Genomic DNA, 56387 nt, shown 5'->3' with positions numbered 1-56387 from the left:
CGCAGATACGTGGGCCGACCGTTTCTCCGAGGTCGCCGGCATCGGCGTCGGCGCCACGGGCATCGCGTCGCTCGCCGAGGACCCTTCGGATGCGCTCGCAGACATCTCTGCCGAGTTCGGTATGCCGGCGGTCGCCGCCATCGATGCCGTGACCGCGTACCTCGGCGCCCTCGGCGGGACCGGTGGAGCGATCAGCGTGCTCGGCACCGGAGCCATCGCCATCGCCCACCCTGGTCCGGACAAGACGGGAATGTGGTCGTCCGAGTGGTCGCGTGCCGACGGGTGGGGGCATCTCTTCGGCGACCGCGGGGGAGGGGCGTGGCTGGGGCGCCACGGCCTCGAACTCTCCCTGCGCACCCACGACGGACTCGATGAGCACGGGCGTGCACTGCTCGAGGCGGCCACCCGCCGTTTCGGGCCTCCCGCCTCCTGGCCGGGACAGTTCTACACCCGGGGTGACCGGGCCGGACTGCTCGCCGAGTTCGCCGCCGACATCGCCGACTGTGCCCGAGCCGGCGACGCAGCCTCGGCCGAGCTGCTCAGACAGGCCGGTCACGAGGCGGCCCGCAGCGCCGTCGCCGCGGCGCGGACCGCCGGTGCCGATGATGCGTCGACAGTTCGCTCCACAGGTAATGGCACTCGCCCGGGACCGGCCGCCGGCATCGCCGGCATCGCCGACATCGCCGACGTCGCCGACGTCGCCGATACGACGGTGCGTATCGCACTCACCGGGGGAGTGACGGCCGCCGGGAGCCACCTCGTCGAAGGATTCCGCACCGAAACCGCCCGCCTGCACCCACACGCCACCATCGTCGAGCCCGCCGGCGGACCACTCGATGGAGCACTCACGCTCGGCCACCTCGGCGCGGGTGGGAGGATCCGTCCACAGGATCGGGTCGTCTGGATCTGACAGGGCGTCAGGTCACGCGAAACTCGATAAAGTCGTCGCCGGCGACGTCCTTTTCGAGCTTCGCGTGACCTGAGGCGAATTCAAGCCCTGACCATCCGCACTTCGCGGACCCCGTCGTAATCGTCGGTCTTGATGGTGCCGTCGGCGACGAAGCCGTTCTTGATGTAGAACGCCTGGGCGCGGGGATTCGGGTCGGCCACCCACAGTGCCGTCGTCAGGGAGGGATCGAGGACCGCGTCGAGGAGCTCCTGACCGGCACCCGATCCGTGGATCGATCGGTAGGTGTAGAGCACGTAGAGGTGCCGGTCCTCAGCCCCGCCGTCCGCCTCCGGGGGACCGGCCATGGCGATGCCGACGATGCGGCCGTCGGACTCGGCGACGGCACAGGCGTATTTGTGCGGGTCCGCCTCGGTGATCACATTCGTCCACATCTGACTGCGCCGTTCGATGAGTTCGGGGTCGTCGAGGAGGTCATCGGGCATGAGCCCGCGGTACGTTTCGCGCCACGTGTCGACGTGGACACGCGCCATGGCGCGGGCGTCGTCGGGGACGGGAGGGCGGATGATATGGGCCATAACAGGAGGCTACCGGACAACACATGCTGTCGGGCGACTCCTCTGACTGGTAGTCGGCACGAAATATTCATCTGACCTGCACCTGCGCACAAACCAGCGGCCAGCCTCGGCGCGCAGGATCGACAGAGTGAGAACCAATCGCCAGTCTGCGTCTGAACCAGTTCCCTCTGAGGGACCACGTCCTCGACAGACTTCCGACGATCTCGAACTGCCGCTGGGACCGCGCACTCCCGCGTACCGGTTCTTCGAGGCGCTGCCGGCGATCATCAGCTTCACCGCCGTCGGCCTCGTCTTCGTTCTTCCGTTCATCGATGCGATGGTCGGTGCAGTCTATGTTCTCTCGATCGTCGGGCTGATGTTCGCCCGAGCCATGCTCGGGGCGATCGACGTGACCCGCGGGTTCCTCCGCTATCGGCGTGCCGCCCGGGTGGACTGGGCCGCCCGCCTGACCGATCTCGAGCGGGCCATGGATGGGCGCCCTTCCTTGGCGCATCCGCGAGGAGGTTTCCGTGCTGCCGAGCATAAGGTGCTTGTCGAGCAGATCACCGGCGATCCGGGATCGATCATGCGGCCCTCGTCCCTGCTCCACGCCGTCGTCGTGGCTGCCTACAACGAGCCTTATCCGGTCATCGCCGACACGATCCGTACGCTGCTGCACACCTCGACGTCACCGGATCGGCTGCTCGTCTTCTTCGCGTATGAAGAACGCGGCGGACCGGCTATGGCCGAGACCGCTCGCCGTCTGGACGCCGAATACGGGTATCGTTTCGGGGCATTCGTCCTCGTCAAGCATCCGGCGTCGCTGCCCGATGAGGTCGCCGGCAAGGGCGCGAACATCACCTACGCCGGGCACCGTCTGGCCGAATGGGTCCGCGAACGAGCCATCGACCCTCATCGGGTGATCGTCACCAGCCTCGACTGCGACAACATCCCGCACGAGTCCTACTTCGACTGTGTCGCCTACGAATATGCGATCGCACTGGACCGAGAGCGTCTGTCCTTCCAGCCGATCAGCCTCTACATCACGAACATCTGGGACGTGCCGGCACCGTCACGGGTGGTGGCCAGCGCGAACTGCTTCTGGAACCTCACCACCACGGTTCGCCGCCTCGCTCTGCGCAACTTCGCATCACATGCCCAGCCGCTCACCGCGCTGGTGGAGATGGGGTTCTGGTCGAAGCGGACCATCGTCGAGGACGGTCACCAGTACTGGCGCAGCTGGTTCCATTTCAACGGCGACTACCGGGTTGTGCCCATTCACGTTCCGATCTTCCAGGACGCGGTGCAGGCGGGAACGTTCACGGCCACGATGGTTGCCCAGTTCAGACAGCTCAGCCGCTGGTCCTATGGAGCCTCGGACGTACCCTACGTCGGGGTGCGCGTGTTCGCCGCTGACGCCCGCTCCCCGTTCTGCCCGGGAGTCCTCAGGTTCCTCTCACTGCTCGAAGGCCATGTCAGCCTCGCCTCGATCTCGATCATCATCGCCATCGGCGGCTGGATCCCCTTCGTCGTGGCCGCCCAGACGGGACAGGCCACCTCGGTGGTGGAGCGGATGCCGATGACCGTGGGCATCGTGCAGCAGTTCGGCATGATCGGACTCGTCGTTTCCGTCCTCGTGTTCAATGCGCTCCTGCCGCCGCGGCCGGTCCACGTTCCGCGTGAACGCCGCGCGACGATGTGGCTGCAGTGGCTGCTCTATCCGCTCACTCTGCTTGTGTTCAACTCCTCGACGGCGCTGTATTCGCAGTGGTGTCTGCTCACCGGCCGTTACCGCGAACGCTTCGACGTCACGGAGAAGACGGCCGGAGGGATGCCACGGACCGGAGTATGAATGCCGGCGCTTCCGGCCGCATCTGACTCCCCATGTCCGACGTCCCACTCCCCTCGCCCCATACCGACTGTCCACCGCGAGGGTTAGGCTGGTGGGTGAGTCCTTCGAGTCGCGAACCGAGGAGGGTGCCATGGCCGACACCGAGCACGTTGACTGCATCATCGCCGGAGGCGGTCCGGCCGGAGTCGTCGCCGGGCTGCTGCTTGCACGCGGGGGCGTGAAAGTGGTCGTGTTGGAGAAGCATGCGGATTTCTTCCGCGACTTCCGCGGCGACACAGTTCACCCGTCGACGCTGCGGCTGCTCGACGAACTCGGCCTCTACCACCGGTTTGCCCGCATCGCGCATCGCCAGGTGTCCAACATCAGCCTCATGGACCGGTCCGGGAAGGACTTCGTCCTCGGCGACCTCTCGAGGTTGAAGGCTCCCCATCCCTTCATGACCATCGCGCCGCAGTGGGACTTCCTCAATCTGCTCGCGGAAGCGGGGAGGAACGAACCGGGCTTCGACCTGCGGATGGGTGCCGAGATTACCTCCCTGATCTGGGAGGACGAGAGAGTCGGCGAACGGGGCAGCCCACCCGGCAGCCCAACCGGCAGCCCACCCGCCGACAGGCACGGCAGCCTGCCCAACGACGGGCCCGGCGCTCGGGTCGTCGGCGTGAGAATGCAGGGGCCGGACGAGACCGACGGTCCGGAGTCCGTGCACGAGCTGCGCGCCCCGCTCGTCATCGCCGCCGACGGGCGGTGGTCGATCGCCAGGGAGGAGGCGGGCCTGCCCGTTCGCGAACTTCACTCGGGGATCGACGTGTGGTGGTTCCGCATCGACACCGAGGCGGTGCTTCCCGATTCCGTCGCCCCGCGATCCGAGCGTGGGAACGTCTTCGTCGCGATTCCGCGGGACGGGCATGTGCAGATGGCCCGGCTCATTCCCAAGGGCGCTGACGAACGCCTCCGCGCCGAGGGCATCGAAGCGCTGCGCGATGCTGTGGCTGCCACTTTCCCGGCCCTCGCTGACGATGTCGGGGCGATCGACTTCGACGACGTCAAACTCCTCGACGTGCGCCGCAACGAAGCGCCGAGGTGGTTCATCCCCGGTCTGCTCTGCATCGGCGATGCGGTGCACGCGATGAGCCCGCTCGGCGGAGTCGGGGTCAATCTCGCCGTCCAGGACGGCGTTGCGACGGCCCGACTGCTCGCTGAATCACTGCGCGCCGGCACGGTGAGTACGAGGCAGCTGCGCCGAGTACAGCGTCGCCGACTGCTGACGACGAAGGCCGTCGAGCTCCTGCAGGCCGGCATCCACCGCATGGTCGAACCCGTCGTCCATCACGGCGGCGACATCCACCCGCCCGCCGCGTTGGAATGGCTGCTCAAGAAGTTTCCCGCGCTCACCGTCATCCCCGCCCGGATTCTCGGAATGGGCATCACCCCTGAACATGCCCCCGACTTCGCCCGCCGCCCGGAACGCTCCCAGCCCGACCTGATCGATCAGCGACAATGAATGTGCCCCACCCGCGACGACAACGAGCCGATGGCACCAATGAGAAGGAACCCATGACTGCCGAGCTGCTGCTGCGCGCACCGAACCGCGACGACGAGGCGACCCTGCGGCAGTTCCATGAGCAGCTGCGGGCCGAAGACTTCAGTTTCCTCCTGGCCGAGGGATCGTGGGACGACATCCTCTCAACGATCGCCCGCGAGGCCCGCGGAATCGACCTCCCACCTGACCGAGTACGGGCCGAATTCCTCATCGCCGAGGTGGCCGGACAACCCGTCGGACGCACGTCCATCCGCTACGAACTCAACGATTTCCTGTTCGAGTTCGGCGGGCACGTCGGCTATGCGGTCGCTCCGGAATTCCGACGCCGAGGTTACGCCCGGCAGATCCTCGCCCGCTCGGTCGAGCGCCTCCGAACTGCGGGCGTGACGGACGTGCTCGTCACCTGCGACGAGACGAATACCGCGTCGGCGCGCGTGATCGAGCAGGGCGGCGGCGTGCTCGACGACGTCCGCGAGGTCGGCGACGGACCGGCCAAACGCCGGTACTGGATCGGCGAGGATTACGGAAATCCTCAGGGCGGTTGATGGCCTTCACCCCTGTCACGGCACTCCGGGGTCGCGTACCGTCGAAGACATGAACTCACTATTCGACTCCATCCGCAAACTCGGTTTCCGTCGCGGCCCCGAGAGGATCCTCGGAGGCATCGCCGGCGGTCTCGCCGAGGTCACCGGCATCAACGTGTGGCTGATGCGCCTGCTCGTCCTCATCTCATTCGCTCTGCCCGTTCTCGGTGTCGGGGCCTACGCCGTCGCCTGGGCCCTCACACCATGGCAGGACGGGTCGATCCCGCTCCAGCGTCTCTTCGGCGGTCAGATCGAACGCTGATCGGGTTCCACGCCGAAAGCAGGAGCAATGACCGACAACAGGTGATTCGTCGACGAATCGCCGGAGCCGGCCGAACTGGAACTGCAGAGCGACAATCCTGTGCGTACTCAGATCGAACAGGCAGCCGACATGAGGAACTGCAGCTTCTCCGCATCGGTGGAACCCGGTTCGGGGTGGTAGATCGCGAGGACGAGCCCGCGATCGGTGTCGCCGACGATGAGCTTCTCACGGAGCAGCGTCATCTCACCCACCTTCGGGTGGTTGACGGTGAAGCGCCAATTCTGCCGTGGCTGTACGTCGTGGCGTGCCCAGAGTGTGCGGAATCGTTCGCTGGCAAGTGACAGTTCTCCGACGAGGTCGATGAAACGGGTGTTCAACGTATCGGTTCCGACCGAGCGGCGGAATCCCGCGACGAGTCTGGCGGTGGTGTCCTCCCAATCGGTATACAGTTCCTGCTCTCCGGGGTCGAGGAATACCGAGAGCAGCCGATTCTTCCCAACGGTCAGTTCCGGTGAGATCGCGGTCGCGAGTGGATTGGCGGCGAGCACGTCGAAGTAGCGGCCCTCGACGAATGCAGGAAGATTGATGGTGCTGAGCAACATTGCGATATTCTCCGGCACGACCTCTCGGGTGGGACGCCGTCGTGTTCTGTTCCCTTTCGGCTCGGCGAGGGACAGCAGATAGGCAGTGCCGATGGCGTCGAGACCGAAGACTTCAGACAGCGCCTGCAGAACCTGAGCTGAGGGCCGTCGGTCACGCCCCTGCTCCAAGCGAAGGTAGTAGTCGGCGCTGATGTCCGCCAGAAGAGCGACTTCTGCGCGGCGCAGGCCGGTCACGCGACGATTCCGCTGAGTGGGCAACCCGACGTGCTCCGGTTTCGTTCTTTCCCGCTGAGCACGCAGATAGTCACCCAGCATGTTCTCGCAATCGGCCATGATCACAGCCTAATGGTGCCACCTCGTCTGACAGTGGTCCTGTTGGGACCACTGTCACAAGGGTCTACCTTGGCGCATTGAGCAAGGGCGACGATGGAAAGCGCGACATGAGCTGTCGCTGCTGAGCCGATCTCACCCGAGGTCGACGTCGTCCGCACCGACCGGTGCGCAGATAAGGAGATGCACTATGCGTGAATTGGCCGTTGTCACCGGAGCCTCATCGGGCATCGGGAGAGAGTATGCCCGACGTCTCGCGCGGCGGGGAACATCTCTGATCGTCGTGGGGCGTCGGGAGGAACGCCTCACCGAGCTTGCCGGCGAGTTCCCCGACGTCCGGGTGACGCCGGTCGTCGCTGACCTCTCGGGGAGCACCGGCATCCGGACCGTCATTGATGTGATCGGAGATCAAGCCGTAACGATGCTTGTCAACAATGCCGGGGTCGCGCACTACGGTCCGTTCGCCGATCTGACTCCGGCACACGCCACTGAGCTGATCGGAGTGAAGGTTCACGCACCGACACTGCTGACACGCGCAGTGGTCCCGGGCATGATCGCCCGTGGTCAGGGACAAGTCGTCAACATCGCCGGGATGATCGCGTTCAGCGGACCTGCGACGCTCGAGCAGGTCGGACTGCGTCGGTCGGTCTATGCATCATCGTTGGCCTATGCTCTCGCTTTCTCGCAGACGCTCCGAGCGGAGATCTCTCCCTACGGTATCGGCGTCCAGGCTCTGCTCCCGGGCGTCGTTGCGACCGAATTCCACGAACGACAGGGAATGGACCTCTCAACGGCCCAGCGGATGACTGCCGCCGACGTCGTCACCGCCAGCCTGCGTGCCATCGAACTCGATGAAGGTGTCACTGCCCCCGGCGTCGAGCAGGACCACCTTCTGCAGGAAGTGTTCAACGCCGATCTCGCCGCGTTCGGGGCACAGTCAGCAGAGCTGGCAACCCGTTACCGCGAATGACGATTCGCGATCATACCCGCACCGAGGAGGTATTGTTGACTATCCCGACCACCGTCACTCCCGTCGGCTTCATAGGCTTGGGTGACCAGGGCCTTCCCATGGCGAATGCGATCGCCGAGGCTGGATTCGACTTGCACGTCTGGGCGCGACGGCCCGCCTCCCTGAAGGCTCTCACCCGAACTGCCCACGTCGCACACGACTCGATCGCATCGCTCGCCTCGGCCGTGGACATCGTCGCTCTGTGCGTGAGCACCGACGACGGAGTCGTGCAGCTCGTTGAGGAGATTCTGCCCTTCTTGGGGGCTGGGAAGACTGTGATCAATCATGGCACGGGGACCCCCGGCAACGCGCGGCGAATGAGTGAACTCGCCGAGGATGCAGGCATCGCCGTGCTCGACGCGCCTGTCAGCGGCGGCCGTCCCGCGGCAGCAGCACATGCTCTCACCGTATTCCTCGGTGGGCCCGCCGACGCTGTGGACGCAACGACACCGGTCATGCAGGCCTACGCGGAGAACATTATTCACATGGGAGCGTCCGGAGCAGGCCAGATGACCAAGCTGCTGAACAATGCCCTCCTCATCCTCAATCAGGCTGCGATCGCTGACGTGTTCGAACTAGGGGTGCAGACCGGTCTGTCCGCCAACGCGCTCGCTCCTGCGCTGCGGGCCGGATCGGCGGACAGTCGTGCTCTGCGTCTGATGAACACGATGGTGACGCCGAACACCGTCGATCATCTTGCTGAGGTGGAAGCACTCGATATGCAGATCCTCGAGGAGGCTCTGCGGAGCGAAGGAATCGATGCATCAGCGATCATTCAACGGGGATTGTCCGGAACCGATCGCCTCGGCGCTGTGATCGAACAACTCCAATGATGGGTACAGGCCCGGCAGTTCCACTCGGGCGTGCCTGTGAGGGACCGCGCGCCACGATGAGTGAGGGTCGGCTGCGGTTTCGCGAACTCTGAGGCCGCAGGTGTCGCCCGACTCCCACCGGGTCCCGAGTTCAGATCCCGATCGTGTTCTCTCGGTATCGGGCCAGAAGGACTCTGAGCTGCCGGGACTCGCGCTCCGACAATGCGCTGAATCCGAAGCGTGCCTCAGCCAGGCTCCGGCTCGCTCGATCTGTGGCGGTGCGACCCTTCGAGGTGATCTCGACGAGAACCGTTTCGTCGTCTTCGGGGCAGACGACTCGCTTGACCATGCTCGCGTCCTCGAGCCATGTCACCGAAGACGAGGTCGACGGTGCTGTGCCCTGCAGCCGATCGAACAGGTCGACGAGAGGGATCGCGCCTTGAGCGTCGAGGAACAGCATGAGCAAGACCTCGAATCGAGAATAGTTCAGCCCGAGGGGGCGAAGCAGCTCATCCAACTCAGCGGTGAGACGACGCTGAGTGTCCATCAGTGTCGTGACGGCCTCCATGCGGGCCCGTTCAGGCCAGCGCAGGTCCCAGGCATACGCGGTTTCCGAAATCGGATCGGCGGGAGAGGTCTCATGGATCACGATCTCCTCCGATGTCTCAGACTGCCTTGGCATCTCCAGCTCCATGGTCTTCCATTGGTAAGACTCTCCTGCTGAGATGTCGGAGTCCACGTCGGTGATGACCTCTGACTGTGAATCTGTCTCGTCTGTGGCGATGGCGTTGTCTTCTGTTGCGGACTGGGCATCGTTATCTTCGTCTGAATCGAAGGGTGAGAATGCCGAACGTAGGCCCGAACGCTGGATGACGCGTTGGATGGTGAGATCGCGTTCGTCGGGTCGACCCACAAATCGAATATCGCGCAGACCCTGGTCTTGCGCTGCGGATTCGAAGACGAAGTGCCCGTACCTGAATACCCGACCCAACAGAGGTTTGTGCACCGAGATGTCGAGGATGCGCGACATCGGCATCGTGGCCTTGTGCTGGGTGAAGATGCCGTGGATCCGGAAGACGCGCATGTTCGTGATGACGAACCTGTCCATGTGCACGATCAGGAACCGATAGGCGCCGAACAGAACGATTGCCGTTCCGATACCCACGGGAATCCAGGCGAACTGCAGTGCGACCACCGTGCTGGCGGACATCACCGCAACTCCGAGTACGATGATCGCAGTTGGAATGAAGAAGGCCAGTGGATGACGACGCACCTCATCGATGACTCGTTCGCCTTCGGTGGAGATGAGATGCTCATCGACCCTCGGATCAAACAGCGTGGCCACGACGAAGTTCCGTGTGCACCGAGGTCAGGCTGAGAGCTCGGTGAAGAAGGTGACGATGGAACCCACTCCGGTTCCGACTGCCGCAAAGGCATTTCGAACGGCTTCGGCGGAGTCCTCGGGCCGGGTGAACAGATAGAAGGCTCCGAAGACGATGACGAGCGTGACGATGGTCCGCTTCAACCACTTCACGAGAACTCCTTTTGCCGCACCGTAGCGGCTGCGGACGTTTGGCTGCAAACTCCTTTATAGTAACGCTGCCTGTCACTTAGTCTGAAGAGGACGCGCCGACGAAGTGTGATGACGCTCTCGTTATCGCATGATTATTCTCCGATGACTTCTTTCCGTCACTTGACGTTCACTTCAGCGCCGGGTCGCCGGGGCCCTGCTCTCAGCGCTCGCTGTCCAGCTGGGCCATGAGGGCCTCCGGGTAGCGGTCGCCCTGGACCTCGGAACCGTCGAGCACCTCGGCGACAGCGGTGAGATCAGTGGGGCTGAGCTCGACTTCGGCACTTGAGAGGGTCGCGCTGACCTGCTCCGATGTTCGCGAACCGACGACAGGGACGATGTCCTCACCTTGCGCTTCCACCCAGGCGATCGCGAGCTGGGGCAGCGTGATCCCCTTCGCCGAGGCGACGGCACCCAACGCTGAGACGATTCGTTCGTTGTGGGTGAGGTTGTCCCCCTGGAAACGGGGGAACATCGCCCTGGTCCCGTCGGTCTTACCTGCGAGCAGTCCCTTCGCCAGCGCTCCGTACGCTGTGACGCCGATCCCGAGATCGCGGCAGGCGGCGAGGATTCCGTTGGACTCGATGGAACGGGTGAGCAGAGAGTACTCGATCTGCAGGTCGCTGATCGGAGCGACCTGCGCTGCTCGGCGGAGCGTCTCCGCGCCGACCTCGCTCAGTCCGATCGACCGCACGTACCCGGCCTCGGCGAGCTCGGCGATCGTGCCCACTGTCTCTTCGATCGGTACGTTCGGGTCGAGTCGCGCCGGGCGGTAGATGTCGACGTGGTCCGTGCCGAGGCGCCGGAGTGTGTAGGCAAGGGAACTGCGGACTGTATCGGGTCGAGAGTCGAAACCGATGAAGGATCCGTCGGGGGAGAGCACGGCGCCGAACTTCACTGAGAGGACGACCTCATCGCGACTGCGTCCCTTCAGCGCTCTGCCGATGAGCATCTCGTTGTGCCCGGCTCCGTAGAAGTCGCCGGTGTCGATGAGGGTGCCGCCGGCGTCGAGGTACGTGTGGATCGCGGAGACGCCTTCGTCGTCCGTCGTCGGGCCGTAGGCACCCGTGAGCAGCTGCGACCGGAAGATGTCGGTCTCGGCAGCACTGTTCGGCGTCGCACTCCCGGCCTCAGGCGAGAGGAGGTGGCGATGCTCGCCGGTGTCTCCGTCGACTACTATTCCCGGCTCGAACAGAGTCGTGGGGCGACACCATCGGCCGGAGTCGTCAACGCGGTTGCTCGAGCTCTGCAGTGCGACCGGGATCAGCGTGATCATCTGTTGTATCTCGCGGGCCATCCCGTCCCTCCGCGCAGTGCCGACGGACACATCCGTCCAGGGCTCATCGCCGTGGCCGACCGGCTCGTCGACGTTCCGGCTGTCATCGTCACCGACCTCGGCGAAGTGATCTGGGCGAACCCGTTGGGGCGTGCATTGTTCACGGACCTGCCGGAGGCGCCGGGACGGGAACGGAACCTCATCTGGAAGTGGTTCGAGGACCCGGAGTCGCGACCGATGCCCGAGGAGGACTGGGAGAAGATTTCGGCAGCGCATGTGAGCGATCTGCGGGCAACGTATGCGCGCAGATCTGGGGACCGACTAGTGAAAGAGTTCGTAACGGATCTCATCGAGGTCAGCGACGAGTTCGCTGAACTGTGGGAGCGCCACGATGTAGCAGTCAGGCGTTCCGACATCAAGGTATTCACTCATCATGATGTCGGCCGACTCGAGTTCCGGTGCGAAGTGCTGCTCACTCCGGACGACGATATCTCGCTGCTGGTCTTCTTCCCCTTCGAAGGGACGGAGACGGCGAGTCGTTTGGAGCTGCTCGGGGTCGTCGGGACACAGTCGTTGACAACGGGATGAGCGATCGGCGGTGGCAGGACGGGTCGATCCCGCTCCAGCACCTCTTCGGCGGTCAGCTCGAACGCTGAACGTCCTCCACAGTCGCCGGGGCTCCACTGGTGCATGACGCCGACCAACTCGTCCACTAGCGTGTTTGTACAAGCTCCAGTCTGGTTCAGAGAGGAGCTGCGAAGAAGGCCGTTCTCAGCTCGGTGACGAACGTGTCGGGCACTTCTAACATGGGGAAGTGACCACCGCGGTCGAGGACATTCCAGTGGCGCAAGTCGGTGAACCGTCGTTCGACCCAAGAACGGGGGAGCTTGCGCAGTTCCTTGGGAAAGACGGAGACCGCAGAAGGTATGTCTATCGATGTCGTCATGTCCAGACCGGGACTGAACTCAGCATCGCCGTTGATGTTCTCCCAATACAGTCGAGCAGAGGAAGCACCGGATGCACTGAACCAATACAGCGCGACGTTGTCGAGCAGTCGCTGGCGTGACACAGCATTCTCCGGGTGTCCGTCACAGTCGGCGGCGTCGTGGAACTTCTCAATGATCCAGCTGAGCAGGGCAACGGGTGAGTCGACGAGTCCGTAGCCGACGGTCTGTGGTCTGGTGGATTGGATTGCCGCGTATCCCATTCCACTCCGCCGGAACTGCTCTTCGTGATCCAGCCAGGCACGTTCCGTGTTGGTGAGTTGGTCGTCGTCGAATCCACCCGGTCGGGAGGCATGCGGAACTGTGGTGTGCATCATCGCGACCTTCTCAGGATGGCGGATGGCCAACGTAATGGTGACCATGGCGCCCCAGTCTCCGCCCTGTGCGAGGAAACGTTCATAACCGAGCCTGTCCATGAGCTCTGCCCAAGCGTCGGCGATTCGTCGCAGGCCCCAACCAGTGTTGCTGGGCTTTTCCGAGAAGCCGAAACCAGGGAGCGACGGCAGTACAACGTGGAAGGCGGGCTCGTCGTCGGGTGGATTCACCAGTCCGTCGATCACGTCGAGGGCCTCGACGACCGACCCGGGCCAGCCATGGGTGATCAGCAGCGGGCGCGCGTCTGTTCGAGATGACCTGATGTGCAGAAAATGGATGTCTAATCCGTCGAGCTCGGTGTGCCACTGGCCGTACGCGTTGAGTTCGCCCTCCAGGCGGCGCCAGTCATGGTCGCACAGCCAGGAATGGCTCAGTTGGCGAACATAGTTGAGCGGAATGCCCTGCTCCCATTCCTCGCCGTCTCGCGTTACGGTTTCGTTTTCGGCCAACCGGGTGCGACGTAAACGTTCGTGCAGGTCATCGATGGTCGCGGCTGACAAGTGGAGAGTGAACGGCATGATCTCAGTGCTCGGGGTGCGTTGATCTTTGGTCATTGTGAAACTCCTTTCGGGAGGTCAGTCGGTGTCGTAGCGTGTCTTTAGAACCACAGCTGTGCCTTCATGATTCGGGCTTGATCGCCCAGTGAGCGATCCGCGCGGCTCCCCATGGCCGTTCCGCCAGTCGACGATCATGAAGTCGTCTCCCAGAGAAGCGACCCCGAATTGCTCAATCCCACGTTTCCGAGCGGATCCAGCCGAGCGTGACAACCTCCACCCGACAAGTGCGGTCTCCGGGTGTGGTTTCCGTGATCCACGGTTTGCAGCGCTCAACTCCCAACTCCAACGGTGTAGTTGCAAATATACGGAGCGTGAGCGGCAATTGCAACCGGATCGTTGGATTTGGGTAGACTTGCGAAATGGCTTGGGACACGGAGGGTACACGGCGGCGAATCAGGGAATCGGCGACTGCCGAATTCGCTGCATTCGGCCCGGACGGCACAACGATGGCGCGCATCGCCGAACGTGCAGGAGTGAACAAGGAGCGCCTGTACAACTACTTCGGCGACAAGCGGGCACTGTTCCGTGTGGTTCTCTCCGATGAGTTGACCCATCTGTCTGAATCGGTAGTCCTCCCTGCTGGGGATGACTTCGAACTGATCGGCGAATTCGCGGGCAGGACGTACGACTATTATTCTGAACACCCTGAGCTCGCGCGATTGCTGCTTTGGGAGGGACTCGCCGACGGGACGATCGTTGATGAAGCGGATCGCACCGATCATTACCGGCAGAAGGTCGCCGCCTACAGTGACGCTCAGCGGGCCGGAATTGTCGGTAGCGCCATCGACGCCGATCACCTGGTGCTGTTGGTCATCGGCCTGGCGGCGTGGTGGTTCTGCGTGCCGCAGCTAGCGCGGATGGTCACCGGCATTGCTCCGGACAATGAAGTCGAACAGCAACGGCGCCGGTCCTCGGTGGTCACCGCCGCACAGCAGTTGGCCGAGGCGCGTGGCGACGCCGACCCTCTGCGGGGCCCCGCTCGTTCGTCTGCAGCACGCGGCAACCGGGCATCCGACGACGAGTGAGTCCTGGCTGTGACTTGCCGCTCAAGTGTCACTAGATCACGATCGTGTTCTCTCGGTATCGGGCCAGAAGGACTCTGAGCTGCCGGGACTCGCGCTCCGACAATGCGCTGAATCCGAGGCGTGCGTCAGCAAGACTCCGGCTTGCTCGACCCGTGGCGGTTCGCCCCTTTGAAGTGATCGCAACAAGAACCGTTTCGTCGTCGAGGCAGATGACTCGCTTGACCAAGCTGGCGCCCTCGAACCATGTCACCGAAGACGAGGCCGACGGTGCTGTGCCCTGCAGTCGATTGAAAAGGTCGACGAGAGGGATCGCTTCCTGAGCGTCGAGGAACAGCATGAGCAGAATCTCGAATCGAGAATAGTGCAGCCCGAGAGAGCGAAGCAGCTCATCCAGGTCAGCGGTGAGACGACGCTGAGTGTCCATCGGTGTCGTGACGGCCTCCATGCGGGCCCGTTCAGGCCAGCGCATGTCCTACGCCTGCGCGGTTTCCAAAACCGGATCAGCGGGAGAGGACTCATGGATCGCGATCTCCTCCGAGGTCTTCTACTCGTCATTCGACGTTCACCTCGGCGCCGGGTTGACTGAAGAACCCTGCTCTCAGCGTTCGCTGTCGAGTTCAGCCATGAGCGCCTCGGGATAGCGGTGGCCGCGGACCTCTGAATCGCTCAGCACCTCGGCGATGGCACTGAGATCCTCGGGGTTTAGCTCCACCTCAGTGCTCGACAGTGTGGCTGTGACCTGGTCCGAGGTGCGCGATCCGACGACCGGGACGATGTCCTCACCCTGTGCTGCCACCCAGGCGATCGCGAGCTGGGGGAGTGTGGTCCCCTTCGCCGAGGCGATCTCACCCAGACGTGCGACGATACCTTCATTGTGGGCGAGGTTCTCCCCTTGGAAGCGTGGGAACATCGCTCGGCGCCCATCGGTCTTCCCCGCTAACAGTCCCTTCGCCAGTGCCCCGTAGGCAGTGATGCCGATCCCGAGCTCACGACACGCGGCGAGGATTCCGTTCGACTCGATCGACCGCGTGAGCAGGGAATATTCGATCTGCAGGTCACTGATCGGAGCGACTTTCGCCGCTCGGCGGATCGTCTCCGCGCCGACTTCGCTCAAACCGATCGACCGCACGTACCCAGACTCGACGAGTTCGGCGATCGCGCCCACAGTCTCCTCGATCGGCACGTTCGGGTCCAGCCGAGCAGGACGATAGATGTCGACGTGGTCCGTGCGGAGGCGACGCAGTGAGTAGGCCAGAGAGTTCCGGACGGCCTCGGGCCGTCCGTCGAATCCGATGAAAGCACCATCGGGTGAGAGCATGGCGCCGAACTTCACCGACAGGACGACATCGTCGCGGCTGCGGTCTGCAAGGGCACGACCGATGAGCATCTCATTGTGCCCGGCTCCGTAGAAGTCGCCGGTGTCGATAAGGGTGCCGTGGGCGTCGAGGTAGGTGTGGATCGCGGTGATCCCCTCACTGTCCGTCGTGGGACCGTAGGCCCCCGACATGCTCATGGCTCCGAGACCAGGTGTGGTGACGAGGGGGCCGTCGGTGCCGAGGCGGCGATGGGAGATGGTCTGTGATTCGTTGTGTGTAGTCATGCCGCCCAGTCTGTCCGGGTTGATCGACGGGGAGAATGCTCTGTCGATCCACGGACAACCTGTCCCTGGATACTCGACCGAGTTGGGCGGAGAATGATGAGATGACTGATCGTTCGGGCCTCGCTGATTTCCTTCGCCGACGCCGTGAGCAGCTTCGACCGGAAGATGTCGGACTCGGCAGTACGGTTCGGCGGCGCACTCCGGGCCTCAGACGTGAGGAGGTGGCGATGCTCGCCGGCGTCTCAGTCGACTACTATTCCCGGCTCGAACAGAGACGCGGGGCGACGCCGTCCGTCGGGGTCGTCAACGCGGTCGCTCGAGCCCTCCAATGTGACAGGGATCAACGAGATCATCTGTTGCACCTCGCGGGCCATGCTGTCCCTCCGCGCAGTGCGGACGGTCATATCCGACCTGGGCTCATCGCGCTGGCCAACAGGCTCGTCGACGTTCCGGCTGTCATCGTCACCGACCTCGGCGAAGTGGTCTGGGCGAACCCGTTGGGCCGTGCACTGTTCACCGACCTTCCGGAAGGACAGGGCCGGGAACGGAACCTCATCTGGAAGTGGTTCGAGGACCCGCAGTCGCGCCCGATGCCTGAGGAGTACTGGGAGAAGATCTCGGCAGCGCATGTGAGCGATCTGCGGGCAACGTATGCGCGCAGGTCGGGGGACCGCCGGGTGAAAGAGTTCGTAACGGATCTCATCGATGTCAGCGACGAGTTCGCTGAACTGTGGGAGCGCCACGATGTAGCAGTCAGGCGTTCCGACATCAAGGTCTTCACTCATCATGAGGTCGGTCGGCTCGAGTTCCGGTGCGAAGTGCTGCTCACTCCGGATGACGATATCTCGCTGCTGGTCTTCTTCCCGCTCGAACGGACGGGGACGGCGAGTCGTTTGGAGCTGCTCGGGGTCGTCGGAACGCAGTCGCTGACATCGGGATGAGCGACGGGCGGTGGCAGGACGGAGCGATCCCGCTCCAGTGCTTTTTCGGCGGTCTGGTCGAACGCTGAGGCCGCGCGTACCTGACTTCGCGTCTATCTGACCTGCGACGTTCGGCGGAAGACCTTGACCGGTACAGAGTCGATCGTCGGTGCGTCGAGGAACGCCCAGATGACGACGGTGATGGCGATCGGGAAGAACCCGACGGCGAGGTATCGTCCCATTCCACGCCAGAGCCCGACGCGCCTGCCGTGATCCACCTGCAGCGACACAACGCCGCACAGTGCCTGGCCGGGCGAAGCAGTGCACCCGTAGAGGGCACCGAAGACGAGGACCATGAGCGGGTAGCTGATGAGACACGCTCTCGTCGCGGCATCGAGTGAGATCACGCTCGCTGCGGACAGAGCCAGGGCCATGCCGATGATCAGTCCGGTGGAGACGAGGACGAAGAGCGCGTCGAGGATCCTCGCCCACCAGCGCCTGGTCGGTGAGGCTTGTGGCAGGAGAGCGCCGTTGCGGTAGGTCCCATCCGCCGGGTCATGCATCTTGGTACGGACGTAGGCTCCGTAGTTCGCGCTCATCTGCTCAATTCTCTCGTCATCGGCTGGGCACCCGGCCCTGCCATCATATTCGCTCTGCAGCTCAGGGCGCGGGGATGTCGAACTCGGAGCGGAACTCCGGGACCTTCTTGTTCTCGCCGATGACCTTCGCTTCCGGTCGGACGTACGCACCCTTGAGGGAATCGGCGGTCTCGCTGATGTAGATCGGCACATAGCCGGTGTGCTCGCCCTCGCGGCGGGGAGCACTGTCGAAGTACTCATAGCCGGCGTCTTCGAGTTCGTCCTTCGCCGTCGATGCGTAGTTCGCCTCGTCTCCTCCGTCATCGAGGTAGAAGTCGGACACGCTGATCGTTCCGCCGTATTCCTTGCCGGGGACGACCCTCACCTCGAGGTAGACCATCTCACCGTCGGGGTTGTCGCTGGCTTCGTAGTATTCGGTGGGGTTGTTGCGCACCGCCGAGACGATGGTGACGACGTCCCCGGTCTCCTCGTCGGTGAATTCGGCGCCGACCTTCACCTCGGTGCCCTCACCTGCGGCAGCCGCGCCGTCGGTCTCCGCTGCCTCCTCAGCTTCCTCGGTCTCCTGCGAGAGCGGAGCCGAATCGGACTCTTCGGTCCGTTCCTGCTCGCTGGAGTCGGCCTCGTCGGCGGTGTCCCGATCGTTCGCCCCGCAGGCTGTGAGCGCAAGCACCGAGGCGACGGCGACAGCGGCTGAACGTGTGAGCAGCGTGGTCGGGCGGAGTCGGATGCGGTTCATGGTTCTTCCCTGCTTTCGATTGGAGGAGCCGACCGCGAACGGTGCCGTCGGCGGCAGTAAGTAGCTGACGGGTCCGACACTATGCGGTCTCTCGCCTGCAGAGGGTGCTCGATAGGGCACATGCTGTGCCGGTTCTGATACAACCGATGGGCTGCGCTGCACTCGACGGGCACCGGAGCCCGTCCGCCTCTGCGACCCAATATGACGAATGCCCCTCACCTGCGTTTATGCAGGTGAGGGGCATTGTCGAGTGTGGGCCCCGTGGGGATCGAACCCACGACCCGCGGATTAAAAGTCCGCTGCTCTACCAACTGAGCTAGAGGCCCCTTCCCAACATGACCGCATGGCAGAGCCCGCGAGAAGCAGTTGGAGACTCACTCATATTAGAGGTTCGCGACCGCATTACTCAAACCCGACTCAGGGGCATAAGAACGGGGCCGACGGCGACTCTCATCACCGTCGACCCCATTCAGAGAGTCCCTCAGATCTTCGTCCTGCAGTTCACCACAGAACGCTGACGATCACTTCTCCAGTTCGGGGCGATCATCACCGTCATAGGTCCGAGGCAGACCGTCCGGCGCCTCGAGCTTTGCGGAGTCGCTGGGTTCGATGACCTCGGACTCGATGCCCTTGTCCTTCTTCAGCTTCCCGACCAGCGCGGAGACGTACTTGAGCCCCGACAGCAGTCTGCGATCCTTCTTCGGGGCCACATACTCGGGATCGGTCTCGATGGGGAAGACCGTCGGTGCGGCACCGAACGCTTCGGTCGACTCCTTTGCGACCTGGCGGGCCATCTGCGCGTTGACCACGCCGCCGATGACAGCACCGATGCCGAAAGGCAGGAGCCGACCGACGAGGGAACCGCCGGCGCGCGCGGCGAACTTGCGGATGAAGGTCTTCCGCAGTTTGCGCACCAGCAGATCCACCAGCGGAGCGGGCAGCTGTTTGGTCACGGTCGAACCCCAGCTGCCGAGCATGGAGTCCACTCCGCCGTTCTTCTTGCTGAAACGCTGAACGAGGTTCTTCCCGTCCTTGCCCAGCATGAGGCCGAGCACCAGTGCGTTCGCACGCTTGGCATCGGCGACAGGCAGTCCGTGGATCTCCGAGACCGCCTGCGCGAACAGAGCGGTGCCCTCGAGGAATCCTCCGGTCTCCACGGTTGCCACGCCGAGAGCTGCGGTCGTGCCGAGCCCGGGGACGGCCGCGGTGGCACCGACTGCGGCTCCGCTTGAGGTCGTGAGCGTGAGGTAGTGACGGCGAATGATCTTGATGAGCTCTTCGGGAGTCGCATCGGGGTGCCTGCGGCGCAGACTGCGCACATAGGCCAGGGCGACGGGGCGCTGCACGGACAGCAGACGCGACAACATCGACTGGGCGCGGGGATTGAGGGTGCCATCGTCGTTGACCGCGAGCTGCGCCGCCTTGTCGATGCCCTTCTTCGCCACTGATGATTTTGCCACGAGAGTTCCTCCTCGTTTCGGTCACTCGCACCTGCGGGTCGCAGACGCGAATCACTGCCAAGCTTAGTAGCGACCACTGTGAGTCGAACGAGCGGATCCTGACCGTCGAACGAAAGCCGGACTGTGACCTGCGCCCTGGTCGGCGCACACTTGCAGGGACTAGACTGCCCTGACGATGACACAGCGCCCCTTCCACCGCCCCGTTCCCCTCGCCGACCTCGACTCCGTCGGCGCCTCCGACGACCCCGTCTCCCGCTCCGAAACGTCCCACGCCACCGCTGCCCTGCTCCTCGGTGATGCCGACGGCAACCGCGACGAGGCGGCCACCAGGCGATTCATCGACCTCGCCGATGACATCGGCTTCGAGCTCATCGCCGAGATGTGGTCGGCCGCCCCCGCCGTCTCCGCACCCGGTGCCCTCTGGCGCCTCTACGCCCTGCGCCAGTGGATCAGGACCGCGCCTCGCGAACTCTCCGAGATGTTCTCTGACGGACAGCGTCGCATCGACCGCGGCATCGGCTACGAGGAGATCCTCGCCGGCGTCGAGCTCCCCGCCGGCCCCGACGAAGTCGCCCGCGCGATCGACGAGATCCTCGCCGGGGCCTTCCGCGGCGACGTCGTCATCGCCCTGCTGCGCGCCGCCGCGTTCGTCGGCATCTGCGCCGAAGGCACCGACGACGCGGACACGGGCACCCGACTGCGCCGACTCTCCCAGGACCTCACCGACGCCGCCGTCGCCCATCGCCGAGGCGGCCTCGACTGACCGGTGACCCCCGGAAGCAGTCTCGCCGAGGTGGCCCCGACCAACTCACGCACGCTCGTTTCCGTCTCGCCGACCTCGGGATCGTATTCCTGCCCGGCCATCATCGGGACTGTGAGATTATCAACGCACGAAGGGCCGCCTCGGCGGTGGACTCATCAGTGTGAACGAGTATCGTAGGGGGTGGCCTTCGGGCCACCGGACGCTGGATCGCTGAAGCCCCGGGCTCCAAATTCAGCCGCTTCGAGCGGCCTTCCGCCGAGAGGCGCTCTCGGTCCAGCGTTCGGCACATATCATTGAGGCATCATGCACATTCGTCCGGCGCGACCGGGCCCCGGGCAGGAGGAGCGCATGCGGCTCAAGCGAGTACCGCAGGACACTGTCTTCTATGAGCGGCTGTCCGATCTCGTCTCTCAGATGCGGCAATGCAATCTGGTGCTCGCTGAACTCTCCGGCATCGACGTCGGCTCCCGTCGTGACGTCGCCGACCGCCTCCGCGAGATCGGGGACAAGGCCGACGAAGACATGGGCGCGATGCTGCGGGCACTGCGGGAGAACTACATCACCCCCTTCGACCGCAACGACCTGTACCTGCTCAGCCATCACATGCGAGACATCTGCCACCGCCTGCACGGGGTCGGCTTCGTCCTCGCCTCCGAGGCGTTCGATCCTCTGCCCTCCGGTGTCCCGGAGACCCTCGCGGTGCTGTCGAACCAGACCGACCACACCTCCCGCCTGATCAGTCGGCTGCCGGGCAAGCTCGACCAGTGGGACTATGTCGATGCGATCAATCGGTTGACGTACCAGGTCGAGACCCTGCAGTGGCGGATGTCGGACGCGGTGCCGAACTCCAAACGAGGGCTGACCTACATGGCCGCGGTCTCCCAGCTCGGGCAGGCGTTCGTCCGGGCCGCCCACGGATTCACCGAGCTCGGCAAGGTCGTCGCCGCCATCGCGATCAAGGAGTCGTAGTCCGTGGAGCTGCTGTTGGCCGGTGTCATCATCGCCGCGGTGATCTTCGCCGGCTCGAACGGCTTCCACGACGCCGCTCTGACCATCGGCAACGCCGTTGTCGGGCGTGCACTCAAACCGGGCTGGGCGCTCAGCCTGGCCGTGGTCTTCAACTTCATCGGGGCGCTGCTCGGCGAAGGCATCGCCCTCGTCGTGGCCAACCAGATCGTCTTGTTCACCGGCTCGGACTCCCTCATCCTCACCTGTCTGCTCATCGCCTTCGTCGCAGCGACGATCTGGAGTCTGTTCACCTATTTCCTCGCGCTTCCGGTGTCTTCGACGCACTGTCTGATCGGCGGTCTGCTCGGCGCCGGTGTGGTCTTCGGGTTCTCGGTCAACGGTGCCGAGGCGATGAACTCCGTGGTGTGGCCGCTGCTGCTCTCACCTATTCTCGGGTTCGCTCTGGCCTGGGCGCTGACGCTGCTGGTGTCGAAGCTGCTTGCCTCGACACCGCCGAAACCGATGTTCAGAGGTGCGCGCATGGTCGACTCCGTGCTCACGGCCTCGCTGTCACTCGTCCACGGCGTCCAGGATGCACAGAAGGTCGCGGCCCTGGTCATGGTGGCCATCCTCGCGGCCGATTCCACCGCGCAGGATGGTCTCTCGGTCTTCGACATCTCATGGCCGGTGCGCATTCTCATCGCCGCCGCGCTGGCAGTGGGCACCGGGCTGAGCGGTTGGCGAGTGGTGCGGACCCTGTCGGTGCGGATGGTCCGACTCGACCCGCTCAAATCGGCCGTGGCCGACGGGGCCGCCTCGGTGCTCATGTACATTGCGGCCCTGGTCATGCGCGTGCCGGTGTCGCTGACCTTCGTGCTCGGGTCGTCGATCCTCGGCACCCAGTACGCGGGTCGGAAGGGCCACGCTCGGGCCCGCTACTTCGTGCCGATGTTCGGTGTGTGGCTGCTGACGATCCCGGCCGCGGCGCTGTTGGCCGTGGTGATCGGCGGGATCGTCAGGGTCACGGTCATGTGACTGCTGTTTGTGTCTGCCGCCCGAGACAACGGCGCCGCGCCGAGACCACTGTGTGTGCAGGAACCGTGGTCTCGGCGCGACGCCGTTGTCTCGACGGGCTCGTACCGATGGCCGGGCCGCCACTGCGCGGGGCAGGCCCCAGTGCGGTGCCGGCCCTGGCGGACCCAGCCCCAGCGCGGTGCCAGCCTCGGGCACGGCGCGGGTTCGGCCTCGGGGTATCAGCCTCGTGACTTGCGGCCGAACACGGACCCCGTCGTGATCATCGCGGCTGCGAGGACGAAGTGCAGCCAGTTGTCGGCGCTGTTGAGCGGGACGAAGTTGCCCATCGACTCCATCGGCACGACGAGTCCATAGATCCACAGCACCGCGTAGACGATGCCGCCGACGATGAGGTAGCTCTTCGCCAGCCCGCGTGAGCGCAGGCCCAGCAGGCCGACGATACCGAAGAGCAGGTGGACGACGTTGTGGAGCACGGAGACCTGGAAGATGCCCAGCAGAGCCGCCTCCGAATGGTGCCCGGCGAACATGATGGTCCCGAGATTTGTGGTGATCCCCGGGATGAAGCCGAGGATGCCGACAAGCAGGAACACGGCGCCGAAGATGCCGGCGACGACCTGCACTGGGCTGCGCCCTCCTTGCCTGAGGGTGGCGGTGCGCGATGACTGGGAGTCGGACGGTGAAGCGGAACGCGGCGTGGTCATGACGGTCCTTTCGACGGAATGATCAATGTCACCGGTGATTCGGAGCCCTCCCGGTCGCGGATGGATGTCGTAACGAGGAATTCTCCGCAGCGGGCACCACCCCTGACCTGCCGCGAGCGCCTGTCGGCATGGCTGGGTCCCTTGGGCGGCAGGCGCGTGCCGATCACGCTGGCGACGATCCCCGCGACGATCGTGCCCCTGGCACTCTTCACCGGCGGCATCGGCCTGATGCGCACCGTCTTCGCCGGGCCGCCCGAGGTCTTCGCCGACAGCTGGTGGGCGACGATCGGTCGGAGGCTGAGCGCCGAGACAGCGGCTGAGCGCCGAGACCACTGTGAACACAGCGTTGCCTCGGCGCTCATCCGTTGTCTCGGCGCGATCGCGTCATGTGCGCCGGGGGCCGTACGTGGTGAGCAGGTTGCCTTTGCTCGTCTGCTGCACATCGCGCAGCTCCAGGCGAGTCGTCGCTCCGCCTTCGAAGAGTGAACGTCCGCTGCCCGCAACGACGGGATGGATCGCCAGAGTCAGCTCATCGACGAGCCCCGCCTCGACGAGCTGACGGACCACCGACATGGAACCTTCCACGGCGATCTTCCCACCGTCGGCCGCCTTGAGACCGCGCACGAACTCGACGAGGTCACCGTCGATGAGGCTCGAATTCTCCCACCTGAGATCTTCGGACCGCAGAGTCGTCGAAGCGATGTGCTTGGGCGTCGCGTTGATGAAGTCGGCGAACGGCGAGTCTTCGCCCTCGGTGTGACTCGGCCAGTAGTTCTCCCACTCCTGATAGGTGACCCGGCCGAGGAGGCAGTCATCGACTCCTCCGATGGCTGTGGTCATCCATTCGCCCATCTCTTGGTCGAAGGAATCGAATTGGAAGTTGAACGGGTCCGATGCGACGCCGTCGAGTGACTGGAACAGGGCGGCGATGACTGTGCGGCTCATGATGTACTCCTCGTTGAGTGTGTGTGGCTCAGTGCAGTGATGCTCGAACAGCAATTCTCGAATGGTTCATAAACTGAACTACTATTTCAATAATGAACCGAAGTGGTTACACTGTCAATCATGAAATCGTATGGCCAGTACTGCGGCCTCGCTCGGGCAGCCGAGGTGCTGGGGGAGAGGTGGTCGCTCATCATCCTCCGTGACCTCCTCGTCGGGCCGAAACGCTTCAACGAGCTGCGTCAGGGCATCCCCGGAATCCCGTCGAACCTCTTGACCACCCGGCTGCGAGAACTCGAATCCAGCGAGATCGTCGAACGCAGCCTCGAAGGGCGCCACGTCGTCTACCGGCTCAGCGACTACGGCAATGACCTCGGGCCGGTGCTCATCGGACTCGGACGATGGGGCTCTCGCCGCCTCGGTGCCCCGCGAGAGGGAGAGGCGCCGACAAACAGCTCACTGGCCGCCGCACTGATGACGTCCCGCACAGGGGACGCAGTCGAGCCATTCACCGTCGAGGTGACCGCGGGCCCGGCCATCGCGCACGCCGCCGTGTCCGCGACCGGTGTCGACGTGGCCGAAGGCGCCGATCCGCACGCGCAGTTCTTCGTCGGCGGATCCGGACTGCGGGATCTCCTCGCCGATGGCGATGCACAGGCGGCGCTTGCGGCCGGAACCGTGACAGTGGGCGGCGACCAGCGCCTGCTGGCCGAGTTCGTTCGGGCCTTCCGCGCCCCGCTCGACGAGGCAGTCGGCAGCTAGCCGGCAGGGTGCGCCCGCCGGCAGAGTGAGCCCGCCCGCAGAGTGAGCCGGACGCGGCGAAAAACAGAATTGTTTGGTCGATCCACCGTGATTCTGACGAGCAGAACGCGCCGGATCGACCAAACACTGACGTGTTGCCAGTGCATTCGGCCCGAAACGACGAACCGTGCACCCAAAAGACTGACCGTGTGCCCAAAAGACTGACCGGACGCCCGCAACGACGAGCCGTCGCGGCCGCGGCCTCACATCACCCGAAGCGGCCGGAGATGTAGTTCTCGGTCTCTTCCTTGTCCGGGTTGGAGAAGATCGACGAAGTCTCGTTGAACTCGATGAGCTTGCCCGGCTTGCCGGTGCCGGCGATGTTGAAGAACGCGGTCTTGTCGGACACGCGTGCGGCCTGCTGCATGTTGTGCGTGACGATGACGACCGTGTACTTGTCCTTGAGGTCGTTGATGAGGTCCTCGATCGCCAGCGTCGAGATCGGATCGAGGGCCGAGCACGGTTCGTCCATGAGCAGGACCTCGGGTTCGACGGCGATTGCGCGGGCGATGCACAGTCGCTGCTGCTGACCGCCGGAGAGTCCGGAGCCGGGCAGGTTGAGGCGGTCCTTGACCTCGTTCCAGAGGTTCGCTCCGCGCAGGGCACGCTCGGTGAGGTCGTCGGCTTCGGACTTCGACAGGCGCTTGTTATTCAGGCGCACCCCGGCGAGCACGTTCTCCTTGATGCTCATGGTCGGAAACGGGTTCGCACGCTGGAAGACCATGCCGACCTCGCGGCGGACGTTGACGGGGTCGACGCCGGCGCCGTAGATGTTGTTGCCGTCCATGAGGACCTCGCCGGAGACGCTGGCTCCCGGGATGACTTCGTGCATGCGGTTGAGCGTGCGCAGCACGGTGGACTTGCCGCAGCCGGAGGGGCCGATGAAGGCGGTCACGGAGCGGGGTTTGATCTGCATCTGCACACCGTCGACGGCGCGGAAGTCGCCGTAGAAGATGTCGAGATCCTTGATGTCGATCTGCTTGGACATTGTGTTTCCTATCCGTGGATATTGATGAGTCTAGAGAATCGAAAGCTGGCCATCAGCGTCCGGCCTTCGGGGCGAGGACCTTCGCGATGATGCGGGCGAGCAGGTTGAGGACCATGACCAGCACGACGAGCACCAGGGCGGCGGCCCAGGCGCGCTCGGAGCTGGCCAGAGCGGCTGCGCCGGGGGAGACCGGGCGCAGCTGCGAGTCGTAGATGAAGGTCGGCAGCGTCGACATCCAGCCGGAGAACAGGTTCCAGTTCAGCGTCTTCGCGAAGCCGGCGGTGACCATGATCGGAGCGGTCTCGCCGATGACGCGTGCGATGGCGATGGTGACGCCCGAGAGGATCCCCGACACCGAGGTGGGCAGCACGATCTTCACGATCGTCTTCCACTTCGGCACGCCCAGGGCGTAGGAGGCCTCCCGCAGATCCATCGGCACCAGACGGAGGATCTCCTCCGTGTTGCGCACGACGATCGGGATCATCAGCACCGACAGGGCCACGGCCGCGGTGAAGCCGGTCTTCGCGATTCCCGCCGAGGCCGGCATGATGAGGTTCGCGACCGTCGAGAACAGCGCGAAGGCGAAGAGACCGGCGACGATCGAGGGGATGCCGGTCATCACGTCGACGAGGAAGGTGATGGCCTTGCCCAGGCGGTTCTTGTTCGCGTACTCGACGAGGTAGATGGCGGTGAGGACGCCGACCGGGATCGAGATGATGCATGCTGCTACGGTGATGAGCACGGTGCCGACGATCGCATGGTAGAAGCCGCCGGCCAGGGTGGCCTCGCCGGCGACATACTGCTGATCGAGCACGCCCTTCATGCCGAGCATGGTCCGGGTCAGCAGGTCGCCGCTGATCGCGGCCCCGCCCTTGGATACGGTCAGCCACAGGAGCGAGACGAGGGGAACGCACGCGAGGATGAACGTCGACGTGACGATCGTGGTCGCGACCCGGTCGACGGCCTTGCGGCGGCCTTCGTAGGAGGCGGAGAGCACGAACACGGCGATGAGGTTGATGAGGCCGGCGAGGACGGCGACGACGGGGATGTTGAAGCCGCCGAAGGCGATGAAGCTGATGACGATCGCCGCGATGATCGAGGCTGCTGCGACGACCCACGGGGTCGCTTTGGGCAGCTGTTTTGAGGTCAGCTTCGCGGGCTTGGAGACGACGGTATCTGCAGTGGTCATTCTTCTCAGCTTCCCTTCACCGAAGTACGGGCGACGATGGCGCGGGCTCCCATGTTCACCAGCAGGGTGATGACGAAGAGGACGAGTCCGACCGTGATGAGCTCGGACAGGCGCAGGCCGGCGGCCTCCGGGAAGTTCTGCGCGATCTCAGAGGCGATCGTCTGGTTGCCGCTGACGACCAGTGAGGCAGTGAGGACGCCGGGTGAGAGGATCATGGCCACGGCCATGGTCTCACCGAGTGCGCGACCGAGGCCGAGCATGGTCGCCGAGACGATGCCGGACTTGCCGAACGGCAGCACGGCCATCCGGATCATCTCCCAGCGGGTGGCGCCGAGGGCCAAGGCCGCCTCCTCCTGCAGACGCGGGGTCTGGAGGAAGATCTCACGCGTGAGCGAGGTGATGATCGGCAGGATCATGATCGACAGGACGAGGGACGCGGTGAGGAGGGTGCGGCCCGTCTGCGACACCGAGCCGTCGGCGGCCGGCGCGAAGATCGGAATCCAGCCGAACCACTGTGACAGCCACAGGTAGAAGCCAGTGAGGTTGCCGGCCAGCGCGATGCCCCACAGGCCGTAGACGACCGAGGGGATGGCGGCGAGGAGGTCGATGACGTATCCGAGCACCGGGGCGAGCTTGCGCGGCGCCATGTGCGTGGTGAACAGCGCGATGCCCAAAGCGAAGGGCGTCGCCACGACGAGCGCGATCGCCGCGGAGATGAGCGTGCCGATGACCAGCGGCCAGACGTAGGAGAAGAACCCCTTGCCGCCGGTGATCTGCGAGGGATCGGTCAGCTGCGCTTCGATCGTGTCCTTCGACTGGGCGAGCAGGAACAGGGCCACACCGGCGAGGATGACTAGGATCAGGATGCCGGCGATGAGTGTGGCGGCCGAGAAGATCCGGTCGCCGGGACGGACGACGGCCTTGGGTGCGCGCCCGTCGGGCTTCGAGGACGGCATCTGCTGCCCGGCCTCGGGTTCGGAGCTCGGCCCGGTGGGGCCTGACTCGGTGGTCTGTGTGCTGGTCGGCACAAGTACTCCTCACGTGACTTGTGGTGGAACCGGGGTGGTCCCACAGGCACCGAAGAGCGGCGCAGGGCCTCTGCGCCGCTCCCGGTTGGTTATTCTTCGAGGTCAGAGACCACGATCATGGAATTCGGAAAGGCTCACTCTGCGACCTTGATCGAGTCGATGACGGTCTCGATCTGCGAGCGCAGGTCGTCCGACAGCGGGGCGGAGCCGGCCGAATCGGCGGCCGACTTCTGTCCCTCTTCCGAGATGACGAACTTCTCCCAGGCCTTGACCATGTCCACGGTCTCCTGATCCTTGTAGGAGGAGCAGACGAGGTGGTAGGAAACGAGCACGATCGGGTAGGCGCCCGACTCGGTGGTGTCGCGGGCCAGGTCGAAGGCGAGATCGCCTTCGCCGCGTCCCTCGACCTTCTCGGAGGCGTCGACGACCTTGGTTGCGGCCTCGGGGGAGAGCTCGACGAACTCGTCGCCGACCTTGACCTTGGCGGTCTTCAGCTCACCGACGGCCGAGGCATCCGCGTAGCCGATGGCTCCGTCGGTGTCCGAGACGGTCTGGATGATGCCGTCGGTGCCCTGAGCGGCCTCGCCGCCGTACTCCTTCGGGAAGTTTCCGTCGACCTCGGCGTCCCAATCCTTCTCGGCGGTGGCCTTGAGGTACTCGGCGAAGTTCTCGGTGGTGCCCGAGTCGTCGGCGCGGTGGACGGCGGTGATCTTCGTGTCGGGCAGATCGGCGTCCGGGTTGTCCTTCTTGATCGCCTCGTCGTTCCACTTCGTGATGTCGCCCTTGAAGATCTTCGCGATGGTCTCGGGCGACAGGTTGAGCTCGTCGACGCCTTCGACGTTGAACGTCACGGCGATCGGGGAGATGTAGACCGGGAATTCGTAGGCTCCGTCGGCGCCGCAGGCTTCCTTGCCGGCCTCGACCTCATCGTCATCGAGGTGAGCGTCGGATCCGGCGAACTGAGCGTTGCCTGCCAGGAACTGCTCACGACCGGCACCCGAGCCGTCGGGGGAGTAGTTGACGGTCACGCCGGAGTTCTCCGAGGTGAAGTCGGCGGTCCAAGCATCCATGGCGGCCTTCTGCGAGGAGGCGCCGATGCCGGTGAGGGTGCCCTGCAGGTCACTGTCGCCGCCGCTGGCTTCCTCTCCGGTGGCCGAGGCTCCGCCGCAGGCTGAGAGGGTGAGAGCGCCGACCGCGAGAATCGCTGCGGAGGGGGCGAGATGCTTCATCTTCACGAAGATGCCTTTCATGTTGTGGAGACAGCTCGAGAGTTCTCGATTGTTCGCTGTCCACGCTAAGGATCACGCGTGAAGTGCAAGGAGGTGGAACGTGAATGGGAGGTGAACGACGGTTGAAGGATCCGCGCGGTTCTGAGTGCTCGGTCACAGCCCCGGCCGTATTCGTGAAAGGATCGTTGTCAGCCGTCGATGGGGCGGACGCGTTCGATCTCGACGATGCGCGGCACCGGGCCCGGACGCACGTAGACGATGAGGACCTCACCGGGTTTGAGGTACGGGTCCTCCTTCGGCAGCTTCTCGACGACCCGTTTGGGTGCGTGCGAACGGTAGACCTCGAAGATCGTCGGCAGCACTGGACGGTGGGTGCAGAAGATGACGGGCTTGCCCTTCTCGAGGATCTTCTCGATCCACCGTGCGGTCTTCGCCGGGTTCGCCGCCGTGGCCTTCTCGGACAGTGTCGTCACCTTCTTGATCGACTTGCCCGTCGCCGCCGACAGCGGAGCCAGGGTCGCCATGCACCTCTTCCACGGGCTGGAGATGAGCTTCTTCGTCTCCCACGCCCCGAGCAGCCCGGTCAGCGCCATCGCCTGCCTGGTGCCGAGCTTGAGCAGGGGGCGGACATGCTCGGTCTCATACCACTTCGACCGCGGGAACGCCTTGCCGTGGCGGACGAGGATGAGCGGCCAGGCCGACAGCGCCTCCGTCGAATCGTACTTCTCCAGGGCATCGAGCTGATCGCGGTCGGCATAGGAGGTCAGCTTCGTCCGCGCCTGCTCGACCGGCAGCCACTGTGCCCGGTCGACCTCGCGTTCGTTCATCGGCGCGAACGGGGGATCGCCCTTGACCTCGGCGGACCAGTAGAAGACCTTCTTGCGGTTCTTCCCTCCCACCATGTAATCGGCCGTGGGCAGCGGGATGCCCAGATGGATGTCGAATCCCGTCTCTTCCCTGACCTCACGCACGGCCGCTTCGGGCAGCGTCTCACCGGGCTCGACCTTGCCCTTGGGCCAGGACCAGTCGTTGTACTTCGGACGGTGGATGAGGGCGACCTCGAGGCCATCGGCCCCATGACGCCAGCACACGGCACCGGCTGCCAGCACATCGGCGTCGACACGCGACGACGCCTGCGCGGTTTCGACCGGTGAAGGGCCGCTCACGCCTCGTCCCCGATCCGCCGACGATTGCGGTGACGGCGGATGAGCTCCGTCTGATAGTCGATGAGGATGGTGCCGTCGGCGTCGTGGGTGCGCCGGGTCCACTTGCCGTCTGCGGCGAGTTCGAACGCCGAGGTGGTCTCCGCGAAGGCGAGATCGAACAGATCGATGATCTCCTCCCGGTGGTTGTCCTGGACGATCTGCACGAGGGTCTCGACCCGCCGGTCGAGGTTGCGGTGCATCATGTCCGCCGAACCGATGTAGACGATCGGGTCCCCGCCGTTGCCGAAGACGAAGGCGCGGGAGTGTTCGAGGAACCGACCGAGCACGGAGCGGACCGTGATGTTCTCGCTCAGCCCTTCGATGCCCGGACGCAGGGCGCAGATGCCGCGGACGAACACCTCGACGCTCACCCCGGCTCGGGAAGCCCGGTAGAGGGCGTCGATGATGGCTTCGTCGACGATGGAGTTGACCTTGATCCTCACCTGCCCGGCACCGCCGGCCTCGGCGATGGCGATCTCTGATTCGATGAGGTCGACGAGTCCGGTGCGCACCTGGGTCGGAGCGACGAGGAGGCGTGAGTACTCCGAGCGCGGGGCGTAGCCGGAGAGCTGGTTGAACAGCTTCGTCAGATCGTCGGCGACGGCGGTGTCTCTGGTCAGCAGACCGAAGTCTTCGTACCCGCGTGCGGTCTTCGGATGGTAGTTGCCGGTGCCGACGTGGCAGTAGCGGGCCAGTCCCTCGGCCTCCTGACGGACGACGAGGGAGAGCTTCGCATGCGTCTTGAGACCGACGATGCCGTAGACGACGTGGACGCCGGCGCGCTCGAGCTTGCGTGCCCACGTGATGTTGGCCTCCTCGTCGAAGCGGGCCTTGATCTCGACGACGGCGAGGACCTGGATACCGGCCTGCGCGGCATCGACGAGGGCATCGATGATCGGCGAATCGCCGGAGGTGCGGTAGAGCGTCTGCTTGATCGCGAGCACATTCTTGTCCGCGGCGGCCTGCTCGAGGAAGGCCTGCACACTCGTGGAGAACGAGTCGTACGGGTGGTGGAGCAGGATGTCACGGCTGGACACGGCAGAGAACACGTCGACCTGATCACTGGATTCGCGCAGGGAGAGGTCCTTGTTCATCTGCGGAACCATCTTCGGATAGTGCAGATCATCGCGGGGCACATCGGCGATGTCGGACATGCCGGAGAGGTCGAGCGGCGTCGGCAGATGGTAGATCTCGGATTCGTGGATGCCCAGTTCGTCCTTGAGCATCTCGAGCACCCGGGGGTGGATGTTCTCCGTGATCTCCATCCGCACGGCCGGTCCGAAGCGGCGGCGCAGCAGCTCTTTCTCCAGGGCCTTGAGCAGGTTCTCCGCATCGTCCTCTTCGACCTCGAGGTCCTCGTTGCGGGTGACGCGGAACGTCGAGTGGTGGATGACCTCCATGCCTTCGAACAGCGTGCCGAGGTGTTCGGCGATGATGTCCTCGAGGGCGACGAAGCGGGCCGGGACGTCGCGTCCGGCGGGGCGGTCGGTCGCCTCGGCGACGTTGAAGAACCGGGGCAGGCGAGGTGGCACCTTGACCCGGGCGAAGAGCTCCTTGCCGGATTCCGGATAGCGCAGGAGCACGCCGAGGTTGAGCGAGAGGCCCGAGATGTAGGGGAACGGGTGCGCGGGATCGACCGCCAGGGGTGTGAGGACGGGGAAGACGTGACCGAAGAAGAATTCGTCGACGCGGGCGCGCTCGTCCTCGGTGAGGTCCTCGACCTGGACCTTCGTGATCGACTCCGCGTCGAGGCGGGGGCCGATGTCGTCCTTGAGCAGGGCGGCGTGCCGGCTCATCAGTTCGTAGGCGCGCACGCCGATGTCGTGCATGACCTGCGCGGGCATCCGGCCGGTGACACTCGGCACGGCCAGGCCGGTGTTGATGCGGCGTTTGAGGCCGGCGACGCGGACCATGAAGAACTCGTCGAGGTTGGTCGCGAAGATCGAGAGGAACCGGACCCGCTCGAGCAGCGGGATCTCCGGGTCGGAGGCGAGGTCGAGGACGCGTTCGTTGAACGCGAGCCAGCTGAGTTCGCGGTCGAGGAAACGGTCGGCCGGGTCGGGCAGATTCAGCTCCTGCCCGGCTGCTGCGATGTCGTACAACGCTCTACTCCTTCTCGCCTGCGGGTGCATAGGCCACGTGCGCGATCGCGACGTGGAAGCCCAACCGCTCGTACAAGCCTAGCGCCGGAGCATTGTCCGATTCGACGTAGAGTTCGATGACCCCGGCCCCGTCGGCGACCATCCGTCGCAGGCCCTCGACCGTGAGCGCCTTGCCCACCCCCTTGGCGTGGATGTGCGGGTCGACCCCGACGACATAGACCTCGCCGAGGCGGCCTTCAGTCTCCGTGTCCGTGATCTTCGTCTGGTGGAAGCCGATGACCTCACCGTCGCGGACGGCGAGGATGACCGTATCCGGGTCGAAATCGTCGGCGGTGACGATGGAGTCGATGTCGGCGCGGGTCTGCGAACCCTGTTCGGGGTGCCAGTCGAAGGCGGCATTATTCACGGCCAGCCAGCCGTCTTCGTCACCGGGTGCGAACGAACGGATCTCCACACCGTCGGGGGCATCGGTCTCGGGCAGGTCGGTCAGGCTCAGACCTCCTTCGGTGCGCATCTGGTAGAGGACGCGGTCGCGGCCGAGTCCGTACTTCTTCGCCAGATGGGCAGCGGCGGGGTGGTCGCCGTGGGACCAGCACCAGGCCTCGGGCTGCTCGTCGATGATCGTCCGCAGCAGCTTCTCGCCGAGGCCGGTGCCGCGGTGTTCGGGGGCGATGACGAATTCGGCGGCGTGCCGCTCTCCCTGCAGGGCGCGGATGCCGAAGCCGATGAGCTCGGCTGCGCCATCAGGGTCTGTGATCTGCGCACCGTCCCCAGCGCCGGCGGACGGGGTTGTGCCGCTGCCGTACACACGCCACACGCTCGAGGCGGTCTGCGCCTCGTGGGAGGTGTCCTCACCGGTGGCGATGGCGATGAGCCCGCCGGAGATCTCGGCAGCGCCGTCGGCGAGAGCCACGCGGTCGAGGAACGCCTGCTCCGCCTCGGTGAGGGTGTCGATGGGGGTGCCCGTGACCGCTCCGCTGGCCGTTATCGTCATACCTTCACGTCCTCCGTGCTCGTCGTCTCTCCCGAGTCGGGATGCTCGTCTTCGGGGTGCCCGCTCCCCGCGGAAGTCGAGGACTCCTTCCCTGATTCCGCGGAGTCGGGTGCGTCGTTCTCCTCGCCCTCATCCTCGTCCTCGGTGACGCTGTCAGCGCTGAATCGGTAGCCGACATTGCGCACCGTGTGGATGGCGTTCTCGAGGTCTTTGCCGAGTTTCGCACGGAGGCGTCGGACATGCACGTCGACGGTGCGGGTGCCGCCGAAGTAGTCGTCACCCCACACGGCCAGCAGGATCTCGTCGCGGGTGAAGACGCGTTCGGGGTGCATCGCGAAGAACTTCAGCAGCGCGAACTCGCGATAGGTCAGGTCGAGGCTGCGACCGCCGAGCTCGGCGGTGAATGCGGTCTCGTCGATGCGCAGAGTGCCGGTGACGACGATCATCGGCTCACCGTCGGCATTCCACGGACCGCCCTCGACCCCCTCGCCGAAGTACCCCTGCGCACCGGCCTCCCGGGAGGTGGCGACCGGGCCGCGCCCGGAATCGAGGGGACCGCGTCCGGTGCGGACCGGCCCCCGACCGATGCCGCTGACCGTCGCCCCCATGCCGCCGGCGCCGGCAAGATACGGGCCGCCGAGGCGCGCCCCGCCTGAGTAGGGGCCGGAGGCCGCAGCCTGACGCTGACGATCACGGGCCACGCGCAGCCGCGCCTCCACCTCGGCGGGGCCGGCAGTCGTGAGGATGAAATCTGACACGTTCCACTTCGCCGAGGCGGTCGCCAGTCCGCCCTCTCCGAGCACGACGATGACCGGCGCGGTGACGCTGCGGTGGGTGAGCACCTCGGCGATCCGCGGGGCCAGGGACAGGTCGAGGCAGGCGTCGGCAATGACGACGTCGGCGTCGAGCGACTCACGGTCGGCGGTGGTCAGGGCCTCGGCGCCGAGGCGGCTGACCTGGTGTCCGAGGTACTGCAGCGATTCGGGGGCGATGGGGGATTCGAGGCGAGCCGTGGGGCAGATGTGCAGGATCCGCATGTGCTGCCTCCACCTCCTCGGTGTGTGTCGTCTGAGTAGAAGTATAGCGAGTGCGAAATCGCGAAGCCGTGACCGGATGAGGCACGATAGTGCTGTGATCAGATGGATTCGAGTAGCCGTCGCACTGGTGCTGGTGCTGGCCCTGAGTGCCTCCGTGTACTGGGGCTACACGCTGTTCCTGTTTGCGACCGGGCTCATCGTCTTCGGCGTGGCCTACGGTTGGCCGCGCCTGACGGACTCCCCGCAGCCGCGGGCGACGTCGATCATGCTCGCCCTCTTCGGGGTGGCCGGTCTCTTCGCCGCATGGAACGACGACTCCGCACCATACCTCGACTGGCTGCCGGTGCTCGCGGGCCTGGGCCTGCTATGGACGTTCGTGCAGAACCTCACCCGCGGAATCGGCGCCTCGGACGCGGTGGCGAACGTCTCCGCGCAGGTCTCCGGCCTCGTCATCGTCCTGTCCGCGAGCACCTGGGTCGCGGCGATCACGGTGCCCGGTGACAAGGAGGCCATCGTCGTCGGCCTCTTCGCTCTGCTGATGGCCCAGTGCATGACCGCGCTGCCGTGGCCGGCGATCTACACCTCGCCCCTGGCTATCGTCATGGCCACCGCCGTCGCCGGAATCCTCTCCGTGCTCGTGTTCGAACATGCGATCTCATGGCCGACCGCGCTCGTGCTGGGAATCGTTATGGGTCTGCTCGTCGCCGCGGTCGATCGGATGCTCGGACTCGTCGCGTTCGCGAAGTTCCAGGCGGCGAGCCTCGAGGCCTCACAGAACATCGAGCTGAAGAAGAACGTGGAGAAGGCGCGCAGCTTCGCCGTCCAGCTCGCCCTGGGTGCTGCCCCGATCGCCCTCGGCGGCGTCGTCGTCTACGCCCTCGAACGCATCGCACTCTGAGGACCTCCCCATCCGGGTCTGCAGCGGACTTCTGTGCCGGCGAACCGGATGCACAACGAGTTGCCGGGAACTGTAGACTGAGGGCATGGAAAATCTCGTTGCTCTCGAAATCGTCTTCTCCAGCCTCGTCGGCATCGCCGCACTCGGTGCCCTGGGCGTGGGAGTCAAGGTCGTCACCGCGCTGTTCAAAGACAACCGCTGAGACCGATGATCGAACTTGACGCCTCGGTCCATCCGGAGCTCGTCCCCCTGTCCTGGCTGATCGGGTCGTGGGAAGGCGTCGGAGTCGTCGGCTACGCGGATACGCCTGAGAAGCAGTTCGGCCAGCGCGTCGACTTCGTCGCCCACGAGGGCACCCCGTATCTGCAGTACACCGCGCATGCGTGGCTGCTGACCGAAGGCGGGGAGCTCGAATCGACCCTGACGCTCGAGACCGGCATCTGGCAGCTCGTGCGTCAGCGCGATGAGGGCGACGTCGGTCCGGGCATGATGGTGCCCACCGCCGACCAGAGTTTCACCTCCGCCGCGGCCGTCGAAACGCTGCGCACGAATGACGACGCGTTCGAGATCGAAGCCGAGATCGTTCACCCGCACGGAGTCATGGAACTCTACGCGGGCACCGTCAAGGGCCCGCGCATCGACCTCGCCACCGATGTCGTCGCCCGCACGAAGACCTCGAAGGAGTACACCGCCTCGACGCGGATGTACGGACTCGTCGGAGGCGAACTGATGTGGGCCTGGGATATGGCGGCCATGGGTCACGAACTCGCCTCCCACTCCTCCGCCAGATTGAAGAAGCTGTCTTAAGATGACCGATCCCGTGTCGCCGAACTCTGACGTCTCCGATTCGCCGTCGCCGGAGACTCCCGACACCCTCGCCGAGGCTCCGGCCGGCACACCTGAGGCCGTCGAGACCTCGACGGATGCCCTCGCCGAGGCGGCGCGTCGTTCCTCGCTCGCCCGGGGTCTGAGCTCGACCGCGGTGCTCGGAGCGGGAGAGCTGGCGCAGACGCCCATCCACTACGGGGCATCCCTGCGCGAACAGCGCGTCCTTCAAGAGAAGGACGGCCTCGTCGACCTCGCCCATCTGCGGGTGCTGCGCTTGAGCGGCCCCGACCGTCTGACGTGGCTGAACTCGATCACCACGCAGAAGATCGATGCCCTGGCTCCCGGTGTGTCCACCGAAACCCTCGTCCTCGACCCCAACGGCCGCATCGAAGGCTGGCTGAAGATCGTCGACGACGGCGAGGCACTGTGGGCCATCAGCGACCTCAACACCGATGAGACCCTCGACTTCCTCCGCAGGATGGTCTTCATGATGCGCGTCGAGATCGAGGACCTCAGCGACGACTACCAGTGCTTCGGCGCCGTCACCGCCCTGCCGGAGAAGCTGCCCGTGACGAAGCTGTGGTCCGATCCGTGGCCGCACATCGGCACCGGTTCGGCGTCCTACGCCCAGGTCGACCTCGGCCTCGAGGTCGCCGGCACCGACCATCCCGGACTCGAGACTCCGTTCGTCATCGGCATCGTCAGACGCACCGACTTGGCCGGGCTGTCAGCGAACGATTTCGCCATGGCCGGGTTCGACGCATGGGAGGCGCTGCGGATCGCCGCCTGGCGACCGGGACGCAATGAGATCGATCACAAATCGCTCGTCGGCGAACTCGACCTGCTCCGCACGGCCGTCCACCTGGCCAAGGGATGCTACCGCGGTCAGGAGGCGGTGGCACGGGTCCACAACCTCGGTCAGCCGCCTCGGCGGATGGTCTTCGTCCACCTCGACGGGTCCGGGCACATCGCCCCCGACCCCGGCACCGAGGTGCTCGCGGAGGTCCGTGGATCCGAACGATCCGTGGGGACGCTGACCTCGGTGACCGTGCACTGGGAGCTCGGCCCGATCGGCCTCGCCGTGGTCAAACGCAATCTCTCGCCCGAAGCGACCCTGAGCTTCGAAATGAGTGACGGCGACCGTGTCGTCGGCGCCCAGGAGACCATCGTGGTCCCCGTGCGCGAACACGAACGCGAACTGCCGGGCCGCAATCGCGACGTCGACGCACGCGGTCGCAACCGCTGATTCGTGCCATCGATTCGGCAGGTCTCCTGCCACTGATCCGCCCGATCGTCGATTGCCGGACCAGCTGATCTCCGGCACCCGAATCGCAACGGATTCCGCACCTGTCAACGAGCGGATCGTGATGTTCTGCTCATCCCGCGGACGGCAAGTGACAAGAACCGTCGCGAACCCCTATTCTTCCCTTTATGACAGCTTTGGAAATTGGCGGCGAAGCTCTGCCGCAGGAACGTCAACTCGTCACCGAGATCCCCGGACCGAAGTCCCGTGAACTCGAGGCGCGTCGCAAGTCAGCCGTGGCGACCGGTGTCGGTTCGAGTCTTCCCGCCTATGTGGTGGCCGCCGGAGGTGCGATCCTCAAGGACGTCGACGGCAACCAGCTCATCGACCTCGGGTCGGGCATCGCCGTGACCACCGCCGGCAACTCGAACGCCCGCGTGGTCGAGAACGCGAAGGCCCAGATCGAGGCCTTCACCCACACCTGCTTCATGGTCAACCCGTACGAGAGCTACGTCGAGGTCGCCGAAGCCCTCAACCGCCTCACCCCGGGCGACCACGAGAAGCGCACCGTGCTGCTCAACTCCGGCGCCGAGGCTGTCGAGAACGCCGTGAAGATCGCTCGCGCCCACACCGGCCGCGACGCCGTCGTCGTCTTCGACCACGCCTACCATGGCCGCACCAACCTGACCATGGCGATGACCGCGAAGGCCGCTCCCTACAAGGCCGGCTTCGGTCCCTTCGCCGGTGAGGTCTACCGGGCACCGATGTCCTACCCGTTCCGCGACAACGACGCGGCCGGCACGAAGATCAGCGGTGAGGATGCGGCCAAGCGCGTCATCACGATGATCGAGAAGCAGATCGGCTCCGAATACGTCGCCGCGATCGTCATCGAACCCATCCAGGGTGAGGGCGGCTTCATCGTTCCGGCCGAGGGCTTCCTGCCCACGCTGGTCGAGTACGCCCGCGAGAAGGGCATCGTCTTCGTCGCCGACGAGGTCCAGGCCGGCTTCGCTCGCACCGGCAAGATGTTCGCCTCCGAATGGGAGGGCATCGTCCCCGACCTCATCACCACGGCCAAGGGCATCGCCGGCGGTCTGCCGCTCTCGGCCGTGACCGGTCGTGCGGAGATCATGGACTCGGTCGGGCCGGGCCGCCTCGGCGGAACCTATGGAGGCAACCCCACCGCATGTGCCGCCGCCCTCGGCGCGATCGCCGCGTATGAGGAGGACGGGCTGGCCGATCGGGCCGGACACATCGGCGAGATCATCGTCGACCGTCTGACCAAGCTGCAGTCGAAGTACCCCGAGGTCGGCGACATCCGCGGCCGCGGAGCCATGATCGCCGCCGAGTTCGTCGAGCACGACTCGATCGAGCCGAATGCGGACCTGGTGAAGAAGATCGCGGACTACTGCGCGAAGAACGGCGTCCTCGTGCTCACCACGGGAACCTTCAGCAACATCCTGCGCTTCCTGCCGCCGCTGACGATCTCCGACGAGCTGCTCCACGACGCCTTCGACGTCATCGAGGCCGGTCTCGCCGAACTCCTCCCCGCCTAACCCCTCCAATTACTACCTGACGGCGGCGCAGCAACCTCGCGCAAGGTTGCTGGGCCGCCGTCAGGTAGTTCGGGGGAGGGGGATGTAGCACAATAGAGGCCATGACTTCAGCGATCGACCGCTCGAGCATGAGCGTTCCGGCCCGTGTGTGGCGGTTCCTCAGGGGACCGCGCTTCATCGACCTGCCGATCCGCCTGCTGGCGCTCATCATGGGCCTGACCATCCTCGTGCCCGGGTCGTTCGAGATCGCCGAACCCCGCTACGCCGCGTTCCTCATCCTCGCCTACGGCCTCATCGTCCTCGCTGCATTCCTGCCGCTGACCATCGTCATCGCGACGACCGGACTGGGCATGGTCTTCTCCCAGCTCTACCCGAGCCTCGAGAACATGTACCCGGAGGCACTCATCCTCGCCACGGCGGTCCTCATCAGCCGTCGCCGGTGGATCGGGTTCGCCCTCGGCACCGTGGGCCTGGCCGCCTACCTCATCGTCGCGACTCGGCTGGGTGCCTATGACGCCGGATTCGAGGGGCTGACCGACCTCGGCTACGGTTGGCTGACCTACGCGCTGCTCGGTCTGTCGGCGAGCTTCGTCGAGGTCCGGATCCGCCGCGAGATCGGCCGGCGGGAACGTGCCGCTGTCGAACACCAGAAGACCCTCGACGCGATGCGCGCACGGTTCACCAGCGATATGCACGACACCATCTCGCACTCCCTGACCACCGAGTCCGCGATCATCCGCACGCTGGCGAAGGAGACCGACTCGGAGAACGCCGCGCGACTGCTGGCCGAGCTCTCGCTCGTCAACGCCGAAGCGACCAAGCGGCTGCGCCAGCTGGTGACGAGTCTGAGCACGTGGGAGGCCGAGAGCTGCACCGGGGACCGGCGCAGTTCCCGCATCCGCTTCCGCACCGAGGCCGAGCAGCTGACGACCGCGATCGAGGACGGATGCACGGCCGGTTCTGTGCCGCTGACGACCAGTCTGTCGCCGCTGCCGGCGTATTCCTCGAGCACGCTGGGCCACCATTTCCGCGCAGTCATGCTCGAACTGGCCACGAACGTCATCCGCCATTCCACCCCGGCGACTCCCGCGTCGATCGAGGTCGAGATCCGCGGTGAGCACGGAGACCGGGCCGAGCTGATCTGCCGCAGCACCAATGAAACCCCCGCTGAACTCACCCAGGTGCCGCGATCGCTGGCCCGACGCGCGACCGCAGTGGGCGGGGCGTGCCGAGTCGAGACCGATGAAGAGAAGAGAGCCGTCGTCGAGGTGGCCCTGCCCGTCCGCTTCCTCTCACCGTCCGCAGGCGCCCCGTCCGCACGTCCGTCCGCAGGATCACCGTCCGCGGGTTCGCCGTCCGCGACGGCGGTCGCGAACCGCGGGGCCGCGGGAACCGACGCCGACATGATCGATGTCATCGGCGACGACGTGCTGTCCGCGTCATGGGACGGAGGCGGCTCGCCCGCCTCGACGACGATTGGAGACGGGTCGGAGTCGGCATCGGACGGAGGCGGATCGAAGTCGTCGTCGACCGATGGCGGCTCGGCCTCCTCGGCGACGGCCGAAGGCGAGCCGATCACGTCGGCGACAGGCGAAGGCGACCGTGAGTCGAGGGCTCCGGAGCCGGACCGCGCGCCCGCCGCCAGCGGTGAGAGCCGCGCGAACGAGACGGCCCGCTCCGGCGGACCGAACAGCCCTGGCGGCGACCGTCCCTCTCGCGATGACTCCGCCGGTCGTCGGAACAAGGTCGACGCGTGACATCGGTCCTCGTCGTCGACGATGATTCCTGGACGACCCGCGCGGTCACGGCGGCGCTGCGGGACAACGGCGACTTCGAGGTCCTCGACCCGGTGCACTCCGGCGAAGAGGCTGTCGAGTCCTTCACCGTGCACCGTCCTGACCTCGTGCTCATGGATGTCAACATGCCGCCGGGAATGAGCGGCGTCGACGCGACGGCTGCGATCCTCGAGCACGACCCGGACGCCCGCGTGGTGTTGCTGACCACAGTGGCGCCGGGGCCGGGAATCGCCCGCGGACTCGAGGCCGGTGCGCTCGCCGTGGTGAATAAGACAGCGGGCGAGGAGGAGCTCGTCTCGGTGGTGCGGGCCGCCTCGGCAGGGGAGTCGCCCGAACTGCTCAAAGGCCTGGCCGAGGACATCAGCATCAGCGGCGATGAGCTGCCCGAGGCGCCGACCTCCGCGCCTCAGCTGACCGATCGGGAACTCGAGCTGCTCATCCTCCTCTGTCAGGGGCACGGCTACGACGAGATCGCCGAAGCGCAGTTCGTCACGATGAGCACGATGAAGACACATGCGAAGAACCTGCGCATCAAACTGGGCGCGAAGAACCTCGCCCAGCTCGTCGTCCGCGCCCTCCAGTTCAAGTACTACTCACCGGAGTAGGGATCCCTCGAGGCCACCTGCCCGCCTACTACAGTGGGAACCATGACCGATGCCGCGAGTCCCCGCCTGTCCCACCTGATCCGGGACACCGAGGGCTTCCTCCTGCCGCTCACCGAGGTGGCCGACGACATCCTGGTCACCCGGGTCGAATTCGACTTCGACCTGCCCGCCGATACACAGGCGCTGACCGGTACGGTCGTCCTCATCGCCGAGGCGGTCGGCAGCTCCGACCGACTCGATGCGCTGATCGAGACCCACCGTGGAGCGGCGGCCCTGATCCTCTCGCCCGGAGCTCACGACCACCTCACCGACACCCCTGCTTACGGTGAGGGAGGAACCGCACCGGTCCTTCTCGAACGGTCTGCAGCCGTGACATGGTCCGAAGTGCTCGTCCACCTCCGCCAGCTCCGGGAAGGCGCCGCGAGCACCCTGGCCTGGCCCGATGTCGACGACCTCAGCGCGCTGGCCGCGGTCATCGCGGAGTCGACGGGCGCATCGATCACCATCGAGGACCCGGCCTCCCGCGTCCTCGCCCACGCCAACCTCGGCGATGAGCTCGATGAGATCCGCCGCGAGACCATCCTCTCCGGTGCGATCCCGGGCTGGCGCATCGCCGAACTCGAGGAGTCCGGATTCCTCGACACCGTGCGCCGCTCGACCGACGTCGTCGAACGTCCCGCCGACGGTGCGACCCCGGCGCGTTCGGTGATCGCACTGCGCAGCGAAGGCGAACTCATCGGCACGATCTGGGCCGCCTACCCGGAGTCCGTGCCCGCGGAATCTCTGCGCGAGGTGCTGCGCGAAGCGGCCCGCGCAGCACTCCCGGTGATGCTGCGCACCCTGCGGCGCTCACCGTTCGAGAAGCGCATCCGCCGCGAAGCTCTCGGGTCGATCCTCCTCGGCGCCGCAGATCTGGGTCCGGCCGCGACGCTGCTCGCGCTGCCCTTCTCCGGGCATTACTCGGCCCTCGCCTTCGCCGAGGTGGCCCCCGAACGGGAACCGGCGCTGCGGTTCCACCTGCGTGCGGCCTTCGCCGACGCCGTCCTCGCCCACGACGACCGCACCGGTCGGCTCGCGGTGCTCCTCCACATCGACGGGGACCTCACCGCGACAGAGATCAAGCTCCGCGTGGTCACGGCACTCAAACGATCGCTGCCCTCGTCCGAGATGCTCCTCTTCGGGGTGGGTTCCACCGTCGAGAGGCTCGATCATGTGCAGCGGGCCTGGAGGGAGGCGGTCGACATCGTCGATGCGCTGCTCAGCCGCAGTGCGCCGACCGATGATACGTCGCCGACCCACACCGCGCAGGCGATCGGAGCCACCGCCGATGACGTCGCCGCCGATCTCATCGGGCTCATGACGGCTGATGCCCTCCGCGCCGCGGAATCGCAGGTCTCGATGCGCAGTGCGGGCCCGCAGTCCGGGGCACCTTCCGCTGGCCCGCAGATCTCGGCGCCGGCGCGGGCGCTCGCCGCCCACGACGCGGAGCATCACGGACAGCTGCTCGAGACGCTGCGGGTCTACTTCGCCACCGTCGGCAACTCCGCCGAGGCCTCCCGCCGGCTGCACGTCCACACGAACTCGCTGCGCCACCGGCTCGGCCGGATCGAGGAGATCACAGGGCTGTCGACCTCCGAACGCGCCGAGAGACTGTGGCTGGAGCTCTCGGTGCTCGTCGTCGACAGGGAGACCGCCATCGGCAGCAATCGAAGCGGCAGCCGCTGAGCCTGATTGTCGGTTCATCACAACGAGACCGCGTGAACTTTGGCGCAATAGTGTCCGAACCTCATAGCGCCAGCGTTCTAGAGTGCATTCATACCGCTGACGAAGGACATGATGCACACCAGACACGACGCTTCCTCGACCCCTGCCCGGCGGGCGCGCGCGATCACCGCCGTCGCCGACAACTCTGACCACACTGACGCACCCACCCTCAGTGACGATCCCACCCACAGTGACGCTCCCGCACGCGGCGACGCTCCCGCCCTCGGTGACGCACATCCCGTCATCGGTCTCATCGACCTCGACCACATCGACGAGGCCTTTGCTCAGCTGAGCTCGGCCTTCGCCTCCGACCACGACGTCCTCCACGCGGTGGCCTGCAAGGCCGTGCCGCTCCGCCCGCTGCTGCGCCTCTACGCCGAGGCAGGAGCCGGCTGCGAGGTCGCCAGTCCCGGTGAACTCGAACTCGCCCTCGCCGCAGGGTTCACCCCCGACCGCATCGTCTTCGACTCTCCCGCGAAGACCTGGACCGAGCTGCGCCGGGCCGTCGAGCTCGGAGTGTCGATGAACATCGACAGCCTCGAGGAGCTCGCCCGACTCGACACCCTGTTCGACGAACGACACCCCACCCCAGCCTCGGCGAGGGTCGGGATCCGCATCAACCCGCAGTCGGGCACGGGCACGATCGGCGCGCTCAGCACCGCCACCCAGACCTCGAAGTTCGGCGTCGGCCTCACCGACGAAGGATCCCGTGAGGCTGTCATCGAGGCCTACCTCGCCCGGCCGTGGCTGACCCAGATCCACGTCCACTCGGGTTCGCAGGGCATCGGCCTCGACCAGGCTGCCGAGGGCATCGCCGTGGCCGTCGAACTCGCCGCAGAGATCAATACCCGCGTCAACCGCCGGCAGGTCACGCGCATCGACATCGGCGGGGGACTTCCCGTGAACTTCGACGGCGAGGAGGTCACTCCGACCTTTGCCGACTACCGCGCGGCCCTCGAGGCCCGGATCCCCGAGCTCTTCGACTTCGACCTCGTCACCGAATTCGGGCGCGCCCTGCTCGCCAAGGCCGGCACGATCCTCACCCGCGTCGAGTACGCGAAGACCACCGGCGGCCGCCGCATCGCCATGACCCACGCAGGCGTCCAGGTCGCCACCCGCACCGCCTACGCCCCCGCCGACTGGCCACTGCGCATCCTGCCCTTCGACTCGCAGGGCAGACCCAAGATCGCCGAGGCGGTCCCCACCGACGTCGCAGGCCCCGCCTGCTTCGCCGGTGACCTGCTCGCCCGCGATCGGATGCTGCCCCGGCTCGACGCCGGAGACCTCGTCGCCGTCCCCGACACCGGCGCGTACTACTTCTCGAACCCCTTCTCCTACAATCTCCTCCCGCGCGTTCCCGTCTACGGCTACCGCATCCCCGTTGGAACAGATGCCCGATCTGACCAGGCCGGACCCGACCAGGCTGAACTCGGCCCAGCCGACGCAGGGGCCTCCGCCACCGAGCCGACCGACACTGTCCCGACCGGGCCCTCCCCATCCCCGGATGAATACGGCACCGGGGGCCGCCTCGGCGAAGGGGCGCCGCAGTTCGTCCTCATCCGGGCCCGGCAGATGATCGACGATGTCCTCGCCGAGGCGGGGGAGCCGGACCTCACTGCACCGCCCGCGGGCGGGCCCTCCCGCACCGCAGGGAAGGACGGTGAGCGCGACGCAGACAAACAGGGCGCGTTTATCCGAAGTTGAGGTCAGATCGACTTAGGATGAAGTGTGAGCAGGGTCTCACCTGCAGATATCCATAACCGAATCACGGAAATGACAGAAGGACAAAGATGTTCACCAACCCCACACTGCGCAGAGGGTGGCGCCGGTGCCTCGCCGGCGTCGCCGCACTGGCGCTGGCCGGATCGCTGGCCACCACGCCCGCTCAGGCGGCGACCTCCGAGGCCCCGGGCGACGACAACGTGCTGCGGATCGCCACCGACGGCTTCATCGATTCATTCAACCCCTTCACCTCCTTCTACCTGCTGCCGACGAACACGTTCCGGTACATGTACGAGAACCTCGTGGCCAACGACGCCAAGGACGGCTCGGTCACCGAGGGTCTCGCCACCGAATGGAACACCGACGACGACGGCCTGGTCTGGACCTATAAGATGCGACCGGACATGAAGTGGTCCGACGGCGAACCGCTGACCGCGAAAGACGTCGCCTGGACGTACACCCAGATGATGGAGAAGGACGAGATGGCGGTCGCCAACGGCAGCCTCGTCGAGAACTTCGACAAGGTCGAGGCACCGGACGACGATACGCTCGTCATCACCTTGAAGAAGCCGCAGGCGAACAATCCCGGCCAGGAGATCCCCGTCGTCCCCGAACACGTGTGGTCGAAGATCGACAAGCCAGGCGATTTCAAGAACGACGAGAAATCCGTCGGTTCGGGCCCGTACCAGCTCGAGAGCTATGAGGCGAACAAGTCCGTCACACTCAAGGCGAACCCGAACTTCTGGCGCGGCAAGCCGAAGCTCGACGAGATCCAGTACCGCTACTACACGAACTCCGACGCCCAGGTGCAGGCGATCCGCTCCGGCGAGGTCGACTTCATCACGGGCTTGAGCCCCGAACAGTTCTCCGCCCTCGACGGAGCCGAGAACGTCGAACTCAACGACGGCCACGGCCGCCGCTTCAACGGCATCTCGATCAACCCGGGAGTCGCCGATGCCAAGGGCAAGGAATTCGGCACGGGGGCGAAGGCGCTCAAGGACAAGAAGGTCCGGCAGGCGATCCGAGCCGGCATCGACGTCGAGACGCTGCGCAAGCAGGTCATGCAGGACTACGCGCAGCCGGCGACGAGCTTCATCCCCGCCGTCTACCCGAACTGGGCACTCAAGTCCGACAACCCGGTCATCAGCGGCTTCGACGTGAAGAAGGCGAAGAAGCTGCTCGACGACGCCGGCTGGAAGGAAGGCTCCGACGGCATCCGCGAGAAGGACGGGAAGAAGCTCACACTGCGCTTCCTCACCGATGCCGACGCTCCGATCGAGCAGAGCACCGCGAAGTTCCTGGCTCCGTGGATGAAGGACATCGGCATCGACCTGAAGAACGAATCGACCGACGTCGACACCGTGTCCGAACGCACCACCAAGGGCGACTACGACATGTACTTCTCCGGCTGGTCGATCAACCCGGATCCGGACTACCAGCTGAGCATCAACACCTGTGACCAGCGTCCCGACGCCGAGGGCAACGGCGGCACCAGCCAGGACGGCTGGTGCAACAAGGAGTTCGACAAGCTCTACAAGGCTCAGCACGTCGAACTCGACCAGGCCAAGCGCCAGGACCTCGTGCAGAAGGCCCTGGCCATCCACTACGAGGAGACCCCCTCGGTGACGCTGTGGTACCCGAACCAGCTCGAGGCCTACCGCTCCGACCGGTTCGACAACTTCACCAAGCAGCCCACCGACGGCGGTGCCATTGCCAACCAGGTCGGCTACTGGGGTTACGCCTCGGTCGAACCGGTCAGCGACGAGGACGCCGCGAGCAGCGGCGGAATCGGCACCGGCGGATGGATCGGCATCGGCGCGGCTGTCATCGTCGTCCTCGGCGGAGGCGGCTGGCTGCTCAGCCGTCGCAAGAAGTCCGACGACCGCGAGTAACTGACCGCGAGTAGCAGCCCGCGACTAGCAGCCCGGCGCCGTCGTCCCGGACGTCGCACCAGCGGCGTCCGGGACGCAGCCCCCGTCAGGGCACAGCCCCCGTCAGGGCACAGCCCGGCCCCTCCCCTTCAGTACCAGGAGCACCACAGTGAGCACACCCACCCACGACGACCCCCGGACGGGGGACCCGAACCAGGGGCACACCGGATCGGGACCCGGCCCTACGGGCAAGGGACCCGACCCCGTGAACGGGGAAGCCGCCTCGGCGCCGGGATCGGTCGGCACCGATCTCGCACGGGACATGGACGAACCGCCGGCGGGCGGATCCTTCGCGCGCTACTTCCTCCGCAAGCTCGGCGGGGCGGCGACGTCGATGATCCTCGTCGTGCTCCTCGGCTTCTTCGCGTTCCGCCTGCTGCCCGGCGACCCGGTGCTCAAGATCGCCAAGGAACGGCCGATGAGCCCGGCCCAGATCGCCGAGCTCCGCAGCCAGTACGGACTCGACAAACCCGTCATCGTCCAGTTCTGGGACTACCTCGTGGGCATCGTCACCGGCGACCTCGGCGAGTCCTACGTGTACCGGAAGTCCGTGGCCTCGCTCATCGGCGAATACCTCGGCCCGACCCTGCTGCTCACGGCCACCGCCGCGGTCATCGCGATCGCACTGGGACTGTGGCTCGGTCAGCTCTCGGCCTGGCGACGCAATTCGCTCTTCGACAAGGTCGCCTCCTCGACCTCGCTGATCTTCTGGTCCGTGCCGACGTTCTGGCTCGGCCTCATCCTGCTGATGATCTTCGGCGGCACCCTGCAGTGGCTGCCCACCGGCGGCATGGTCACCCCGAGCCTCGAACCGTGGTCGGCAGCCGCGGTCATCGACGTCATCAAGCACCTCATCCTCCCGGTCATCACCCTCGTCGCCGTCGTCTACGCGCAGTTCCTCATGGTCATGCGCGCCTCCCTGCTCGAGGAGATGAGCGAGGACTACCTCACGACCGCCCGCGCGAAGGGGCTGACCGAGGACGAGGTCCGCCGCAAGCACGCTGTGCCGAATGCGCTGCTGCCGACGGTCACCGTCGTCTTCCTCCACATCGGCGGGCTCATCGCCGGCGCCGTCACCGTCGAGGCCGTGTTCTCCTGGCCGGGGCTCGGCAAACTCACCTTCGAGGCGATCCGCGGCCCCGACCTGCCGCTTCTGCAGGGCACGTTCGTCGTGTTCTCGGCGATCATCATCGTCATGAACCTCGCCGCCGACCTCGTCTACCGATTCCTCGATCCCCGCGTCAGGAGGGCCTGATGAGTGCAGACACCCCCGCCGAGGCGGCCCCCGAGCCCTCGTCGAACGGCTCGGACCCGCGTGGTGCAGAATCGCGAGGTGCGGCCCCCGTCGTCGACGGTGCGAAGCTCGTCCGCGAACGCCGGCTGAACAACGCGAAGAAGAACTGGGCGCTGTTCCGCTCCGACATCCCCGCGATGGTCGGCGCGGTCGTCCTCCTCTTCTTCGTCATCATCGCCGTCGCCGCCCCGCTCATCGCGCCCGAGTCGCTGCTCGACGTGACCAAACAGCTCGACGTGCCCCGCTACGCCCCGCCGAGCCTCGAGCACCCCTTGGGCACCGACGACCTCGGCCGCGAGATGTGGGTGCGCATCCTCTGGGGTGCCCGCGTGTCCATCCTCGTCGGCGTCGCCGCGACCGTGATGTCGATGGTCATCGGCACGATCATGGGCCTGGCCGCCGGTCACTTCACCGGGCTCTTCGGCGGCATCATCATGCGCATCGTCGACTTCTTCATCGTCCTGCCCTCCCTGCTGCTGGCGATCGTGCTCTCCTCCGTCCTCGAACGCGGAGTGTTCACGATCGTCGTCGCCATCGGGCTGACGTCGTGGGCCTCGACCGCGCGCATCGTGCGCTCGCAGACGCTCAGCGTCGAATCCCGGCTCTACATCGAAAGGGCGCGCATCCTCGGCGCCGGGCATCGGCACATCCTCTTCCGTCACCTGCTGCCGTCGGTGATGCCGCTCGTGCTCGCGAACACGACCCTGACCGTCGGTGGGGCGATCATCGCCGAATCGACGCTGTCCTTCCTCGGCCTCGGGGATACGAGCAAGGAGTCGTGGGGCACGATCCTGAAGAACTCGATGGACGTCTCGGCCGCGACGTCGGGCTACTGGTGGTACGTGCTCACCCCCGGCATCGCCATCCTCCTCGTGGTGCTGGCCTTCACCATGGTCGGCCGCGCGCTCGAGGCCATCATCAACCCCGCCCTCAGGAGCCGCTGATGACCGACTTGAGCTTCGAGAACGTCTCGATCACGTACCGTTCGTCCTCCGACCGCGGCGACGTCGTGGCCGTGAAGGATGTCAGCCTCGACCTGCCCGCGGGAGCCACACTGGGCATCGCCGGGGAATCCGGGTCGGGGAAGTCGACGCTGATCATGTCGGCCCTGCGGCTGCTGCCCAAGTCGGCCCGGCTGGACGGGCGGGTCCTCCTCGGCGGGAAGGACCTGCAGGACCTCAACTTCGGGCAGATCCGCGCGGTCCGGTGGGCGCAGGCCTCGATCGTGTTCCAGGGTGCCCTGCATTCGCTCAACCCCGTCCGCGAAGTCGGGGGCCAGATCATCGAGGCGCTGACACACCATGCGAAGGGAACGTGGACGACCCCGGAGAAGCGTCGGGATCGGATGTTCGAACTCTTAAGCGAGGTCGACCTCGACCGGTCGAAGGCCATCGCCTACCCGCATGAGCTCTCCGGCGGGCAGAAGCAGCGGATCATGATCGCCATGGCCCTCGCCTGCGAACCGGACATCATCATCGCCGACGAGCCGACCACGGCCCTCGACGTCATCGTGCAGAAGCAGATCCTGTCCGGGCTCGCCGCCCTCGTCGCCGAGCGCGGGATCTCGCTGCTGATGATCAGCCACGACCTGGCCGTGCTCTCTGCAGTATGTGCGAAGCTCGCGATCATGCGGCACGGGAAGCTCGTCGAATACGGACCCAGCGACGACGTCTGCCTGCGACCCCAGGAGGAGTACACGAAGCAGCTCGCCGGTGCTTTCCCGCAGATAGGTGACCCCGAATCCCGGCTGCATCCCCGAACCCTCAAACCCGCCGAGGTGACCCGAGCCGAGCCGTTCACCATGAGTGATGAGGTGGTGCTCGAGGCGAAGGAACTCAGCGTCTCCTTCGACACCCGCCACGGTCGCGAGAGAGCCGTCCGCGGCGTGGACCTGGCGCTGCATAAGGCGGAGATCCTCGCCGTCGTCGGCCAATCCGGTTCGGGGAAGACGACCCTGGCGCGGTCGCTGCTCGGGCTGCAGGAGGTGGAGCCGGGCTCGCAGCTGTCATTTGCGGGCGAGCCGCTGCCGAAGAAGGCGAAGGCGCTGCGGACGTTCCGGCGGCAGGTGCAGATGATCCTGCAGGACCCGTCGGGTTCCCTCAACCCCAAACGCAGCGTCTACGAGGCGGTGGTCGAAGGGCTGCGTGTGCAGGGGATCAAGGACCGCGAGTACGAGCGGGTCATCGGAGCCCTCGAAGCCGCCGAGCTCACCCCGGCCGCGGACTACCTCGAATCGATCCCGCAGGAACTCTCCGGCGGACAGCGGCAGAGAGTCGTCATCGCCGGGGCGCTCGCCTTGGATCCGCAGGTGCTCATCGCCGACGAACCGGTGGCGTCCCTGGATGCCTCGGTGCGCGGGGAGATCCTGTCGCTGTTCCTCGCACTGAAGAAGAACCTCGGCATGAGCGCGCTCATCATCACCCACGACCTGGGTCTGGCCTGGAACATCGCGGATACAGTGGCAGTGATGAAGAAAGGTGAGATTGTGGAATACGGTGACGTGGACACGGTGCTGAAGGACCCGCAGCACGCCTACACGCAGGAGCTGCTCGCCGCGGTTCCGCGACTGGGAAGTCAGAGTCTGGTGAGGAATGAGTAGCCCGGAAGCGGTCGGACCAGTGGCAGAGGGAGACGGCGCGGGCACGATTGTGTCGAGCCCGTACCTCTCCACCGCACCCCTGCAGTCCGGCGACACCGTGCGTCTCATAGCGCCGTCCGGGCCCACCGATGAGGAGTCCTTGCTGCGCGCGATCGCCCAGCTCGAATCCTGGGGGCTGCGCGTCGTGCCTGGTGAGAACGTCCGCGCCAGGCACCCGCGGGTGAAGTACCTCGCCGGCACCGACGAGCAGCGGCGGATCGACCTCGTCGACGCCTGGTGCGATCCGGACACCGACGCCGTCATCGCGCTGCGCGGCGGATACGGAGCCATGCGCCTGCTCGACGGCATCGACTTCGACCTCATGCGCAGGCACATGTGGAGGGCCGACGGCCGACCCAAGCTGCTCACCGGGTCCTCGGACATCACCGCCCTCCACCAGGCATGGGAGCACCACCTCGGCGTGGCGACCCTGTTCTGCCCGATGGTCGGCAACGATCCGTTCAAGAGCTCGACGGTGGTCCCCGACGAGGTGGCCTCCTGGCTCTTCCACCCCTGGGGCGGTCGCGAGCTCGGCTTCCCTGAGGGTGCGGGCGGTGCGGGCACCTCCTCCGAGCCGTCGCTTAGGTGGGCGAAACGGTCGGATGAATCCGCCGGTGACCCGACCATTTCGCCCACCCAAGACGGTGCCGACCCGACCATTTCGCCCACCCAAGGCAGTGCTGCGGCGGCATCGCAGGGAACTGGTGCGCGAGAAGCTGCTGGGCAGGGAACTGCCGCGGCCGCCCGCCCGCTCAGCCGGGCGCGGACGTTGGTGCCAGGACGAGCGAGGGGCCGCCTCGGTGGGGGAAACCTCAGTCTCGTGGCGGCAGGGATCGGCAGTCCGGAGCTGCTCGGCGCGAGTCGGTGGCGGGAGACGGGCGGGCCGACGATTCTCATGCTCGAAGACGTCGACGAGGAGTTGTACCGGCTCGACAACCTCATGGTTCAGCTCGTCCGCGGTGGGTGGTTCGCCTCGGCCGATGCGGTGGTGCTCGGGTCGTGGGAGGACTGCGCACCGGTCGACGAGGTGGAGGCGCTGATGATGGACTACCTCGGCGATGCGGGCGTTCCGGTGATCAGCGAGATGGGATTCGGGCACGACCCGGATGCCCCGAGCGTGCCGCTGGGCGTCGCTGTCACGCTCGAAGCGCCGGCGAACGCGCGGCCGCGGATGTGGGTGGACCCGGCGGAAGACCGGATGACGAGTACGACATGACGGGTACGACATGACGAGCGGGGTATGCCGGGTGCCGCACGACGAGTACGACACGACGAGTGCGACACGACGTATACGACGGAAACGAGACTGACAGGAGCACGATCATGAGTGAACTGAACTTCGACGGACCGAACTTCGACGGACTGCCGGGGGTGCGCTTCAGCGCGTTGGCCTTCGACGTCGACAGCGGGGAGAGGGTGTTCGCCCACCACGAGAACGACGAACTCGACACCGCCAGCATGGGCAAGGTGTTCCTGCTGCACACCGCGCTGCAGATGTACAAGGACGGCACGCTCGACCTCGAGGAGCGACTGCATCGCCGACCGTCCGAACGGGTCGATGAGTCAGGGATCTGGTACCTCATGGAGCAGGACGATCTGAGCATCTTCGACGTGGCCCTGCTCATCGGCGCCTTCAGCGACAACTTCGCGACGAACGTGCTCATCCGTCGTGTCGGCCTGGAGAACGTCGCAGCTCAGGTGAAGGCGCTCGGGTACACGGACTCGGGTCTGCACGACTTCCTTCGCTGGCCGCGACCGGCCAAAGCGCCGCGGACCCTGTCGACGGGCACCGCCGCGGAGCTCTCCGACTTCATGGCCCGGCACGCCAAGGACGAGTTCTGGGACGAGTCGACGAACGAGATCTTCCGTCGCTGGTTGGGCGCCGGCGCGGACACCTCGATGGTCGCCTCGGCGTTCGATCTCGATCCGCTCGCGCATTACAACTACCAGCGCGACGTGTGGGTATGGAACAAGACGGGCACGAACGGGACGATCAGGGCCGATTCCGGCATCGTCATGACGCGGACGCGCCGGGTCGCCTACGCGGTGTTCGCGAACTGGGAGCCGGACACCGACCGCGTCGTCGACGTCATGCCGGTCATGCGCGAAGCCGGCGAAGCCATCCACCGATTCCTCTGATCGTTGCCGTCGAAGGGGCTTCGTCTGTCGCCGTACGACCGCCGTCTCCGGTCGAGCGGACCTCGACGGTGTCTGCTCGCCGTTCGACTCCCGCTGTTCCACTCCCGGTGCGGAGAACCGTGGGGTAGTCTGGTGGGCGATGTCCGAAACGATCTACCTCACAGGCGAAGCGAAGGCTCCGTCGAACAACCCGATCACCAGCCAGTTCGGTCTGTTCTACGTGGCTTTCGAGATCGCACCGGACACTCACCGCATCCTCGATGTGGACTGCACGGCGACGTTGGCTCTGACCCGCAACTTCATTCGGAGCCTGTTCGTCGATGCCGACATCACGGACCCCGGTCGACTCATCGAACGCATCCAGCGGCGTTACCACGGTTCCTCGCAGAAGGCGCTGATCACAGCAGTGAACAACGCCGCGAAGAAGTACCGCGAGGTTGCCGCTTAAGCGGCGCGTCCGACCACCGCGATTGCCCGGGCCCTCACCGGACCGGATCCGATCGACAACTGCACATTGCTTCATCCCCGGTGCCGCCAGCGGTGCCGCTGTCGGGATGGACGAATTCAATGAGGAAGTGTCGTTTGTGATCACGGACGGTTATCTATTCATCAGCCTGCTTCTGGCGATCTCCGCAGCGCTCGTCGTTGCGGACAGGAGCGGGCGCTTCAAGCTCTTCAAGTATGTGCCCGGCTTCGTCATCCTCTACATCGTGGCCGCTCTGCTCAATACCATCGGCGTCTTCGACCACACCGGCGGGGACATCGACGACGTCGGCGACACTCTGCGCACGGCGTTGCTGCCCGCGATGATCCTGCTCATGCTGTTCAAGTGCGATATCCGGCAGATCATCAAGCTCGGGCCGAAGCTGCTGCTGACCTTCGCCGTGACCGCGGCGAGCATCATCGTAGGCTTCATCGTCAGCTACCTCATTCTGCACTCCAGTCTCGACCCGGAGGCGTGGAAGGCTCTCGGCGCACTCAACGCCTCGTGGACGGGCGGTTCGGCGAACATGGTCGCTGTGCAGGAAGTCGTCCAGGCGCCCAAGAACGTGTTCGGCTATGTCCTCATCGTCGACACGGTGCTCTACTCGTTCTGGCTGCTGCTCATCTTCTCCTCCGTGGCGGTCTCCGACAAGTTCGACAAGTGGACGAAGGCCGATATGTCGAAGCTCGACTTCACGAATAAGGTCGATGCTGAGGAGGAGAAGCCGATGACGCTGTCATCGATCTTCGGTCTCATCGGATTCGCGCTGCTCGCCTCCGCCTTGGCCACGCGCATCGGCGACATGCTGCCCGAGGTCGGCGCGGTCATCGACAGCACCGCGTGGACGATCCTCATCGTCAGCGTCCTCGGCCTCGCCATCGGCTCGACTCGCTTCGGCAAGACCGCCGGATCCAATGAGCTCGCCTCGATCCTGCTCTACCTCATCATCGGCATCATCGCCTCCGGCTCGGACTTCACAGCTCTGGCCGAGGCACCGCTGTACCTGGTGGCCGGAATCATCGTCCTGGTCGTCCACATCGCCATCATGCTCATCTACGCGAAGCTCACCCGCACCGAACTCTTCAGCCTCGCCGTGGCCAGCACCGCGAACATCGGGGGCATCGCCTCGGCGCCGGTCGTGGCGGGAGCCTTCAACCGGCAGCTCGTCCCGGTCGGTGTGCTGTTCGCGCTGATGGGAACGTTCCTCGGCACATTCTTGGGCCTCTGGTCGGCACAGATCCTGTCCGGGCTGGCATGATGAACGGACCGACACACCCTCGCCGAGGCGGCCGACCTCCCCATCGCGGGCGCGCCGATCCGTGCACGCCCCGCAGCGCCCCGACCATGTCGCACCGGCCCGCCCGCACCTGCCCTGACCGTAACCGCTCGACCGGAAGGACCCAACCATGACCGCATCCGCCACTGAATCCGCACCAGCCACAGAATCCGCACCCGCTGCCGTCGACGTCTTCGACGGGCATAACGACCTCTCCTGGTTCCTGCGCGAAGAACGCGACTACAGCGTCGAGGGCCTCAACGACCCGACCGTCTCGCCGTTCACCACGATGGATCAGCTGGCGGCCGGGCACGTCGCCGCGCAGTACTGGTCCGTCTACGTCCATTCCTCGATCACCGGAGCGGATGCGATCAAGGCCACGTGGGAGCAGATCGATGCGGTCCAGCGCTTCGTCACCGCCTACCCCGAACGCCTCGCCTTCGCCCGCACCGCCGCCGATGTCCGTGCTGCCCGCGCCGCCGGGAAGGTGGCCTCCCTCATGGGTGTCGAGGGCGGTCAGCAGATCGACGAGTCCCTGGCCGTGCTGCGCTCCTATGCCCGCGCAGGGGCCCGGTACATGACGCTGACCTGGTCGACGACGCATTCCTGGGCGGACTCGGCCACCGACGAACCTCAGCATGGGGGCTTGAGCGAGTTCGGCCGCGAGGTCGTTGCGGAGATGAACCGGATCGGCATGATCGTCGACCTCTCCCATGTTGCGCCGTCGGTGATGCACCAGTCGCTGGATCTGAGCACGCTGCCGGTGATCTTCAGCCACTCGTGCGCGTTCGGGCTCAACCCGCACCCGCGCAACATCCCCGACGACGTTCTCGATCGTGTGCCCGGCAACGGGGGAGTGGCGATGATGACGTTCGTGCCCTCGTTCGTCTCGAACGCACGTCGCGAATGGGTCGAGGCCGGGGAGAACGGCACCGCCCCCGAGGTGACCGTGGCCCAGGTCGCCGATCACTGCGATTACGTACGCGAGAGGATCGGCATCGATCACATCGGCCTCGGCGGCGACATCTGCGGCGTCGACGAGCTGCCGACCGGGCTCGGCGATGCGGGCCAGTACCCGAACCTCTTCGCCGAACTCGCCTCCCGCGGCTGGTCGCAGGCCGATCTGAACAAGCTCGGCTTCGACAATGCGATGCGCGTCCTCGACGCACACGAGGAGGCGTACACCGCCTTCCTCAGCACGAGCGACAGTACAGCCGGATCCGACGACACAGCGGCACCCACCGGCACGACCGCCTCGGTGCCGGCTGAGACCGGCACGGCAGCACCCGATGGCGCAGCCGCCTCGGCGGGGTCGGAATCATGACCCGACTGCTCGTCATCGTCAATGACATCGAGTCTCAGCCGGGGCAGCTGACGCGGTGGATGATCAGCGAGAACGTCGAATTCGACCTGCGCATCGGGGGTATCTCGCCGCTGCCGGGGCCCGACGCGCTCAGCGCATATGACGGGCTGGTCATGCTCGGCGGCGGATACATGCCCGATGAGACGGACCGGGCACCGTGGCTGGCCGATGAGGCCGCGCTCGTAAGGCGTGGGCTGGAAGCGGACCTGCCGCAGTTCGGCATCTGCCTCGGCGGGCAGCTCATCGCGCACGTGATTGGCGGCGATGTGCGCGCACAGACCGGAGCACCGGAGAAGGGGTACACGAGGATC

General features: G+C 65.7%; 54 protein-coding genes and 1 tRNA gene (2 of these 55 only partly in view). 32 read left to right on the top strand and 23 right to left on the bottom strand.

Annotated features, from left to right (window positions below):
* A protein-coding gene (locus J9314_RS16170; RefSeq protein ID WP_210603327.1) for a BadF/BadG/BcrA/BcrD ATPase family protein crosses the window boundary here: on the top strand, positions 1–910 show its 3' portion. The gene continues 167 nt to the left of window position 1, outside the view; 910 of the gene's 1077 nt are visible here — the last part of the coding sequence; its start codon lies beyond the left edge, outside the window; its stop codon occupies positions 908–910.
* Positions 911–990: 80 nt separating this feature from the next.
* Here J9314_RS16170 and J9314_RS16165 read toward each other — a convergent pair whose 3' ends face one another.
* On the bottom strand, positions 991–1485 hold the full coding sequence (locus J9314_RS16165) for a GNAT family N-acetyltransferase (RefSeq protein ID WP_210603326.1): 495 nt from the start codon (positions 1483–1485) through the stop codon (positions 991–993).
* Between the two features lie 127 nt (positions 1486–1612).
* Here J9314_RS16165 and J9314_RS16160 point away from each other — a divergent pair, with 127 nt between their 5' ends.
* From J9314_RS16160 to J9314_RS16145, 4 genes are all read left to right on the top strand, one after another.
* Positions 1613–3316: a glycosyltransferase family protein gene (locus tag J9314_RS16160; protein WP_210603325.1), complete on the top strand. Its 1704-nt coding sequence runs from the start codon at positions 1613–1615 to the stop codon at positions 3314–3316.
* A gap of 130 nt (positions 3317–3446) precedes the next feature.
* A complete protein-coding gene (locus J9314_RS16155; RefSeq protein WP_210603324.1) occupies positions 3447–4817 on the top strand; it encodes an FAD-dependent oxidoreductase in 1371 nt (456 codons plus the stop codon).
* A 53-nt stretch (positions 4818–4870) separates the two neighbouring features.
* The gene (locus tag J9314_RS16150) at positions 4871–5401 is read left to right on the top strand and encodes a GNAT family N-acetyltransferase (RefSeq protein ID WP_210603323.1); all 531 of its coding nucleotides are present in this window, start codon (positions 4871–4873) and stop codon (positions 5399–5401) included.
* 49 nt (positions 5402–5450) lie between these two features.
* Positions 5451–5702 carry a PspC domain-containing protein gene (locus J9314_RS16145; RefSeq protein ID WP_210603322.1) on the top strand — a complete coding sequence of 84 codons (252 nt, stop codon included), beginning with the start codon at positions 5451–5453 and terminating at the stop codon, positions 5700–5702.
* A gap of 107 nt (positions 5703–5809) precedes the next feature.
* On the opposite strand, the gene J9314_RS16140 is transcribed toward J9314_RS16145, so the two are convergent.
* Positions 5810–6637 carry a helix-turn-helix domain-containing protein gene (locus J9314_RS16140; RefSeq protein ID WP_210603321.1) on the bottom strand — a complete coding sequence of 276 codons (828 nt, stop codon included), beginning with the start codon at positions 6635–6637 and terminating at the stop codon, positions 5810–5812.
* A gap of 187 nt (positions 6638–6824) precedes the next feature.
* On the opposite strand from J9314_RS16140, the gene J9314_RS16135 reads away from it, so the two are divergent.
* On the top strand, positions 6825–7604 hold the full coding sequence (locus tag J9314_RS16135) for an SDR family NAD(P)-dependent oxidoreductase (RefSeq protein ID WP_210603320.1): 780 nt from the start codon (positions 6825–6827) through the stop codon (positions 7602–7604).
* A gap of 35 nt (positions 7605–7639) precedes the next feature.
* Positions 7640–8476 (top strand): NAD(P)-dependent oxidoreductase, encoded by an 837-nt coding sequence (locus J9314_RS16130; RefSeq protein WP_210603319.1) that lies wholly within the window; start codon positions 7640–7642, stop codon positions 8474–8476.
* 130 nt (positions 8477–8606) lie between these two features.
* On the opposite strand, the gene J9314_RS16125 is transcribed toward J9314_RS16130, so the two are convergent.
* The 3 genes from J9314_RS16125 to J9314_RS16115 all read right to left on the bottom strand — a co-directional run bounded on the left by J9314_RS16125 (position 8607) and on the right by J9314_RS16115 (position 11292).
* The gene (locus J9314_RS16125) at positions 8607–9800 is read right to left on the bottom strand and encodes a PH domain-containing protein (RefSeq protein ID WP_210603318.1); all 1194 of its coding nucleotides are present in this window, start codon (positions 9798–9800) and stop codon (positions 8607–8609) included.
* A gap of 24 nt (positions 9801–9824) precedes the next feature.
* Positions 9825–9989: a hypothetical protein gene (locus J9314_RS16120; protein ID WP_210603317.1), complete on the bottom strand. Its 165-nt coding sequence runs from the start codon at positions 9987–9989 to the stop codon at positions 9825–9827.
* A gap of 199 nt (positions 9990–10188) precedes the next feature.
* Complete coding sequence (locus J9314_RS16115; protein WP_425514186.1) at positions 10189–11292, bottom strand: aldo/keto reductase; 1104 nt, start codon at positions 11290–11292, stop codon at positions 10189–10191.
* Between J9314_RS16115 and J9314_RS16110 the strand changes: the two genes are divergently transcribed.
* On the top strand, positions 11176–11889 hold the full coding sequence (locus J9314_RS16110; protein WP_210603316.1) for a helix-turn-helix transcriptional regulator: 714 nt from the start codon (positions 11176–11178) through the stop codon (positions 11887–11889). The genes J9314_RS16115 and J9314_RS16110 overlap by 117 nt on opposite strands.
* A gap of 154 nt (positions 11890–12043) precedes the next feature.
* Here the strand turns inward: J9314_RS16110 and J9314_RS16105 are convergent, their stop codons facing one another.
* Positions 12044–13234, bottom strand: coding sequence for an epoxide hydrolase family protein (locus J9314_RS16105; protein ID WP_246490446.1), 1191 nt, complete (start codon positions 13232–13234; stop codon positions 12044–12046).
* A 362-nt stretch (positions 13235–13596) separates the two neighbouring features.
* Here J9314_RS16105 and J9314_RS16100 point away from each other — a divergent pair, with 362 nt between their 5' ends.
* Positions 13597–14262, top strand: a complete 666-nt coding sequence (locus tag J9314_RS16100; protein ID WP_210603315.1) for a TetR/AcrR family transcriptional regulator — start codon at positions 13597–13599, stop codon at positions 14260–14262.
* Positions 14263–14293: 31 nt separating this feature from the next.
* Here J9314_RS16100 and J9314_RS16095 read toward each other — a convergent pair whose 3' ends face one another.
* Positions 14294–14599, bottom strand: coding sequence for a hypothetical protein (locus J9314_RS16095; protein WP_210603314.1), 306 nt, complete (start codon positions 14597–14599; stop codon positions 14294–14296).
* 261 nt (positions 14600–14860) lie between these two features.
* Complete coding sequence (locus J9314_RS16090) at positions 14861–15862, bottom strand: aldo/keto reductase (protein ID WP_210603313.1); 1002 nt, start codon at positions 15860–15862, stop codon at positions 14861–14863.
* 101 nt (positions 15863–15963) lie between these two features.
* On the opposite strand from J9314_RS16090, the gene J9314_RS16085 reads away from it, so the two are divergent.
* Complete coding sequence (locus J9314_RS16085; protein WP_210603312.1) at positions 15964–16803, top strand: helix-turn-helix transcriptional regulator; 840 nt, start codon at positions 15964–15966, stop codon at positions 16801–16803.
* A gap of 92 nt (positions 16804–16895) precedes the next feature.
* On the opposite strand, the gene J9314_RS16080 is transcribed toward J9314_RS16085, so the two are convergent.
* From J9314_RS16080 to J9314_RS16065, 4 genes are all read right to left on the bottom strand, one after another.
* Positions 16896–17381, bottom strand: coding sequence for an RDD family protein (locus J9314_RS16080; RefSeq protein WP_210603311.1), 486 nt, complete (start codon positions 17379–17381; stop codon positions 16896–16898).
* A 61-nt stretch (positions 17382–17442) separates the two neighbouring features.
* Positions 17443–18117: a hypothetical protein gene (locus J9314_RS16075; RefSeq protein WP_210603310.1), complete on the bottom strand. Its 675-nt coding sequence runs from the start codon at positions 18115–18117 to the stop codon at positions 17443–17445.
* A 253-nt stretch (positions 18118–18370) separates the two neighbouring features.
* Positions 18371–18443, bottom strand: a tRNA-Lys gene (locus J9314_RS16070).
* 195 nt (positions 18444–18638) lie between these two features.
* On the bottom strand, positions 18639–19577 hold the full coding sequence (locus tag J9314_RS16065) for a hypothetical protein (protein WP_246490445.1): 939 nt from the start codon (positions 19575–19577) through the stop codon (positions 18639–18641).
* A 175-nt stretch (positions 19578–19752) separates the two neighbouring features.
* On the opposite strand from J9314_RS16065, the gene J9314_RS16060 reads away from it, so the two are divergent.
* The 3 genes from J9314_RS16060 to J9314_RS16050 all read left to right on the top strand — a co-directional run bounded on the left by J9314_RS16060 (position 19753) and on the right by J9314_RS16050 (position 22323).
* Entirely contained in the window at positions 19753–20340 is a 588-nt protein-coding gene (locus J9314_RS16060; RefSeq protein WP_181272717.1) for a hypothetical protein, read from the top strand.
* A gap of 303 nt (positions 20341–20643) precedes the next feature.
* Positions 20644–21309 (top strand): DUF47 domain-containing protein, encoded by a 666-nt coding sequence (locus J9314_RS16055; RefSeq protein WP_246490444.1) that lies wholly within the window; start codon positions 20644–20646, stop codon positions 21307–21309.
* Positions 21310–21312: 3 nt separating this feature from the next.
* A complete protein-coding gene (locus J9314_RS16050) occupies positions 21313–22323 on the top strand; it encodes an inorganic phosphate transporter (protein ID WP_210603309.1) in 1011 nt (336 codons plus the stop codon).
* Between the two features lie 218 nt (positions 22324–22541).
* Here the strand turns inward: J9314_RS16050 and J9314_RS16045 are convergent, their stop codons facing one another.
* Genes J9314_RS16045 through J9314_RS16035 form a run of 3 tightly spaced genes read right to left on the bottom strand, consistent with a single transcriptional unit; the run spans position 22542 to position 23969 of the window.
* Positions 22542–23024 (bottom strand): DUF4383 domain-containing protein, encoded by a 483-nt coding sequence (locus tag J9314_RS16045; protein ID WP_210603308.1) that lies wholly within the window; start codon positions 23022–23024, stop codon positions 22542–22544.
* Positions 23021–23386: a hypothetical protein gene (locus J9314_RS16040; protein ID WP_210603307.1), complete on the bottom strand. Its 366-nt coding sequence runs from the start codon at positions 23384–23386 to the stop codon at positions 23021–23023. Before J9314_RS16040 ends, J9314_RS16045 begins: the two co-directional genes overlap by 4 nt.
* Positions 23387–23408: 22 nt before the next feature.
* The gene (locus tag J9314_RS16035) at positions 23409–23969 is read right to left on the bottom strand and encodes a dihydrofolate reductase family protein (RefSeq protein WP_210603306.1); all 561 of its coding nucleotides are present in this window, start codon (positions 23967–23969) and stop codon (positions 23409–23411) included.
* A 120-nt stretch (positions 23970–24089) separates the two neighbouring features.
* On the opposite strand from J9314_RS16035, the gene J9314_RS16030 reads away from it, so the two are divergent.
* Positions 24090–24728 (top strand): winged helix-turn-helix transcriptional regulator, encoded by a 639-nt coding sequence (locus J9314_RS16030; RefSeq protein ID WP_210603305.1) that lies wholly within the window; start codon positions 24090–24092, stop codon positions 24726–24728.
* 247 nt (positions 24729–24975) lie between these two features.
* Here the strand turns inward: J9314_RS16030 and pstB are convergent, their stop codons facing one another.
* The 8 genes from pstB to J9314_RS15990 form a co-directional block, all read right to left on the bottom strand.
* On the bottom strand, positions 24976–25755 hold the full coding sequence (gene pstB / locus J9314_RS16025) for a phosphate ABC transporter ATP-binding protein PstB (RefSeq protein ID WP_210603304.1): 780 nt from the start codon (positions 25753–25755) through the stop codon (positions 24976–24978).
* Positions 25756–25807: 52 nt separating this feature from the next.
* On the bottom strand, positions 25808–26944 hold the full coding sequence (gene pstA, locus J9314_RS16020) for a phosphate ABC transporter permease PstA (RefSeq protein WP_210603303.1): 1137 nt from the start codon (positions 26942–26944) through the stop codon (positions 25808–25810).
* A gap of 5 nt (positions 26945–26949) precedes the next feature.
* A complete protein-coding gene (gene pstC / locus J9314_RS16015) occupies positions 26950–27900 on the bottom strand; it encodes a phosphate ABC transporter permease subunit PstC (RefSeq protein ID WP_181273235.1) in 951 nt (316 codons plus the stop codon).
* 206 nt (positions 27901–28106) lie between these two features.
* Complete coding sequence (gene pstS, locus J9314_RS16010; protein WP_425514166.1) at positions 28107–29207, bottom strand: phosphate ABC transporter substrate-binding protein PstS; 1101 nt, start codon at positions 29205–29207, stop codon at positions 28107–28109.
* 182 nt (positions 29208–29389) lie between these two features.
* Positions 29390–30367 (bottom strand): NUDIX hydrolase, encoded by a 978-nt coding sequence (locus J9314_RS16005; RefSeq protein WP_210603301.1) that lies wholly within the window; start codon positions 30365–30367, stop codon positions 29390–29392.
* Entirely contained in the window at positions 30364–32538 is a 2175-nt protein-coding gene (locus J9314_RS16000; protein ID WP_210603300.1) for an RNA degradosome polyphosphate kinase, read from the bottom strand. Before J9314_RS16000 ends, J9314_RS16005 begins: the two co-directional genes overlap by 4 nt.
* Entirely contained in the window at positions 32513–33502 is a 990-nt protein-coding gene (gene mshD, locus J9314_RS15995) for a mycothiol synthase (RefSeq protein ID WP_210603299.1), read from the bottom strand. Before mshD ends, J9314_RS16000 begins: the two co-directional genes overlap by 26 nt.
* Positions 33499–34539 (bottom strand): winged helix-turn-helix domain-containing protein, encoded by a 1041-nt coding sequence (locus J9314_RS15990; protein ID WP_210603298.1) that lies wholly within the window; start codon positions 34537–34539, stop codon positions 33499–33501. Before J9314_RS15990 ends, mshD begins: the two co-directional genes overlap by 4 nt.
* Positions 34540–34633: 94 nt before the next feature.
* Between J9314_RS15990 and J9314_RS15985 the strand changes: the two genes are divergently transcribed.
* The 18 genes from J9314_RS15985 to J9314_RS15900 form a co-directional block, all read left to right on the top strand.
* Positions 34634–35437, top strand: a complete 804-nt coding sequence (locus tag J9314_RS15985; RefSeq protein WP_246490442.1) for an ammonia permease — start codon at positions 34634–34636, stop codon at positions 35435–35437.
* Positions 35438–35644: 207 nt separating this feature from the next.
* Positions 35645–36244 (top strand): heme-binding beta-barrel domain-containing protein, encoded by a 600-nt coding sequence (locus J9314_RS15980; protein WP_181272731.1) that lies wholly within the window; start codon positions 35645–35647, stop codon positions 36242–36244.
* A gap of 1 nt (position 36245) precedes the next feature.
* Positions 36246–37511, top strand: a complete 1266-nt coding sequence (gene ygfZ, locus J9314_RS15975; protein ID WP_210603297.1) for a CAF17-like 4Fe-4S cluster assembly/insertion protein YgfZ — start codon at positions 36246–36248, stop codon at positions 37509–37511.
* Positions 37512–37696: 185 nt separating this feature from the next.
* Entirely contained in the window at positions 37697–39064 is a 1368-nt protein-coding gene (gabT, locus tag J9314_RS15970; RefSeq protein WP_210603296.1) for a 4-aminobutyrate--2-oxoglutarate transaminase, read from the top strand.
* Positions 39065–39165: 101 nt separating this feature from the next.
* Positions 39166–40821, top strand: coding sequence for a sensor histidine kinase (locus tag J9314_RS15965; protein ID WP_210603295.1), 1656 nt, complete (start codon positions 39166–39168; stop codon positions 40819–40821).
* A complete protein-coding gene (locus tag J9314_RS15960) occupies positions 40818–41465 on the top strand; it encodes a response regulator transcription factor (protein WP_210603294.1) in 648 nt (215 codons plus the stop codon). The genes J9314_RS15965 and J9314_RS15960 overlap by 4 nt, the downstream gene beginning before the upstream one ends.
* 42 nt (positions 41466–41507) lie before the next feature.
* Positions 41508–43190 carry a PucR family transcriptional regulator gene (locus J9314_RS15955; RefSeq protein WP_210603293.1) on the top strand — a complete coding sequence of 561 codons (1683 nt, stop codon included), beginning with the start codon at positions 41508–41510 and terminating at the stop codon, positions 43188–43190.
* Between the two features lie 111 nt (positions 43191–43301).
* Positions 43302–44933 (top strand): type III PLP-dependent enzyme domain-containing protein, encoded by a 1632-nt coding sequence (locus J9314_RS15950; RefSeq protein WP_246490441.1) that lies wholly within the window; start codon positions 43302–43304, stop codon positions 44931–44933.
* An 86-nt stretch (positions 44934–45019) separates the two neighbouring features.
* Positions 45020–46843, top strand: a complete 1824-nt coding sequence (locus J9314_RS15945; protein ID WP_210603292.1) for an ABC transporter substrate-binding protein — start codon at positions 45020–45022, stop codon at positions 46841–46843.
* A 148-nt stretch (positions 46844–46991) separates the two neighbouring features.
* Positions 46992–48137, top strand: a complete 1146-nt coding sequence (locus tag J9314_RS15940; RefSeq protein ID WP_246490440.1) for an ABC transporter permease — start codon at positions 46992–46994, stop codon at positions 48135–48137.
* Positions 48137–49120, top strand: coding sequence for an ABC transporter permease (locus tag J9314_RS15935; RefSeq protein ID WP_246490439.1), 984 nt, complete (start codon positions 48137–48139; stop codon positions 49118–49120). Before J9314_RS15940 ends, J9314_RS15935 begins: the two co-directional genes overlap by 1 nt.
* Positions 49120–50775, top strand: coding sequence for an ATP-binding cassette domain-containing protein (locus J9314_RS15930; protein WP_210603291.1), 1656 nt, complete (start codon positions 49120–49122; stop codon positions 50773–50775). Before J9314_RS15935 ends, J9314_RS15930 begins: the two co-directional genes overlap by 1 nt.
* Positions 50768–52030, top strand: a complete 1263-nt coding sequence (locus J9314_RS15925; RefSeq protein ID WP_210603290.1) for a S66 peptidase family protein — start codon at positions 50768–50770, stop codon at positions 52028–52030. The genes J9314_RS15930 and J9314_RS15925 overlap by 8 nt, the downstream gene beginning before the upstream one ends.
* 107 nt (positions 52031–52137) lie before the next feature.
* Positions 52138–52953 (top strand): serine hydrolase, encoded by an 816-nt coding sequence (locus J9314_RS15920; protein ID WP_210603289.1) that lies wholly within the window; start codon positions 52138–52140, stop codon positions 52951–52953.
* 139 nt (positions 52954–53092) lie between these two features.
* Entirely contained in the window at positions 53093–53401 is a 309-nt protein-coding gene (locus J9314_RS15915; RefSeq protein ID WP_210603288.1) for a DUF3870 domain-containing protein, read from the top strand.
* A gap of 136 nt (positions 53402–53537) precedes the next feature.
* A complete protein-coding gene (locus J9314_RS15910) occupies positions 53538–54695 on the top strand; it encodes a DUF819 family protein (protein ID WP_210605720.1) in 1158 nt (385 codons plus the stop codon).
* A 148-nt stretch (positions 54696–54843) separates the two neighbouring features.
* Complete coding sequence (locus J9314_RS15905; protein WP_246490438.1) at positions 54844–56037, top strand: dipeptidase; 1194 nt, start codon at positions 54844–54846, stop codon at positions 56035–56037.
* Positions 56034–56387: the 5' portion of a type 1 glutamine amidotransferase gene (locus J9314_RS15900; RefSeq protein WP_210603287.1), read on the top strand. The gene runs 348 nt beyond the window's last position; only the first 354 of its 702 coding nucleotides appear in the window; its start codon is at positions 56034–56036; the stop codon falls past the right edge of the window. Before J9314_RS15905 ends, J9314_RS15900 begins: the two co-directional genes overlap by 4 nt.

The organism is Brevibacterium oceani (assembly GCF_017948325.1).
GTDB classification, from domain to species: Bacteria; Actinomycetota; Actinomycetes; order Actinomycetales; family Brevibacteriaceae; genus Brevibacterium; species Brevibacterium oceani.
Note: the sequence above shows the minus strand (reverse complement) of the source record. Positions and strands in the feature narration are given on the sequence as shown.

What these genes read in the sequence shown, in the direction of transcription:
- J9314_RS16165 (WP_210603326.1), bottom strand. Translation starts at nt 1,485, where the DNA reads ATGGCCCATATCATCCGCCCTCCCGTCCCCGACGACGCCCGCGCCATG.
- J9314_RS16155 (WP_210603324.1), top strand. Translation starts at nt 3,447, where the DNA reads ATGGCCGACACCGAGCACGTTGACTGCATCATCGCCGGAGGCGGTCCG.
- J9314_RS16150 (WP_210603323.1), top strand. Translation starts at nt 4,871, where the DNA reads ATGACTGCCGAGCTGCTGCTGCGCGCACCGAACCGCGACGACGAGGCG.
- J9314_RS16145 (WP_210603322.1), top strand. Translation starts at nt 5,451, where the DNA reads ATGAACTCACTATTCGACTCCATCCGCAAACTCGGTTTCCGTCGCGGC.
- J9314_RS16140 (WP_210603321.1), bottom strand. Translation starts at nt 6,637, where the DNA reads ATGGCCGATTGCGAGAACATGCTGGGTGACTATCTGCGTGCTCAGCGG.
- J9314_RS16135 (WP_210603320.1), top strand. Translation starts at nt 6,825, where the DNA reads ATGCGTGAATTGGCCGTTGTCACCGGAGCCTCATCGGGCATCGGGAGA.
- J9314_RS16110 (WP_210603316.1), top strand. Translation starts at nt 11,176, where the DNA reads ATGCTCGCCGGTGTCTCCGTCGACTACTATTCCCGGCTCGAACAGAGT.
- J9314_RS16105 (WP_246490446.1), bottom strand. Translation starts at nt 13,234, where the DNA reads ATGACCAAAGATCAACGCACCCCGAGCACTGAGATCATGCCGTTCACT.
- J9314_RS16100 (WP_210603315.1), top strand. Translation starts at nt 13,597, where the DNA reads ATGGCTTGGGACACGGAGGGTACACGGCGGCGAATCAGGGAATCGGCG.
- J9314_RS16095 (WP_210603314.1), bottom strand. Translation starts at nt 14,599, where the DNA reads ATGCTGTTCCTCGACGCTCAGGAAGCGATCCCTCTCGTCGACCTTTTC.
- J9314_RS16090 (WP_210603313.1), bottom strand. Translation starts at nt 15,862, where the DNA reads ATGACTACACACAACGAATCACAGACCATCTCCCATCGCCGCCTCGGC.
- J9314_RS16085 (WP_210603312.1), top strand. Translation starts at nt 15,964, where the DNA reads ATGACTGATCGTTCGGGCCTCGCTGATTTCCTTCGCCGACGCCGTGAG.
- J9314_RS16080 (WP_210603311.1), bottom strand. Translation starts at nt 17,381, where the DNA reads ATGAGCGCGAACTACGGAGCCTACGTCCGTACCAAGATGCATGACCCG.
- J9314_RS16075 (WP_210603310.1), bottom strand. Translation starts at nt 18,117, where the DNA reads ATGAACCGCATCCGACTCCGCCCGACCACGCTGCTCACACGTTCAGCC.
- J9314_RS16060 (WP_181272717.1), top strand. Translation starts at nt 19,753, where the DNA reads ATGACACAGCGCCCCTTCCACCGCCCCGTTCCCCTCGCCGACCTCGAC.
- J9314_RS16055 (WP_246490444.1), top strand. Translation starts at nt 20,644, where the DNA reads ATGCACATTCGTCCGGCGCGACCGGGCCCCGGGCAGGAGGAGCGCATG.
- J9314_RS16045 (WP_210603308.1), bottom strand. Translation starts at nt 23,024, where the DNA reads ATGACCACGCCGCGTTCCGCTTCACCGTCCGACTCCCAGTCATCGCGC.
- J9314_RS16040 (WP_210603307.1), bottom strand. Translation starts at nt 23,386, where the DNA reads ATGAGCGCCGAGGCAACGCTGTGTTCACAGTGGTCTCGGCGCTCAGCC.
- J9314_RS16035 (WP_210603306.1), bottom strand. Translation starts at nt 23,969, where the DNA reads ATGAGCCGCACAGTCATCGCCGCCCTGTTCCAGTCACTCGACGGCGTC.
- J9314_RS16030 (WP_210603305.1), top strand. Translation starts at nt 24,090, where the DNA reads ATGAAATCGTATGGCCAGTACTGCGGCCTCGCTCGGGCAGCCGAGGTG.
- pstB (WP_210603304.1), bottom strand. Translation starts at nt 25,755, where the DNA reads ATGTCCAAGCAGATCGACATCAAGGATCTCGACATCTTCTACGGCGAC.
- pstA (WP_210603303.1), bottom strand. Translation starts at nt 26,944, where the DNA reads ATGACCACTGCAGATACCGTCGTCTCCAAGCCCGCGAAGCTGACCTCA.
- pstC (WP_181273235.1), bottom strand. Translation starts at nt 27,900, where the DNA reads ATGCCGTCCTCGAAGCCCGACGGGCGCGCACCCAAGGCCGTCGTCCGT.
- J9314_RS16000 (WP_210603300.1), bottom strand. Translation starts at nt 32,538, where the DNA reads ATGCACCCGCAGGCGAGAAGGAGTAGAGCGTTGTACGACATCGCAGCA.
- mshD (WP_210603299.1), bottom strand. Translation starts at nt 33,502, where the DNA reads ATGACGATAACGGCCAGCGGAGCGGTCACGGGCACCCCCATCGACACC.
- J9314_RS15990 (WP_210603298.1), bottom strand. Translation starts at nt 34,539, where the DNA reads ATGCGGATCCTGCACATCTGCCCCACGGCTCGCCTCGAATCCCCCATC.
- J9314_RS15980 (WP_181272731.1), top strand. Translation starts at nt 35,645, where the DNA reads ATGATCGAACTTGACGCCTCGGTCCATCCGGAGCTCGTCCCCCTGTCC.
- ygfZ (WP_210603297.1), top strand. Translation starts at nt 36,246, where the DNA reads ATGACCGATCCCGTGTCGCCGAACTCTGACGTCTCCGATTCGCCGTCG.
- gabT (WP_210603296.1), top strand. Translation starts at nt 37,697, where the DNA reads ATGACAGCTTTGGAAATTGGCGGCGAAGCTCTGCCGCAGGAACGTCAA.
- J9314_RS15965 (WP_210603295.1), top strand. Translation starts at nt 39,166, where the DNA reads ATGACTTCAGCGATCGACCGCTCGAGCATGAGCGTTCCGGCCCGTGTG.
- J9314_RS15955 (WP_210603293.1), top strand. Translation starts at nt 41,508, where the DNA reads ATGACCGATGCCGCGAGTCCCCGCCTGTCCCACCTGATCCGGGACACC.
- J9314_RS15950 (WP_246490441.1), top strand. Translation starts at nt 43,302, where the DNA reads ATGCACACCAGACACGACGCTTCCTCGACCCCTGCCCGGCGGGCGCGC.
- J9314_RS15945 (WP_210603292.1), top strand. Translation starts at nt 45,020, where the DNA reads ATGTTCACCAACCCCACACTGCGCAGAGGGTGGCGCCGGTGCCTCGCC.
- J9314_RS15935 (WP_246490439.1), top strand. Translation starts at nt 48,137, where the DNA reads ATGAGTGCAGACACCCCCGCCGAGGCGGCCCCCGAGCCCTCGTCGAAC.
- J9314_RS15930 (WP_210603291.1), top strand. Translation starts at nt 49,120, where the DNA reads ATGACCGACTTGAGCTTCGAGAACGTCTCGATCACGTACCGTTCGTCC.
- J9314_RS15925 (WP_210603290.1), top strand. Translation starts at nt 50,768, where the DNA reads ATGAGTAGCCCGGAAGCGGTCGGACCAGTGGCAGAGGGAGACGGCGCG.
- J9314_RS15920 (WP_210603289.1), top strand. Translation starts at nt 52,138, where the DNA reads ATGAGTGAACTGAACTTCGACGGACCGAACTTCGACGGACTGCCGGGG.
- J9314_RS15915 (WP_210603288.1), top strand. Translation starts at nt 53,093, where the DNA reads ATGTCCGAAACGATCTACCTCACAGGCGAAGCGAAGGCTCCGTCGAAC.
- J9314_RS15905 (WP_246490438.1), top strand. Translation starts at nt 54,844, where the DNA reads ATGACCGCATCCGCCACTGAATCCGCACCAGCCACAGAATCCGCACCC.